Below are 57,671 nucleotides of genomic sequence, written 5' to 3' on the forward strand. Positions count from 1 at the left end.
ACGCTCAGGTTCATCAAGAGCGTGCAGGACACGAACGTGACCAGAATCTCGTCGATCATCCTCCCGAGCGGCGGGCACAACTTCAACACCTGGCGGCGGGAGATCCCGGCCACGCTCCAGTGGCTCAGCTCGCGACTGGTCGCCCACTGAAACCCCCGCGGTGCGTGACCCCGGGCGAAGCTGTCCAGTGACGGCAGTTCCGCTCAACGAGCGGACGCCTGCGGCTGCCGGCCGTCACATGTCTTTTCCTCCGGGCCGTGACCTGTGGATGTACTGGTCGGCCCAGGCGCTGATGATGTGAGCGGCTCGCTGCGCCTGTCCTCGTGCGGTCAGGAGATGGTCCGCTCCTTCGAGCGAGACGAAGCTTCGCGGGTGTCGTGCCTCGCGGAAGATCTCCCCGGCGTTGGCGATGTCGACGGTGTTGTCGGTGGGCGAATGCATGACGAGCAGCGGCAGACGCAACTCGCGTATCCGGTCGCGTAGGCGAGCCTGGTGGACGTCGTCGACGAAGGCACGTTTGAGGACCAGGGTCCTCCCGCCGACGAACCATTCGTGCGACCCTTCACTGAGCACGCGTTCCATGACCGCGTCGTACTGTCTCTCGACGTGGCTGGGGTCGGCAGGCGCCCCGATCGTGGCGACCGCGCGGACGCCGGTTGCCTCGGCCGCTGCGGCAATCGCGGCGGCGCCTCCCCACGAGTGCCCCACCAGCAGGTCCACCGGAGTTCCTCGCTCTGCCATCAGCGTTGCTGCACGGACGGTGTCCTGGACCTTGATGGTGAAGGAACCGTCCCCCCAGTCGCCGTCGGAGTCTCCGATGCCGAGGTTGTCGTAGCGCAGCATCCCGATCCCCTCGCGTGCCAGCTGCTTGCTGACACGCGAGGCGGCCGGCGAGTCCTTGCCGAGTGTGAATCCGTGGACGAAGATTCCCCAGCCGCGGATCTCGCCTTCCGGCAGGTCGATCGACCCGGCCAGTTCCGGGCCGACGACGCTCTTGAATCTCACTTTTTCAGTCATGTTGATCGCCTCGGCACGGACTGGTCGTGGGGGAAGGGCAGGTGGGTGAGTGCGGGCGACACCGGCTGGTGCCACGCTCGTGCTCCGCGCAGGCGAGCCTTGAGCGCGGTGCTTGTCGCTGTCGGCGCGTCAGAGGGCCGGCCCGTGCACGGCGGTCGGCTTGGTGGTGAGCAGCGCCGTGATCTCATCGGCGAGGTGTGGGCCGAGCTCGCCCCAGCCGTCCTTGTAGCCGTAGACGCCGGCCAGGGTGCGGGCCTCGTAGTCACCGTTCATGATCTCGATGTCGTGGGGTGTGATGAGTGCCGGGTGCGCGACGCCGACGGCAGCCGAAACCTTGATCAGCTCCTTGCGCAGGGTGCGAAGGTAGACAGCGGCTCGGGTGGCCTTCGAGGTCGGGTCGAGGCCGCGGGCCAGCCACGGGTTCTGGGTTGCGATGCCGGTGGGGCACTTGTCGGTGTGGCATTTCTGCGCCTGGATGCAGCCGATGGACAGCATCGCCTCACGGGCCACGTTGATCATGTCGGCACCCAGCGCGAAGGCGACCATGGCGTTCTCGGGCAGGCCGAGCTTGCCGGAGCCGATGAAGGTCAGGTCGTCGGTCAGCCCCAGCTCGGCGAACGTGCCGTAGACCCGGGAGAAGCCCATCCGGAAGGGCAGCGACACCGAGTCGGTGAAGATCAGCGGCGCCGCCCCGGTGCCGCCCTCGCCGCCGTCGACGGTCACGAAGTCGACACCACGGTCACCACGCGCCATCAGGGTGGCCAGTTCCTGCCAGAAACCCATCTCTCCCACCGCGCTCTTGACCCCGACCGGCAGACCGGTCTCGGTGGCGAGCAACTCCACGAAGTCGAGCATCGAGTCGACATCGCTGAACGCGGTGTGCCTCGACGGGGAGGCGCAGTCCTTGCCGACCGGTATGCCGCGGATCCCGGCGATCTCCTCGGTCACCTTCGCGCCCGGCAGCATCCCGCCCAGTCCTGGCTTGGCGCCCTGGGAGAGCTTGATCTCTATTGCCTTGACCGGGGCGCCGGCGACCACGTCCTTGAGCTTGTCGAGGTTGAAGCTGCCGTCCTCGTTGCGGCAGCCGAAGTACGCCGTACCGATCTGAAGGACGAGGTCACCACCGTTGCGGTGGTACGGCGAGAGGCCGCCCTCGCCCGTGTTGTGCATCGTGCCCGCCAGCGCCGCCCCCTTGTTGAGCGCCGTGATGGCCGCGCCGGAGAGCGATCCGAAGCTCATCGCCGAGATGTTCACCACGCTCGCCGGCCGGAACGCCTTGGCTCGCCCGCGCGGCCCGCCCAGCACCTTGGCCGAGGGCAGTGGGGCCTGCGGGTCGTGCGCGTCGGGCAGAGTGCCGGCGAACGTCCGCTGCTTCAGGTAGGCGTGCCCCTGCACGTGCTCGACGTCGACGTCGGTTCCGAATCCGAAGTAGTTGTTCTCCTCCTTCGCCGACGCATAGATCCACGTGCGCTGGTCCCGGCTGAACGGGCGCTCCTCCTCGTTGGACGTCACGATGTACTGCCGCAGCTCCGGCCCGATCGTCTCCAACAGGTACCGGGCGTGCCCGATCACCGGGAAGTTCCGGAGCAGTGCGTGCTTCTTCTGGATGAGGTCGCGGGCAGCCAGAAGCGCCACTGCTGTCGCGGCGGCCGCGCCGATCCTCCGGGCGTGCATGAACGTTCCTCCTCGATGCACGACCCCATCGCCGTGCGGTGGTGTCGTTGTGTCGTGTGGGGCGTTGGTCGGCAGGCACCGCCAAGCGGGCATCGGCGTCCGTCGAAGAATGCGACATGATATTAGGAGGCCCCTCGGACAGGCACGCGGCCAGGGGTCCGGTCCGGGTTCGGCCTCGCGCGGGCGGGAGTGGGTCCGCGCACCGATCGCGCGTGAGCCCGTTGCCGCCTCAGCGGAGGGGATGCGGTGCCAGGACTGTCAGCCAGAGGAGGGCAATGGTCCCGGCACCCATCAGCGGCGTCAGCATCTCGGTCTCCAGCTTGTTGCCGCTGCTCTTGATCAGCACGACCTCGTAGCGCCTCTTCAGCGGCCACAGCCACGGGGCTCCCTGCTTGGTGATCGAGTCACCGAGCAGGTGGGCCAGGCAGCCGAGGCCGACCACGTAGGGCAGCCAACCCGGCGCCGCCGGAATGAACTTGGCGATCGCGGCGGTGCCGAGCGCAGCCATCGCCACGATGGTGCCCCACGCGTGGAATCCGTGTCCGGGCGGGCACAGATTGAGGGCGCGTACCGCCATCGTCAGGAGGAAGAAGCACATCCCGAGCGTGAACGGCCTGCCCACATGGGCGATGCCGGCCCATGTGCCGACGGCCATGAGGGCCACGAAGAGCAGGGAGTGGGTGGCATGGCGGTGACCGCCGGATATCCAGGCGACGAACCGGCACAGCAGCCGGGAGACCGGACCGAGGAAGTTCGCGATCGTGCCGTCGTGGTGGTCCAGGTCGGGCAGCAGTGCGGCGCCCGCGCACAGCACCGTGCCCATCAGGATCTCCTGGGGCTGCAGGTGCGTGTGCAAGAGCACGGGCGGCAGGTACGGAGCGGTGCCGGCGAACAGCAGCGCGCCGCTCACGGCATGCGAATGTCCCATCATGGTGCGGTGGTTCTCCCCCGATCAGGCGCCGTCCGGACGGCACGTCGATGTTCAAGTGTCAAGATGCGTACTGCGCCCCTGGAGCACGTATGCCGGCATGGGTACGTGCGCCGGAAGCGAGCATGTGTCACAGATTGGTGAGCTGTTCGCTCCTGCCGTCCTCGATGATGTGGTCCACGCACACGGCGAGGATGACCAACAGCAGCGAGTCGGGCTCGTACATCACGTCCACGGCATAGGCGTCGCGGATGCTGAACCAGCGGCGCGAGATGTGTGCCAGGGTGGTTCCGTCGTCCGCGATGTCGAACTCGCGATCCCAGAGGTTCCCCGATATACGCAGCCGACGGCCGTCCCGCAGGGTGACCTTGAAGCGGTCGCCGAAGATGCGGAACCTCCGCTTACTGATGCGGCCGATGGTCTCGCCGTTCTGCTTGATGAGGATCGTGTGATGAAGGGTCAGGACCTTCTTGACGATGCTCGCGACCTGGTCGCCCTGGGTGTCCACGAAGTGGAACGTGGTACGCAGCCGCAGGAGTTTGCGGTCGACCCTGAACAGCTTCTGCCGGTGCTCCGTCTCGACCCAGGCCTCCTCGTGGAACGCCAGCATGCGATCGCGTACCAGATAGCGCATGGAAAACCCCGTCCAGGTCGAGAGATGGCGCGGACACCTGTCTGATGATAGTTGCGGCATTACGCAAGGCGGCAACTGGCTACCCCACTCGCACCGCCCGCGTGTCCGCCATGCTCGGCTGCGGGCACGGCGGAGAGCCGGTGACGTGGGCAACGGCCATGCTGCATGCGGCCGCGGCCGGGTTGCCGGCGTATGGAGGCGGCGGGTCGGTGTCCGGGCTGCGGTGTACAAAGCCCGGGAACACGAAGTCCTGGTGACACATGCCCCGGGCTCCAATGCGGAAGCTGTCGCCGAGCACGCCCTGGCGGTCATCCTGGCGGCGAACAGGGGACTCGTCGGGCACAAATGCCGCCTCTCACCGGGGACAGTGGCGCGGGTGTCCCGTGCTCCGGAACTCGCCGAACTCACCCTCGGGATCGTGGGACCGGGACGTCGTCTCGCTCCACTGTCCGCTGACCGACGAGACCCGTGGGTTGATCGGTGCGCAGGAACTCAGTGCCATGAAGAAGGGCTCGATGCTGGTCAACATGGCGCGGGGCGGAGTCGTGGACGAGGCCGCTCTCGCCGCTGCCCTCCAGGACCCGTCCGCGCCGCTGTCGGCAGCCGCAGTGGACGTCTTCGCGAAGGAACACGCCGACTTCGACTCCCCGCTGATGGGACTGGACAACGTCATCCTCACACCACACATCGCCGGCATGACCAGAGCGGCGGCGCACCGCGCGGCGGACGGGGTCCCGCTGGGGTGAGTTGGCTGACCCAGCCGCATGCTCCGGCCACGGACGCCGACGAGCCTGTCGGCCTGTCCCGCTTCGGCGAACGATCCGGGACACCGCCAAGGACAACCACGGCCGTCCGGCGGTCCCCGCCGCCCGTCACACGGCGAACCCGCAACCGTCCGGCCGACATCACCAGAACCCGGCGCCGCAATCCCACTCCAGATCAGGCCGGGGCGCGCTTCGCATGCAGTACGCCGATGCGACGCTGGCGTCCTGGTCCTCGTGCGGCCTCCGACCGGGCATGTTGCCCGGAATGCGCTGCCGGCTCAGCTCCGCTGCACGACCGGTACCGATGGCGGATCGCCGATCTGGCCGTTGTCGGTTCGGGCGCGGCAGAACAGGAGCTGCTTCGGCGAGGCGCTCGTGAACGGGGATTGATCGTAGTCCCCGTAGCGTTGCGTGACATCGAGCCCGGCCAGCCGGCAGAGCGCCAAGAGTTCCTCGGGAAAGAAGCAGCGCATGCTGACCTTTTTGGTGCGTACGCACGTACCGCCGCGTAGGTAGTCCAGCGTGAAGCGCAGCACTTGGGCGGCGGCGTCGTAGCCTGTCGTCGCCCGTACGTCGAGTGTCGCCCCGTCCCGGTCCACGACCGACTTGTGGTGGTAGGGCGACTCGGGGAGCCTGCACAGCTTGGCCATGTCGGGGTTGAATACGTCCAGGATCAGGGTCCCGCCTGGTCGCAGCACGTTTCGCGCCGAGGTGAGGAACGCGACCACGGAATCCAGGTCGTGCAGGTGCTGCATCGCGTTGGTTGCCGAGAACACCAGGGCGAAGCGCCTGTCCGAGCGGATGTCTCGGCAGTCCTGTTCCAGCCACTGGACCGGCAGTCGCTCGTCCTCGGCCCGCTGACGGGCGCGCGCAAGCATCGAGGGCATGATGTCGAGCCCTGTGACATCGACACCCGCCCGCGCGATCGGCAGGGTGATGCGCCCGGTTCCGCAGGCCACCTCCAGGACCGGACCGCCCGCCTGGACCGCTTGGCCGAGGAAGAACGGGATGTCGTGGGTGCGCGCCGTGAACTCCTGATCGTAGAAGTCCGCATCGTCGTATACGGCCAGGTCCTTCAGTGGTTTCACCGCGCCACCGCCGACGTCGGGCCGAAGGCGTCAGCAAGGCTGGTCAGGATGGAGCCGGACCAGCTGCTCTCCCCGAACACGCTGACCGGCATGGCGAGCACGCCGCACTCGCGCTGAAGCGTCTCCGCTGGGATTTCGATCGGGAAGAAGTAGTTGCCGGGACACGTCCGGCTCGCCGTGGGAATCGCCCTGAGCACCTCGTCCGGCAACCGTTCGAACAACCGCTCAGCCCGTGCGGACAGTTCGTCGACGACCTGGCGGGGCAGCTCGCTGTGCTCGCTCAGCAGACGATCGGCGAGCCTCAGCTGTGCCGGTGACGGCGGATCCGCCCGGAACGCTTCGGCCCATTCGGCTTGCGCCGGAGGCAGCAGGACCACGCCGAACGTGCGTGGCCACAGCCATCCCTTGGTGACCGAATGCAGCAGGACCGCACGACCGGTATCCACCAATCGCCGTGTGCCGGCAGCGAACGGGGCTCCCAGGTCGTAGACGCTGTCGATCAGCAAGCGGCGGCGTGGTGATTCCCGCAACCACGAGATCACCGCGGCGCACTCGGCATCGGACAGGTATCGGCCGAGCGGCTTGCTGGGGTTGGCCAGCAGCAGGTATTCGGGCCGGTCGTCGGCCGGCGACGTCGGCAGGGCCGGCGCCGGTAGCGTCGGGTAGGACGCGGGCGCCAGGCCCGCAGCGCGGGCCAGCTCGAAGTAGACCGGGTACACGTCGCTGGGCAACCACAACCGCGCCTGCACGGCGCGCAGCCGGTGGAACACCACACCGAGCCCGTGACGGACCCCTCGACAGACCATGGCGCGGCCGGACCAGTCTTCCGGCAGCTCGAAGCGCCGCAGCCAGGCACGGGCGAGATCGCACCGGTGCACCGTACTCATGTCGGCCGGCGATTGCGGTCGCATCGGGGCAAGCGCCCCGTACACGTTGGTCTCGGCGGCGTCCAGAAGCAACGAGGAAGTTCTGAGCTGCCGTTGCCGGAATTCCTGGAACTCGTCGAACCTCATGCCGATACATCTTCCGGCACGATCTCGCTGGCCCGGTCTTCCAGGGAGGCGTAGCAGCGTCCGTCGGCCATGACGTTCCAGCTGCGTGCGATCCCGCTGGTGCGTTCCCAGAGCAGGCTGGGCTCGGTGTAAGCGGCGATCCGCATCGGCCGGCCCTCCCAGCTGCCATGGTAGACCGGCGCGCCCCAGGGCAGGCGGCTCGCCACTTCGAAGCCATGCTGCTCGGCGAACCGGGTGACGACGGACAGCGAAACCTGGTGCTCTCGGCTCCAGACGTTGGCGGCGCGGTCGAAGTAGAGCGACTCGGTACTGGTGGAGACGTAGAGCTCTTTGAAGCAGATTTCCTCGACACCGAGAGCCGCGGCCCACGAAAGGTAGTCGGCGACGCCGGCTGCGTCGGCGACGCCGCCGTGCTGGAGCACGCAGATCAGCCTCATCCGCAGGCGCGGCCAGCGGTCGCGTTCCCCACGCCAGGTGTCGACCACAGAGCTCACCGGCGTGCGCAGCATCATCAGCCGCTCGCTGACGGCGTCGTCCTGATGATGCCGGGAGACCGACAGCACGCTCAGGCCTGCGGCGCTCAGGGCTGCCAGTCGGCCGGCCCGGTCAGCGTGCCGGCCCTTCGCCAGGGTGTGCGCGTTGGTGATCAGGACGACCTTCGGGAAGGCCGCCGAGCAGGCGGACACCAGCCGCAGCTGCTGTTCGAAAGGTATGAGCGTGGGTTCCCCGCCGCCGGTGATCACCGCACGCTCGGCACCCGCCGCACGGGCGCGCTCCAGCCAGTGGGCGACCGCGTCCCACGGCACCCGTGCCGGCGCCTGGTCGCTGGAGATCGAAGCCGAGGAGAAGCAGAAGGAACACCGGGCTTGGCAGGCGGAGGCGACCGGCAGAAGCGAAACCGAGCGCGGTCGCGTGTCGGCGTAGCGACGCTGTGCCGATCCGTGCAGATGCAGGGAGGCCGCCATCGCGTCCTCGACGGTTGTCGGGCGCAGAGTGAACTCGTCGCCTGCTTGGTCGAGTTCGTGGACCGCTGACAACCGGATGCGCGCCTCGTGCCATTCCATGCCGAGGCCGGTCGACGCGTTGGGCACCAGCTTGTCGGGGTCCACCGTGGTTTCCAGCACCAGAAGTCGGTCACCCGGAATGGCCAGACGGTCCAGCAGGCGTCGCGCCTTGCCGATGCCGATACCCAACTCCGCACGGGTCAGCAGGTGGAACCGGTCGGGATAGGTACTCTCGGGAATCCCCGCCTTACCGTAAGCGAACGCGTACTTGTCGAAGCCCTTCGCGAAGTTCGACAGCACGATGACGTGGAAGCGCTGGTCGCTGTGGTTCATCCCGTCATCTTGCCCGAACGGGCCCCAGACGACATGGGCGGACATGAACCGGCAGGAAGCCTGCCGGAAGAGCGTCGGCACCGGAAAGCTGACGGCCGATGGCCGTCGGTGACGGGGAGGTCCTTGAACGGGTCGTGCGGGAGCCGGAAGTCGCCGCGTGGTGGTCGGCCCCGGACGACTTCGAGGGCATGCCGCCGTTGTCTTCGAGGGCGAGGTCATCGGAGCGATCCGGTTCGCGAAAGAAGCGGACCCCGAGTTCCGGCTCGCCGGCATCGACATCTTCCTGACGGCGCGGCATCACGGGAAGGGATCGGCACCGAAGCCGTACGCACCCTGGCCGGGTGGCTGGTGCGCGAACGCGGCCGGCCTTCGCCGTTCCGGTGCCGCCTGCGCCGGCCGGCGCCGTGGACGCGGCTTCGCCTCCGTGCCACCGGCGAACACGGTTGAGACGATGGGCGACCGGCCGCCGGGCGTGCCGTCGTTCCGGCCGGGGGCCACTGACGCTTTCCGCGCAGCCACTGACGGTGATTCCCCGGCCGCCGGCCGATGGGCCATGCGTCGCGTGAGGGGCTGCGGGTTGCGAGTCCGGCGGCGAAACAGTGCACGGTCGTTGGCTTCCCCCGCCCGGCAGTGGAGCGTCGGAGACGGAGGAGGCGAAGGAGGCGAAGGAGGCGAATCGTTTCTCCACAAGCGAATGCATGTTCGCCACGCGCTTGCCTATCGTCTGTCTCCCGTTCCGGTTCTTCGGGGCCTTCCGGCCCCGGTACTTACAGGGAGTGCAGCCATGGAGTCGTTACGGCATCTCGCCGCCCACCTCGGACTCGACCTCGCCGCCGTCGGCGTGCTGACCTTCGCCCTCTACTGTCCGCGCCACGGCCGGCGCGACCTCGTGCCGGCCTATCTCGCCCTGAACACCGGCCTCTTCACGGTCGTCACCGCCCTCGCCGAGGTGCGCGGCGGAGGGGGAGCGGCCCTGGGCTTCGGTCTCTTCGGCGTGCTCTCGATCGTGAGACTCCGCTCCGACGCCGTGCAACACGAGGAAGTCGCCTACTACTTCACCACCCTGGTCCTCGGCCTGCTCTGCGGACTTCCGAGGCTGCCGTTCGCACTCACCGGCGGGCTGTGCGCCACCCTGCTCCTCATCGTCTGGGCAGCCGACAGCCCCCGGCTCCTGGCCGGCACCCGGCGCGCCGTCGTCACTCTCGACACCGTCCACGAGGACCCGGCCGCGCTCCGCGCCGACCTCGTACGGCGCCTGGGTGAGCCCCTCCACTGGACGGTCATGGAGGTCGACTTCGTCCGGGACCTCACCGTCGTCGACGTCCGCTACCGCGAGAGCACGGCGGCCCCGGCCGGCCGGGGCCCCGTGCCCGCCGCCGGACCCGCCCGCCGGACCACGCCCGCCTGGGAAACCGCATGACCACCGCACCGGTCCGCTCCGCCGCTGCGGTCCGCGCCGTCGGCGACGCCGCCCACGGCGCCGGCCCGATCTCGCTCGACGAGCTCAACGAACGCGCCGCTCTCCTCGCGCGTTTCGACCACAGCTACCTGGTGCCCGCGGACACCTTCCTGCGCATCGTCGGCCGGCTCACCGACCCGCACCGGCCCGGCGGCCCCTTCCGCGCCCTCGCCATGGACGGCCGGCGTGCCTTCCGCTACCACTCCGTCTACTACGACACCCCCGAGCTCCGCTCCTTCCATGACCACCGGCAGGGCCGCCGGCTCCGCTTCAAGATCCGGGAACGGGTCTACGCGGACACGGGTGAGCGGCAGTTCGAGATCAAGCTCAAGGGGCCGCGCGGCGACACCGTCAAACACCGCCGTCCGCTGACCGGAGCGGCCACCCCGCTCGACCCGGGCTGCCGGGGGTTCCTCGCCGACACCCTGCGCACCGCGTACGGCATCGGCGCCCCGGCAACCCTCGAACCGTCCCTGTGCACCGACTACATTCGTGCCACCTTCGTGGCCGACGGCGAGCGCATCACCTGCGACGCGGCACTGGTCTGCGACGACATGCGCACCGGGCGCACCGTGCGGTGCACGGACGACCTCGTTCTCGTCGAGACCAAGTCCACCGGGCATCTCACCGAGGCGGACCGCCTGTTGCACGCCCACGGGATACGCCCCGCCGTCTTCACCAAGTACTGCAGCGCCTACGCCGCACTGCGACCCGCACTCCCCGCCGGCCGGTGGCGCCGCGCCGCCCGCCGTGCTTTCGGTGAGGCGGCCCCGGAGCCGGCGTGTTGAACGGCCGGTGAAAGCCCGGTGGCATGACGGGCCCGCCGCCGGGACAGCCCTGTGGCCGGGAGGCGATGTGCGTCCTCCCGGCCGGACATGGAGGCCCCGGCGGGTGAGCGGCGCGGCGGCCTGCGCACGGTCCTGGACGGTGTTTTCGTGGGCTTCACCAACCCCAAGGGCCTCCTCTTCTCCGCGGCGGTGCTGCCGCAGTTCGTGAACCACTCGGCAGGCCGTGTCCCCTTCAACCCCCTCCAGTCCGGCACAGCCACGTGGTCGGTTCCACGCCGGCCACGGCTGTGAGCGGCAGAAACGCCGGGCCCGTGCGCACCTGCTCGCAAACGCCGTTTCCTCGGCCCCCTCCGACCAGTACCCTGTTCGCCACTGTGCGTGAGGATCTGCCGACGCTACGCGGGGGAACAGGGCGGATGAGTGTCCGGGAACTGAAGCCTGAGGGCAGGCAACCGGTGCGGGCCGAGGACGAGGACGAGCAGCGGCGACTGTCGGTGTTCCACCTCGTCGGCCTGGCGGCTGGGGGCATGATCGGCTCCGGCTGGCTGCTGGGCGCGGACGACGCGTTCCGCCGGGCTGGTTCGGACGCCTACCTGGCGTGGGTGTTCGGCGGCCTGCTCATGCTGCTCATCGCTGCGGTCATGGTCGAATTGGGCACCGTAGCCCCCAAGACGGGCGGGCTGATATTCCTGCCGCTGCAGAGCAGCGGCGCGCTGGTGGCGACGGTGGTCGCGGCCGGCCTGTGGATCTTCTACGCGATCAACCTCTCCAGTGAGGCCGTCGCGATGACGAAGGGCCTGTCCTGGAAGGTCCACGGGCTCCTGGACTCCTCCCAGGCGCTCACCCTCAAAGGCTGGGGCTACGCGCTGGTGTTCATGGCGGCGATCTCCGCGGTGAACCTGGCGACCCCGCGGATCTTCTTCAGGATCAACTCCTGGCTGACGGTGGCGAAGGTCATCGTCCCCGTCCTGACCGTCGCGCTGCTGATCACGGCCGGCTTCGACCACCACAGCCCCCACGCGAGCGGCGGCACGGGAAAAGGGGCCGGCGCCGCCTTGGCGGCGGTCGTCGGCAGCGGAGTGATCTTCGCCTACGTCGGCTTCCAAGGTCCGCTGGACTTCGCCGGGAACATCAAGCGGTGGGGACGGGGAATCGGTGAGGCGGCCCGGCTCCGCAGGGCGGTCTTCGGAACGATCATCGGGGCGATGGTCCTGTACATATCGCTTCAGGTCGTCTTCACGAAGTATCAGGCGTCCTACTGGAGTCCGGCCGACATCGAGCCGTCGCCCTATGCCCAGTTCGCCTTCGCCCTCTCCCTGTGGTGGCTCGGGTGGCTGCTCAGGATCGGTGCCGTGATCTCACCCATGGGCGCGGGCCTCGTCTTCGCCCATGCACTCACCCGCGAGGTGGCAGCCCTCAGCCGGGCCCATCTCACGCACCGCGGGCTGCAGACCGCCCGCAAGGCCTCCCTGAAGCGGCGGTACGACGTGTACTGGCTGGTCCTGGTTGTCGACTTCTTCGTCGCGAGCATCGCGTTGCTGGCGGTCGGCGGCAGCTGGAGCTCTCTCGTCGCGATCACCGGAGTCCTGACGCTGGTCGTCTACGCCGTCCCCGGTGTCGTCCTCGTGTCGCTCCGCGACCACCTGACCGGCTGGTCCCGCGTGCGGCGCGGCGGCCGCGAGGTCCTGGCGCGGACCGGTTTCGCCCTGATCGCACTGATCCTCTACGGGGCGGGCTGGGCCCCCCTGTGGCGAGGCATGGCGACCCTCACGGTGGGCTGCGCCCTGCTGCTGTGCCTGCCGATCCTCGCCCGGTGGCTGCCCGCCTTCGGCCGGATGTACGACGCCAAGGTGCACGTGACTCTGTTCCGGCACTGGCGCACCAGTCCCGCCGCCCAGGCTGGGCTCTGGCTGATCGGCCATCTCGCGGTGCTGACGCTGCTGACGCTGCTGGGCGATTCCTCGGTCGGAGTCCTCCCCAAGCTCCTGGGGGGCTTCCTGGCCGTCGCTGCGGCGCTCGCGGCCTTCGAGGGCCTGGTCAGCGCGTCCAGACGCCACATGGCCGAAGTGGCGCCCATGCTGCCGGCTCCGGGCACCGGCCGCCCCGCCACGGCCGCTAACGCAGCGAACGAATGACCTCCGTGGCCTCCGCCTCGAATCCCCTGCCGCGCAGCTCCTCGACCGCCTCCTCCCGGCGGTTGGTGTCGGACCAGCGGCCCACCGTGGCACGGATCAGGAAATACCTGTCCTCTTCCTCCATCGTGCTGGTGCACAGCCGGTCCACGACCAGCGCCACACCCCGAGGGGTGACACGCTGTTCGTTCTCCAGGCACCGTTCGAGCAGGTCCCAGCCGTCGCGGGGCAGCTCTGCGCCGTACAGGCGGGCGGCGATCTCTGCGATGACCGCACCCGAACCTCGGCGCACCCCGACGGAGTGGGACGGGTCCGCCAGTTCCTTGCAGGCCAGATCGACGGCCTCGGCGCGCCCATGGCCCCGCAGCCCTCTGACGTACTCGACGAAGAGCCCGGCGTCGGCGCCCTGTTCGAGGACACGCGCGGCCAGTCTCTGTGCGATCGTCTGCGCCACTCGGTTGCGGTCCCTCGGCCGCTCGATCCTGACCAGCAGATCGGCCAGTTCGGTTCCGGAGCGGCCGTCCGTGTGCGCCGCGGCGGCGATACGCAGCAGCCTCCTGCATTCCGGCTGGGCGTTGAAGTTTCCCAGGACCGTGTCCAGGTAGTCGAGTTCCACCGGCGAGCGCGGCCCGGACGCTCGCGCCGTCCCCCTGGCCACGATGTCGGCGAGCAGCTCCCTGGTCGTCCTGGTGAGAGCCTCTGAACGGTGCCAGGTGATGACGATCTCCGCCAGGTGCTCCACGTTGTCGCGCGATGCGGCGTGCTCACGGATCAGGGCGCACTTCTCGGAGGACCCCTGCCTGACCAACTGGCCGCAGATTTCCGCGATGTCGTGCTGGGACAGCCGTTTGCCGACATGCTCCACGAGAGTGTCGGGGCTGTCGGTCCGGGTGGCGATCAGATGGGCGACGATCCGTCTTGTCTCGGGTACGTGATCCGGAATCCGCAACTGCGCGTCGACCCACTCCTCCAGGATCCGCTCCGAGGGACTGAGCTGGTGGAGTGCGCCGGCGAGATCCTGGAACTCCCTGGGAACGGTGTACGAGGCCTGCAACGGCACGTGCGCGTGCTCGGTGATCGCGAGGAGGGTCTGCCGGAGGAGCTCAGCGGCCTCTTCCCCGCACCTCTCGTCGCGCAGCGCGATGTAGAGGAGGGCCTTGTCGAGATTGGTCCGTCCCGAACTCGGTGTGGTGAACACGCGCAGCGTCTTGTCCACCAGCTCGCTCTTCCCTGCGTCACGGCACTCCCGGACGAAGACGGCGACGTCGAGCACCGTCCGCTGGCAGGCGATGTCATGGATGACGCCGTCTGTCAGCCGCGGGTACCGGCCCTCATGCGTACGCTCGGCATCCCATTGCCGGATGGCGAGTTCCGCGGCATGGATGATGTTCCGGCTCAGCGCCGCCGTGGCCACCATGTTGACGGCGTCCCGGTAGTCGAAACTCACCGCGCATTCGATGAGCCGGTCGATGGTGCTGAGCATGGCGAACGCGTGCAGGGCCCTGATCGCGTTGGCGGGCCGGGGCCTCTCACTGCTCTCGGTGACGGGCTGCTCGCCCTCCCGCATGGCCTGCATGCGCTCCCGGAAAGCGGCGACCGAGCACTTGGTCACCCATTCATAGCCGAAGCGCCACGGCTCCGTCGCACCGTCGTCCTCGGAACGTCCGGCCACGCCGGAGCCCGCGGCCTTCTGGCCCTCCGTCATACGCGCAGTGCTTTCTCCACCTGGTTCCAGTAGCGGGCAAAGGCATGGGGCGAGTTGAAGGCCTGGTTGGCCCTGACGTCGATGTGCCGCGCGAGATGCCGGCTGGCCTCATCCGGCCTGGAGCTGAGCAGAGCGACCACGTCGCCGGTCTTCCGCTCGTCCTTCAGCAGTTCATCGAGGCGGGAGTCCCGGTCCATCATCAACGTCTTGACCCAGTCCGCAGGTTCGACCGGGAGTTGCGGGACCGGGTCGCGCTTCTTGAGCTCCATCTGGTTGGTGAAGAGCGGGGTGCCGTCACGGGCGTCGTTCAGCGACATCCTCGGTACCTGGTGCTGTGCACCTGTGCAGTTCTCCATCTCCTTCTTCACCGCCTCCCGCAGGAGGCCGATGGTGAGCTGGTGATTGTGGTCCTTCGTGCCGTCCTGCAGTATGTGCAGCAGGTGCCCGCTGAACGGTGTGCACTTCGAGAGGTTCCCCGGCAGCGCCGAGCAACCGTCAGCAGGCGCGAAACTGGCGTTCTTGACGGCCGTGAACACACAGGTGCCCTCGTCCAGAGCGCCCAGGACTCCGGGAAGGACGGGCTCCTCCCCCAGCTGAGGCAGCAGGTTCGAGTAACAGCAGTCGGCGATCAGAACCTTCAGCCTCGCCCTGGCCTTGCGCATGACGCGGTAGACGTACCAACTGGAAAGCCAGGTCCATGGCTTGTCCCGGTGGGACGAGCCCACGGAGAAATGGACCTGCGCGCCGGGAACGTCACTCCAGTACTGGCCGTGGCCGACATACACCACCAGGAAGATGTCGTCGGGCCCCGTCTCGTCCGCGGCCTCCTGCAACGCCCTCATCACGCCGTCAGCCGTCTGGACCTCGTCCTCGGTCAGGACCCGGCAGCAGTCGGTACCCCACATCTCGTCGCCGGCGAGAACCTCGCCGTACATACGCGCGCTCGCACCAATCGGCGGATGGCCGTCCATCCCCGAGTCGACGGCGTACCTGGCCGGTCCTATCACCACCGCACGAGGCGCCATCTCAGCCGTCCAGCCCTTCCGCCGTCGGCTCCGCCGCCTCGTCGGGTACGGACTGGGTGCCGACCGAAGTCTCGGGCGGATCCAGCCGTTCACCGCGCCAGCGCTCGACGACCCGCTTCACGGCGTCCACCGCGGCAGACACGGTCATCTCGGTCGCCTTGCCGACCACGGCCACGAGGACGATCTCGACGATGCCGCCGGTCAGCACCTTGCCCTCGTCGACGGCCGAGGAATGCCACGACAGACCGGTCTCCGCCTCCAGCTCGTCAAGCATCCGGTCCGGATCGTCCAGACCGGTCGGCCCTTTGACGGTCACCGAGATCCTCGTAGCCATGCCAATGCCCCCGCCCCGAGCTCAGGTCTACCACCAGGACGCCGAAGCCCGTTCCGCAGTTCCCGGGTCAACGCCCATACCAGCGTACTCACGGAGGCAAGACGCCCCGGTCCGATCAGCCCGCCTCGGCCCCGGCCGACGGCATGCCCGGTCCCCGACCGCGCGCCGCCTGCCGGGGCGGGACCTGTCCTACAGGACGGCGACCGTCTCCTCGTCGCCGTACCGGAAGCCGTCGTTGTCGAAGTAGAAGACGGTGACCTTGACCTTGTCCCCCTTGTCGAAATGCGCGCCCGCGCCCGGGCGCATGGTCACCAGCGCGACATGGTCGTTGTAGTCGCAGACCAGCTGGTCCTTCTTGACGGTGCCCGCGGCGATGGACTGGTCGTGGGGGCTGTGGTCGAGCGTCGTCGCGTTGGCCACGAGTTCGTGGTCCATGCCGATGTCGCAGGAGTAGGTGACCTTCACCTGCAGGCCGGGGGTGTGCAGCGACACCTTGTCGATGGACAGCAGGTTGGCCTTGGCGGCCGCCGAAGGCGCGGTCGCCAGGGCTCCGGCACCGATCAGAAGAACGGTGGCCGCGGTTCCGGCGACGCGTCGACGGAGACGGGATGACGTCATCTTGGTTTCTTCCTTCCCCCTTGCGCGGTCACCCATGGTCGAGGCGTGGAGGATTCTCCAACTAAGCGGGCAACTGCGGCAGTTGGTCATTTCGCCCCGGATGCTACGTGATCTTTGAGTGATTCCGGTACGGGATCGCCGACAGCGCCTCGTGAGGAACGCCGCACCCTGCCGGATGAACCACTCCCGGCTCGACCTCGTCGGCAGCGGGGGCCACCGGCCGACCGGCAGCGACGAGGTTCCGAACGGCCGGCTCATCACCCAGGCGAATTCGCCCAACGGTTCGATCACCGAGCAGCAGTGCCGTACTCTCTGCTAGTCCTATCGCCTGCGTGGCAGAGAGTCACGCCAAGTGGGGGGAATTCAGCCCAAAAGTGAGCAGAACTGCTGGGCACCGCGCGAGTCGACGCGGTGCCCTTCTCGTGGCCGCCGTCGGCGCGATCACCGCGCTGGCCGGAACTCTCGTCGTCTCGGTCGACACGGCAGGCGCCACGAACGCCCCTCCGGCGTACACGTCCGCGATACCGGACACCGCCCCGCGTCCCCCAGCCTCCGCGCCGCACTGGACAGCCTTCGCGGCCAAGCGGTTCTGGACCGCGCAGCGCATGGCAGAAGCGAAGCCGCTTCCGGACGACAGACCGCGGACCGCGGGCAAGGCCGCCCACCCCACGCCCCAGGGCCTCGTCAAGCCGCCGGTGACCGGTGGCCCGAACGCCCAGGACCTGCGCGAGGTCCCGATGGACGCCACGCCGACCGACACCGCCGGCCCGACGGACACACCTACCGACACCTCGACCCCGGATCCCTCCGCCACCGCTACGGACACCCCGACCGCCACGCCGACGGACACCACGTCCGCCTCCCCCAGCGCGTCGGCCTCGGCGAGCCCCACCGCCTCGCCCAGCCCGTCCGCCACGGCCACGGCCACGGGCGGCACAGGTCCCGTCAGCTCCTACTTCGGCGGGCTGCCGATGGTCGGCCGGATGTACATGCAGACCAGCAGCGGCTCCTACTTCTGCACCGCGAGCGTCATCAACAGCCCGCACCACGACATCGTGCTCACCGCCGGACACTGCATGGACGGGCGGGCAGGCGGCGGCTCGCTCGCCTTCGTCCCCCGGTGGACCGCGGCCAATCCCCAGCCGTACGGCATCTTCCCCGTCGCCACCGACTCCGAGGGCCGCAGCCGGGTCTGGGTCGATCCCCGCTACTACGACCGCGGACACGTCCAGGGCGCCCCGTGGGACGTGGCATTCGCCCAGGTCGGCGCGCGCAGCGACGGCAAGCAGGTGCAGGACGTGGTGGGCGGCAACAACCTGGCCACCGGCCGCGGCTACACCTTCCCCAGCATTCGGCTGGTCGGCTACCCGGGCACCGCCACGCAGCCCCTGACCTGCGACAACAACACCACGCAGTACACCCCGACCGACGGCACCCCCGGCTCGTACCTCCGGATCGCCTGCAACGGCTTCGCGTCCGGCACCAGCGGCAGCCCGTTCCTGGAGAACTTCGACCCGGCCACCGGCACCGGCGACGTGGTCGGCAGCATCGGCGGCTGGGACACCGGCGGACCGACCGATGACGTCTCCTACAGCTCCCCCTACGGCTCCGACGTCCAGAACCTGTACAACGCAGCGGTCGCCGGCACCGCCCCCGCGCGTCCCAATGTGCTGCCCGGCGCCTCCACACTCACCCATGCCTCCCTCGTCACCTCCGGCTCCTTCACGCCCTCACCTTCGCCCGATCCGGACAAGAGCGACCTGATCGTGCGCTGGTCGGACGGCGAACTGACGCTGTACCGGGGTGGTGGCAACGGACGCTTCGACAAGGAAATACGGCTCGTCGCGGCCAACACCACCTGGACGAAGGCCGTCTCCATCACGGCCGGCGACTTCACGGGCACCAGCACCTACGACCTGCTGGTGCGCTGGAGCGACGGCAGCCTCACCCTCTTCCCCGACGTCGACGCGCGCGGCCTGCACAGCCAGATCACCCTCGTCAAGCCGGGCACGCTGTGGCAGCACGAGGTCGCCATGACCGCGGGCCGCTACACCACCGACGACCACTGGCCCGACGACCTGATCGTGCGCTGGTCCGACGGCGAGACCACTCTCTACAAGAACCTCAACTCCACCGGCGTCCACAGTGAGGTCCGGCTCAGCGCTCCCAACTCCACCTGGACGCACGCCACATCCCTCACGTCCGCCGACCTCACCGGGACCAACGAGTCGGACCTCGTGGTCCGCTGGTCCGACGGCGAACTGACCCTGTACCCGGACGTCAACCAGTACGGCTTCCACGGAGAGGTGCGCATGCGGGCCCCGAGCACGCTGTGGACCCACGCCACGCTCACCACGGCGGGCAACTTCACCAGCACCGACAACCGGCCCAACGACTACCTCGTGCGCTGGTCCGACGGCCAACTGTCCCTGTACCAGGACAGCGGCACCAGCCTCGGCACGGAAGCCGTACTCGCGACCGCGTCCGGCTCCTCGCTGCCGTACCACCGGCGCTGACCACGAAGTCCCTTGGGCGTCGGCCCAAGGGACTCCTGGCGGTGGCGGTCACCAGGACTTTCCCGCACACACCGACAGCCTGAACCCGGAAGGGGTCCTGAGCGCGGCCGGGCACCGGCGCGTTCGGTGGTCGGCCGACCGGCCGGCCGTCAGCGCCGTCCGCCGAGAAATTCGAGGATGTGACCGAAGACGTCCAGGGCGGCGCCCCGGCCGAGGAACGTGTCCAGGTGGCCGTAACCGGGGATCTCGGTGTACGACACGTCCAACTGCGGCTGGCGGTCGGCGAGTACGTCGTGGCAGAGCCGCTGGGAGTCCAGCCACAGACCGTTCTCGCTGCCGGCGAGCAGCAGCACGGGGGTGTCGATCCGGTCGGCCGCGTCCAGCGCGTTGGGCGGCAGGGCCCGGTAGCGGTGGTCGGTGTCGTGCCAGCGGACCACGCTGCGGGCCAGCTCGATGCGGCGCAGGTGGGGCAGGATCCACAGCGGCGCGGGGCCGAGGAGGTCGGCGAGGCGGTCGTGGGTGGCCTCGGACAGGTTCTCGTGCGCGAAGAGCGAGGCGCCCGTGCCCCAGGCGGAGTTGTGCAGGATCTGGCAGGTCGGGTCCGGGCAGCTCGCCTTTCGTGACGCCAGGGCGAACAGCGGGGTGTACTTCGACCACAGGCCCACCTTGCGGAAGTCGACCGGGATGTGGTCGATCCGCGTCTTCAGCAGCTCCCCCGCCAGCGACATCCGCAGCGACGTCCGGCCGGCGAGCTTCGGCGTCAGGAACACACCCTGGGACACCACGCCGGCGAGGCCGGGCACCAGTCCCGCCGCCATGCTCAGGGACAGCGTGAGCGATCCGATGCAGTGGGCGACCACGAACAGCGGACGGTCGCCCGTGTGCTCGCGGACGTGACGGACGGCCGCGGGGATGTCGTACAGGGCCACGTCGTCGTACGTGTACCTCTGGCCGGTCTCGTTGTACGGCAGCCGGCAGCTGCCCCGCCAGTCCAGCAGCCAGGGCTCGTAGCCGTCGTCGAGGAGGACGTCGACCAGGTTGCGGGTCTCCGGCAGCAGGAACATGTCGGCGGACGCGGTGTGTCCGTGCAGGAGCAGCACGGCGGGGCGGTCCGCGGCGCCGGTGTGTACGCGGGTCAGGCCGAGACGGACGCCGTCGTCCGCCCGGAAGGGGATCTCCTCGACGCGGGCCGGATCGAGCCGGTGGTGGAGCGGCCGCAGGGCAGCGTCGGTCCTGACCCGGCGCAGCGTCGGCCGGGTCGGGCGCGTGGTCGTCCTGAAGATCATCGGTGGTGCTCCGTGAAGGTCGGGGTACGGCGCAGGTCGAGCAGGTCCGCGGCGGCGCGCGCGAAGGGGCCGAGCAGGCCGCGGCCCATCTCCAGGCCGAACCAGGCGAGCCAGGTCAGCTTGGCGGCCCGCTTCTCCTGGCTGGTCAGACGCGGGTCGACCTGGATGCCGTCGATCTGGTCGCGGACGTAGGAGTCCGCGGGCACCACGACCTCGCCCGCCAGGCTCGCCGGTTCGCCCTCGCGGCCGATCCGCACGGTCAGCGCGCGGGTCTGGCGCCACACGTCGCGGCGGGCCCGGGCGTACTTGTGACCTTCCAGCCACCAGTGGCCGCCGCCGGCGTCGCGCAACCGCAGCCGGTAGCGCAGAAGCTGGTGCCTGAGCCCGTGCTGCCGCGGGATCCCCTCCTCGGGGCGGATCCATATGTCGCCGCGTTCGACGGTCAGCGGCTCGGGGTGTACGGCGGTGCAGACGACCTCGCCGGTCACGTCCACCCGGCGCTCCTTCACCAGCTGGTACATGCTCGCGATGGAGAGGGTGAGCGCCATGGAGCAGGGGCTCTCGGGCGGGGCGCCGACCGGTCCCACGCTGCCCTCTGTCCTCTCCGGGAACCACAGGTAGGGCTGGTCGTCCTTGTGCGGCAGCCGGGCGAGGCCGTCCTCGGCGAGCCGCTCGAAGGTCCTCAGCTGGGCCTGCGCGTCGTAGCGGGCCGCGGGCGGCAGCCCGAGCGCCTCGACCAGCGCGGCGGTGCGTGCGCCTTCGGCCGCCGGGCCCTTCAGGGTCGCCTCGCACAGCCTGAGGGCGGTGGGGCTCTGCAACACCCTGGACAGGAAGGCGAGTTCGGGGACCGGTTCGGCCTCCAGGCGGGCCAGGGCATCGGTGCGCCACTCCTCCCAGTCCTGGACGCGCACGTGCATGCCGCCGAGCGCCATGTCACGGACGACGTCGTCGAGGGTGTTGGGCACGCCGGTGAGGTGGTAGTCGTAGCCCCAGGCGTCGGGCTCGCAGATCGCGGCGACGGCGACCCGGCTCACCCAGTCCACCGGCGCCGCGTTCAGGTGGCGGAAGGCGGGTACGGTGCGGAAGCGGCCGAAGGCCGAGATCAGGCCGCTGCTGAGGTCCTGTGGGTTGTAGGCGCCGGTCTTCGTGTGGCCGCCGATGCCGCCGGGGCGCAGCGCGGTGACGACCAGGCCGTGGTCGCGGGCACGGCGCAGGGCCACCTCGGCGGCCCACTTCGACTGGTCGTAGCCCGAGACGAGGCGGTCGACGTGGGCGAGCGGGTCGTCCTCGCCCATGGAGGTGATGCCGACCTCGTTGAAGACGGCGATCGAGGAGATGTGGTGCAGGGGCTTGGGCCGCCCGGTGACCGCGAGTTCGGCGAGGGTGAGCGCGCCGAGGACGTTGCTCGCCCGCAGCGACTGGTAGCCGCGCAGGAAGTCCACGGCCGCGGCCACGCCCACGACGCCGTCCAGCTCGTGGGCGAGCGTGTGCCACAGGTCGTCGGACAGGCCGAGCCGCGGCCGCCGGATGTCGCCGGGCAGCACGGTCACCCGGCGCCGCACCTCCGACGACCAGGGCAGCCGGTAACTCCTCAGCGCCTCGCCGAGCCGGGCGACGGCTGCCTCCTCGTCGGCCGCGCGCACCAGGCAATGGACGTGCGCGTCGCTGTGCCGGAGGAGGTCGAGCAGCATGTGACTGCCGAGAAAGCCGGTGGCGCCGGTCAGCAGGATCCGGCGGGGCGGCAGCGGCTCGGGCACGTCGGCGAACGGCAGGCGGTCGGCGAGGCTCAGATCGGCGAGGATCTGCTCGAGGTCCTCGCGGCGGGCCCTGGCATACCGGTCGTCGTCGCTGCCGGCGCGTGGGCGGAGCGCCGGTGGGGTGGGCCGGGCGGGGGTCTGAACGGCTACAGCACCCGCCCCGGAGACGGGCGGCGTGCCGGGGGGCGCAACGGGCAGAGCGCCCTCGGTGGTGGGCGCCGGGGTGCCCGTGTGCACGGCCGGCGAAGCGGCCTCGCTCGGCGCTTCGGCCCCGGTCGCCTGCAGCCAGCGCCGGGCGAGACTGATCGGACGGGCGTCGGCGAACACCTCGTCCAGGTCGAACTCGATGCCCAGCTCGCCCTCCAGCTCCGCGACGAGTTCCACGGCGTGCACGGACGTGCCGCCCGCGTCGAAGAAGTCGGCGTCGGGCGACAGGTGTCCCGCGGGCAGGTAGCGGCCCGCCGCGGCGGCGATGGCCGTGGCGACGCCGTCCACGTCCCGGGGCGGGGCAGGGGTGGCACCGGAGTCCGCACCGGTGGCGGCCTGCATCACCCTGGCCAGCAGGTCGTCCACGCCCAGCCCGCCGCCGCGCTCGATCGCCTCGGCGGTCGCCAGCTGCCCGGAGTCCTTCGTCACGTCACGCATGAGAGCCCTTCCACGATGTGCGCGTCCTTCCCCTTGCCCTCGAAGTCCTCACCGGCCGGTGCGGGACGTCCTCACCGCTGTTCCCAGGACCGGAACGCCCTCAGGTGGTCCGGTGTGACCACGGCCTCCAGGCGCTCGTCGTCCTGGTCACCGCCGCCGAGCGCGGCCACCAGTCGCCGCGCCGGTACGTTGCGCTCCGTTCGCCCGGCCGTCAGCCGGACCTTCGCGCAGCCCAGTTCCTCGGCGCGGTCGGCCAGCCACTGCAACAGGCGCTCCTCGACTCCTCGGCCGAGCGCCCGGCAGCTCATCAACCAGGCCAGGACCTCGAGTTGGTCACCGTCCGCGCGCAGGGCGAGCAGGGCGATCTGGCCGTAGTCGCCGAAGCGGTCCCGGGCCGCCGCCGTCCACACCTCGCCCTGCTCCCGCCACCGGGCGACGTCGCCGCCGTCGGCCGACCGGGAGTGGAGCGTGAACTGGTTGGTGCGGCGCACGAGTTGCTCGGCCCGCTGCACGTCGGCCTCGGACAGCGCCCGGATGCCGACCTCCAGCTCCAGCTGTGCGAGGAACTCCTCGAACCCGGCGGTTTCGCGGACGGCCTCCCGCTCCCGCTCCTGGGCGTAGAACCGGGCCCGCAGCGCGTCCTCGGCGGTCGCCGCCGCGGGGACCAGCGGCCACAACCGGCCCAGGAACTCCTCCAGTTCGTCCGCGGACGGGCAGGTCACCGACAGCACCTGCGGCAGCGCGGAGCGCACCTTGGCGATCTCGGCGGGGTTGTCGTCCAGGAACAGGAAGCTGTCCAGGCCGAGGCCGAGCGTGCGCGCGGCCTCGGCCAGGCGGCCCGGCTTCGGTCCCCACGCGGCCGACAGCACACTGAAGTGCTCCGCCTTCAGCAGGCTGTCCGGGCGGTCCAGGACGGCGCGCACCGTGGCCTCGTCGTTGTTGCTGACGAGCGCCAGCAGCGCGCCCGCCTCGCGCCACTGCAGCAGCCTGCGCGCGAGCAGGGCGCGCGGACCGGTCAGGTCGACGGCCTCGGGGCCGACCTCGCCGGCGACCCCGCCCCACAGGGTCTCGTCGCCGTCCACCGCGATCACCTTGGGCGCGGGGCGCAGCACCGCGCGTACGACGTCGGCGAGGCGCAGCGCCACGGCCGCCTGGAAGGGCGGGGTGAAGGGCAGGTGGGCCAGCCGCTCGGTCCGCTCGTCGAAGGGTTCTGCGACGGGGTGGTGCCGGGTCCAGTCGTCGGGGCCGAGCACCGCGATGCCGGGCAGGCCGGCGAGGTCTGCGGCGACGTCGCGCTCCCACCGCATCAGGCGGTACTCCTGACGGGCGGCGGGCAGGAAGCCGACGATCAGCGGCTTGCGGGTGCGTTCGGCCAGGGCCTTCAGCGCGGCCGGGTAGGCGGTGCGCAGCTCGGCGAGCAGTGCGTCGTCGACCGGGCCGAAGCGCTCCAGGTCCACCGCGCGCAGCAATACCGCACCCACCGCCGTGGCGGGGTCGGCGAAGACGCCCGAGGGGTCCTGGAGACTCGCGAGCACGTGGTGGTACGGCGCCTCGGTGATCGCCGGTTCGCCGTTCCCGGCCCCGTCCTCGACGGCTGCCTCGCACATCAGCGGGAGGTTGCCGAGGGCGAAGGTGCCGGCGAGGGCCAGGGACCGGCGAGGTACGGGCGCCGTACCCGCGGGTGCCCGCGTGCCGGCGCGCACCGGTGCCGCAGGGTCCTCAGCCGCCTCCCCCAGCAACCGCAGGAACTCCTCCCCCAGCTCGGCGGTGGCCGTGGCGTCCAGGACGTCCAGGTTGTGGTCGAGCCGGACACTCGCCGCGTCCGGGGTCATGGTGATCATCAGGTCGAGGTCGGAGTAGCCGGTGCCGGCCGGCAGCACCTCCAGCCGGGTGAGGCGGCGCGAGGACCGTACGTAGTTGAAGTAGACCTCGACGAGGGGCGCGTTCTCCCGGTGCAGGCCCTGCCGGGCCAGGGTGGCCAGGACGTCGGAGAACATGGCGCCCTTGGCCAGGACCCGCTGCAGGCGCGCGTCGGTGCGGCGCAGCACTTCGGCGACCTGTTCACCCGCGCGGGCCTCGGCCGGGAACGGCACCGGCACGCCGAAGAAGCCCACCGCGTCGTACGCGTCGGCGTGGATGCGGGTGTCCACGGGCACGGCGAGCACGAACCGCTCCCGTTCCCGCTTTCCGGCCAGCAGCACCGTCAGGGTGCCGAGGCAGAAGGCGGCGGGAGTGACGGCCAGCCGGCTCGCGGCCGCCGCGACCCGTTCCATCAGCCCGTCGGGAATCGTCACGGTCACGCTGCCGGCCCGGTACGACCGGGTCGCCGGGCGCGGCCGGGCCAGCTCCAGGTCGAGCCGTTCGCTGCCGTGGAAGTGCTCGCGCCACTCGGCGCCCGCGCCCTCACCGCCCTGCTGGGCCTCGACGAGCAGGGCGATGTCGCGGTTGGTGACGGCGGCGTCGAGGGGGGTGCCGGACAGTTCCGCGTCGACCTCCCCGGCCACGAGCAGCAGCGACTGCAGGTCACTGACCGCGTGGTGGGCGCCGAACACCAGGATCTGGCCGTGTGCACCGCCGTCCACCAGCTCGAACCGCCACAGTGGTGTCGTCGCCAGGTCGAACGGCGGCTCCAGCAGGGCGCGCAGGTGCTGGGCGCCGTCGAGTGGGCCATCGGCGGCCGTGCAGCGCAGCACCGGCTCCGCCGGCTCCCGGTCCACGCGCAACTGCCGGACGCCTTCCTCCCCGGTGACGACGGCGGTGCGCAGGGCCGCGTGTCGCGCGACGAGCCGGTTGAGGATGCCGGTGAGCGTCTCCGGGGTGGTCGGCTCGGTCAGCCGTACGGCGAGGCCGATGCCGTGCGCCGCGTCCGGCATGCCCGGCCGGGCGCTGCGCAGCAGGCGTACGACGTCGCGCGTCGCGGGCCGCAGTTCGGTCTCCGGGACCTCCCCGGCGAGGTCGCCGGAGTCCCGCCGCGCCACGGCGCCCCGCTCCGGAAGGCCCTCGGCCAGGGCCTGGGCGAGGCCGCGGATGTCGGACGCCGCGAACACGTCCGCGGTCGGGAGCTCCACCCCCAGTTCGCGGACGAAGGCGTTGCGCAGCCGCACCAGCATCAGGGAGTCCAGGCCCAGTTCCTTCAGGGCCGTGGTCGCCGACACGTCGACCGCTCCTCCGGAGACCTCGCCGACCCGGGCCCGGACGTACGCCTCCAGCCAGGTGGCGCGGTCCTGGTCGGTCGTCGCCGCGAACACCTTCTTGACGAGGTCGTCCGAGGCGGCCGCGCCCGTCGGGAAGGTGACCAGATCGCCCAGGATCGGGCGGGTGCGCACGGCGTCGGGGACGAGCGTCAGCATCTCCTGGTCCAGGGCGATCGGAGCGAGCTGGCGGCGGGCGGTGGCCAGGACCCGCTCGAACAGCTCGCCTCCCTCCTGCGGCGAGAAGGCGACCAGGCCCGAGCGGCTTGTCTCGGCGGCCCGGGTGCCGGACCCGGCGACCATGCCGGCACCGGCCCAGGCACCCCAGTCCAGGCTCAGCGCACGGCGGTCGGTGCGGGAGAGGTGGTGTGCCCAGGCGTCGAGGAAGGCGTTCGCCGCCGAGTAGGGGCTCTGCCCGGCCGACCCGAGGAGTCCGGCCGCGGAGGCGAACAGGACCAGGCTCCGGGCCTCCGGGATCAGTTCGGTGAGCAGGGCGGTGCCCAGGACCTTCGGGGCGAGGACGCGCAGGACGCGGTCGTCGGTCAGGTTCGCCACCGTGGCGTCGTCGAGGACACCGGCCGCGTGCACGACCGTGGCGATCGGACCGCAGGCGTGCCGTACGGCGTCCAGGGCGGCCGTGAGGCTCTCCCGGTCGGCGACGTCGGCGCGGGCCAGGTGCACGGTGACGCCCCGCTCTTCCAGACCCGTGATCCAGTTGCCGGCCTCCGCGTCGGGGGCGCCCCGGCTCATGAGGGCGAGCCGGCGGGCCCCGCGGCGGACCAGTCGCTCGGCGACGACGCGGCCGAGGCCGCCCAGACCGCCGGTGATCAGGTGCACACCCTCCACGGAGGTCTCGCCGTGACCGCCGTCGTCCGGACGGGTGTGGGCCAGGCGCGGCACCAGGCGGCCGGTTTCGCGCAGCGCGACGAGCCGTTCGTCGTCGGCGTGCCTGAGCTGGGTCCACAGGGCGTCGACGCCGTCGGTGGGCGGCAGGTCGATCAGGGTGGTCGACAGCTCCGGGTACTCCTGCGCCACCGCGAGCCCGAAGCCCCAGGCGAGCGCCTGCTGCGGGTTGGTCACCCAGGTGCTGTCGCCGGCTGCCTGGCTGCCGCGTACGACCACGAACAGGCGCGGAGCCCGGCCCTGCGGGCGGCCGGCGAGGGCGCGCACCAGGTGCAGAGTGCTCAGGCAGCACAGCCGCGCCGCCTGCTCGGCCGATCCGGCGCCGCCGATCGCCGGGGCGTCGAGGGCGGTCAGCTGGACCACCTGCTCGGGCGGCCCGTCCGCGAAGGCCTCCTCCAGCAGCCGGGACAGGTGGTGCGGGTCGGCCGGATCGAGGACGTAACGGCCGGGACCCTCGGCGGCGAAGGCGCCGCCCCTGCGGGCGACGACGTGCGGCACCGAGGCGCCGAGCCGCTCGCCGAGCGCGTCCGCCACACCGGTGTCGTCGGCCAGGATCAGCCAGCTGCCCTGGACCGGGGGTTCCTGCGCCACCGGGCGCGGGTGCCAGCGGGTCTCGAAGAGGGCGCCGTCCAGCGGCGAGAGCGCGGCCAGCCGGAACTCCTCGATCTCCAGCAGGAGTTGCTCGTCCTCGTCCCAGATCCTGAGGTCCAGGGTGGCGGTGTCGCCGGACACGGAGCGCAGTTCGCAGCCGGCCCAGGCGGGCGCGGTGCGCAGGCCGGTGAACCGCAGCCGTTCCGCCCCTGCGGGCACGAACGCCCGGCCCTCGGGCGCGTTCCCGGGCAGGGCGGCCGTGTGGAACGCGGCGTCGAGGACCGCGGGGTGGAGCAGATGGCCCGCGGCGGGCCTGGCGGCCAGTCGGCCCAGGGCCGCCGAGTGGCCGCGGCGGCCCTGCTCCAGGCCCCGGAAGGCGGGGCCGTAGTCGATGCCGAGGGCGCTCAGCGCGGCGTACACCGCCGGCAGGTCCACGTCCTGCGCGCACTGCCCACGCACGGCGTCGAGCCGCACGCTGTCGACCGGCTCGTCGGCCGGGGGCTGCTCGCCGGTCACCGCGACGCGTCCGCTGACGTGCCGCTCCCACCGCGGGCGCCGCTCACCGGCGGCCGCGGAGGAGACGGTGAAGGACCGGAAGCCGTCCCGCGCGGGCCGCAGCACCAGCTGCACCCGTACGGGTCGTTCGGGATCCAGCCGCAACGGCTGCACGAACTCGATCTCGCTCAGCTGGACCTGGCGGCCGTCCTGCACCGCGGTGGCGGCCTCCAGCACCATGCCGAGGAAGGCCGCCCCGGGCAGCCAGACCTCGCCGTCCACCCGGTGGTCGCTCAGATAGGCGAAGCGGCTGTCGCGCAGGTCGATGTCGCTCTGGAAGAGGTGCCGGTCGGGCTCGTCGCTGGACTCGACGTGCGTGCCGAGGACCGGTGAGGAGCCCGTGGCGGTGGCCGGGGCGGGCGTGAGCCAGTGGCGTTCGCGGGCGAAGGGGTACGTCGGCAGATCGACGCGACGGCCTTGCGGGAACAGCGCCGGCCAGTCGGGCGTGTGGCCCGCGACGTACAACTCGCCGACCCTGCGCAGCAGGATGTCGGGGTCGTCCTGCTGACGGCGCAGCGAGCCGACACCGGCCACGTCGATCCCGGCTTCGGCCGCCACCGCCTCGATGGACGACAACAGCGAGGGGTGCGGGCTGAGCTCGACGAAGTAGCGGTAGCCGTCCTGCAGCATCCGTCGCACGGTGTCGGCGAAACGGACGGGCTGCCGGAGGTTGGCGTACCAGTACTCGGCGTCCAGCCGGTCGCCGGAGACGGGTTCGGCCAGCACCGTCGAGTACAGCGGGGTCGGCGCCTGTTCGCCCCGGATGCCGGAGAAGCGGTCGAGCAACTCCTGGCGCAGGGGGTCCATCAGCGGGGTGTGCGAGGCGAACGGCGTCGACAGCCGTCGTACGGTGATCCCATGCTCCTCCAGGTGGCGGCGCAGCCCGTCCAGGGCGTCGGCGGTGCCGGAGACGGCCGTGGAGCCGGCGCTGTTGACCGCGGCGACGAACAACCGGTCGGCGTACGGGGCGAGCAGTTCCTCGGTCTGCGCCCGCGGCAGCTCCACCGCGACCATGCCGCCCTGCCCGACCAGCGGGACGACGGCCTGGGCCCGCCCGGTCACCACGGCCACGGCATCGTCCAGGCCGAGGGCGCCCGCGCTGTAGGCGGCGGTGATCTCGCCCAGGCTGTGTCCGACCACGGCGTCGGGGGCCACGCCGAGCTGCCGCCACGCGGCGGCCAGCGCCGCGTTGACCGCGAACAGCACCGGTTGCAGGCACTCGGTCCGGTGGAGCGGGGAGAACTCCTCCGGCGCCCGCAGCGCGTTGAGCACCGACCAGCCGACGTGCCGCTGCACCGCCTCGTCGATCCGGGTCAGCTCCTCGCGGAACGCCTCCGAGCCGGCCAGCAACTCCACGCCCATGCCCGGCCATTGGCCTCCGTGACCGGAGAAGACGAAGGCCACCTTGCCCGTCTCCTCCTCGCGCGGCGTGGCCGGCTGCGCCCGTCCGCTGCCCACCGCGTCGAGCGTGGCGCGCAGTTCGTCGGCGTCGCCCGCCGTGACCGCCGCCCGCCAGGCGAAGTGGCTGCGGTGCCGGGCCAGGGTGTAGGCGACGTCCGGCAGCGCGGTGTCCCCGGTCAGGTGCCGGGCCAGCCGTGCGGCCTGGCCGCGCAGCGCTGCCTCGCTCCGCCCGGACAGGACGAACACCCGCTTTCCGTGAGGGAGTTCGCCGGTGGGTTCGTGCGACGGCGCGGGCGGTGGGGCCTCCTCGACGATCACATGGGCGTTGGTCCCGCTGATCCCGAAGGCGCTGACCCCGGCCCGCCGGACGCGCTCGCCCGCCGCCGGCCAGGGCACGGCCTGCTGCAGCAGCTTCAGACCGCTGCCGTCCCACTCGACGTGCCGGCTGGGTGTGCGGGCATGCAGGGTGGCCGGCAGCATCTGGTGGCGCAGCGACTGCACCACCTTGATCAGCCCGGCGATGCCCGAGGCGGCCTGCGTGTGCCCGAGGTTGGACTTGAGCGAGCCCAGGTACAGCGGGCGGTGCGGGGCGCGGGAGTCACCGAAGACCTGCGCCAGGGCGTTCGCCTCGATCGGGTCGCCCAGCGTCGTGCCCGTGCCGTGCGCCTCCACGTGGTCGATGTCGGCGGGTTCGAGGCCGGACAGCTCCAGGGCCCGCCGGATCACCTGTTCCTGCGCCGGGCCGTTGGGTGCGGACAGGCCCTGGCTGCGGCCGTCCTGGTTGACGGCCGTGCCGCGCAGCACCGCCAGCACCTCGTCGCCGTCCCGCCGCGCGTCGCTCAGCCGCTTCAGTACGAGCATGCCGGCGCCCTCGGCCCAGACGGCGCCGTCGGCGTCGTCGGAGAAGGAGCGGCAGCGGCCCGTCGGGGACAGGCCCCGCAGCCGGCTGAACTCCACGAAGGTCTGCGGGGTCACCATGAGCGTCACACCGCCGGCCAGCGCCAGGTCGCACTCGCCCGACCGCAGCGCCTGCGCCGCCAGGTGCACCGCGACGAGCGACGACGAGCACGCCGTGTCCACCGTCAGCGCCGGGCCGTGCAGCCCGAGCGCGTACGCCAGCCGGCCCGATGCCACGCTGAGCGCCGACCCGGTGCCGACGTACCCGTCCAACTGGTCGAGCCGGGAGCCCGACAGGTAGTCGCTGCCGAACATGCCGACGTACACGCCGGTGGTGCTGCCCGCCAGTTCGGCGGGCACGATCCCGGCGCGCTCCAGCGCCTCCCACGCGGTCTCCAGCAGCAGCCGCTGCTGCGGGTCCATGGCGGCGGCCTCCTTCGGGGTGATGCCGAAGAACCCCGCGTCGAAGGACTCGATGTCGTCCAGGAAGCCACCCTCCCGGGCGTACGACTTGCCCGGCGTCTCCGGGTCGGGGTCGTACAGCGACTCGACGTCCCAGCGCCCGGCCGGGAACGGACCGACCGCGTCACGGCCCTCGGCGACCAGCCGCCACAGCTCCTCCGGGTCGCCCACGCCGCCCGGCAGGCGGCAGGCCATGGCCACCAGGGCGACCGGCTCGTCGTGCGCCGTGGTGCGGGTGTGCGGCGTGGCGGGCGCGGGACGGTGGGCGGTGGGGCCGCTCGTCGCGGTCACGGTGGCCAGCAGGTGTTCGGTGAGGCGGGCCGGGGTGGGGTGGTCGAACAGCAGGGTGGCCGGGAGCCGGGAGCCGAGGCGGGCACCGAGGCGGTTGCGGAGCTCCACCGCCGTCACCGAGTCCATGCCGAGGTCGCGCAGCGGCTGGTCGGCGCGGACGGACTCCGCCGAGCGCAGACCGAGGGCGCGGGAGGCCTCCTCGCGGACCAGGGCCAGGACGCGGTCGGCGCGCTCGGCCCGAGGCAGCCGGGCCAGCCGGTCCGCGAGGCCGTCCGCGCCGTCCTGCCCGGTGCGGGGCGCGGGCAGCAGCGAGCGCCAGAGCGCGGCCGCACCGCCGCCCGCGCCGGCCGTGGTCTCGCGCAGGCGGGGCAGGTCCAGCGCCCAGGCGACCAGGTGCGGGGCGCCCCGGCGCAGCGCGAGTTCGACGAGGTCGCGGCCCTGTTCCGGAGTCAGGGCGCGGTGGCCGAGGCGGGCCATCCGCTCCAGGTCGGCGTGTTCGGCGGCGAGGCCCTCGCCCGCCCAGGCGCCGAAGGAGAGCGACACCGCGGGCAGTCCCAACGCACGCCGATGGAAGGCGAGCTGGTCGACGAAGGCGTTGGCGGCGGCGTAGTTGGCCTGGCCCGCGTTGCCGACGACACCGGCGGCGGAGGACACCAGCAGGAACAGGTCGAGCTGCGCGTCCGCGGTGAGCCGGTGCAGATGGGCGGCGCCGTCGGCCTTGGGGCGCAGCACCCGCGCGAGGCGTTCGGGGGTCAGCTCGGCGACCACCCCGTCGTCCAGGACGCCGGCGCAGTGCACGACGCCGCGGAGTTCGCCGACGACGGGACCGACAAGGTCGGCCAGGGCCGCGGCATCGGCGACGTCGCAGGCCGCCACCTCGACCTCGGCGCCGAGCGCCGTCAGTTCCGCGGTGACCTCGGCCGTGCGGGGGTCGTCGGCTCCGCGCCGGGACGTCAGCAGCAGGCGGGGCACGCCCTGTTCGGCGAGGAGCCGGGCGATGTGGCGTCCGACGGCGCCGAGGCCTCCGGTGATCAGTACGGTGCCGTCGAGGGGTGTCCGTGCGCGGTCCGTGTCGGCGGCGCGGGCGCGCACGAGCCGGGGCACGAGGTAGGTGCCCGCGCGCCCGGCGAGTTCGGGCTCGTCCCGGTGAGCGACGGCGGCGAGCAGGGCAGCCGCGGGATCGGTGTCCTCGAGGTCGAGCAGCGTCAGCCCGAGGTCCGGATGCTCGGCACGGGCACTGCGGGCCAGGCCCCACAGCGTCGACTGGGCGAGGCCCGGCACGGTGTCCCGGTCGTCGGCCGCGACCGCGCCGCGGGTCACCCAGATGGTCCGGGCGGGTGCCTCCTCCTGTCCGGCGAGTGTCTGCAGTTCGGCCAGCGCGGCTTGTGTCACCTGCCGTGCGGCGGCGGCCGTTTCGGCGTCCTCGGCCGGTTGTGGCCAGAACCGCACGAGCACGTCGCCACCCGTGTCGCGGCACTGGATCCCCGCGGCTTCGAGGCCGCGCAGGGCCGCGGCGACGTCGGGGTCGGACGGATCGCCGACGACGGTCCAGTCACCGGCCGGTGCCTCGACGGGCGGTTCGGGCGCGGCCGTCCAGACCACCTCGTACAGGTGCCGCCCGTTGCCCGAACCGCCGGCGAGGTCCGCCGGGCTCGCGGCCCGCAGCCGTACCCCCTCCAGCCGGCCCACGGGGAAGCCGTCGGCGTCCCACAGCGTCACGTCCAGGGTGAGATCCCTGCCGGCGGCGCCGGTGCTCCGCACGGACACGGTGAGGTCGTCGGTGCCGCAGTGCGACAGCGCGGCGCGGCCCACGGAGACCGGAAGGAGCACCCGGCCGTCGGCGGCGGCGCCCTCTTCGAGGGCCGCGGCCACGTGCAGCGCGGCGTCCACCAGGGCCGGGTGGACCGGGTAGGGGTCGGCCGGGTCGCGGGCCACGGACGGCAGCGACAGCCGGGCCAGCAGCTCGCCCGCGCCGGTCACCACCGCCTCCCGTACGCCCTGGAAGGCCGGACCGTAGCCGAGGCCGAGCCCGGTCAGCCGCTCGTAGGTGTCCGGGCTCCAGGCGGGCTCCGCCCCCTCCGGCCACTCCGGCGGCCGCCCCGGCACCGGGGTCGCCCCGGCCGCCGAGGCGGTGGCGTGCAGGGTCCAGCCGGTGGCCTGGCCGCGCGGGCGGCTGTGCACGGTGATCTCCGGTGCCGGGCCGGCGGTGACCACCTCGACGGACACCTCGACCGTGCCTGAGGCGGGCAGCACGAGGGGCGCGAGCAGCAGCAGGTCGGTCACGTCGGCCGGGTCGTCCGGGCGGGCCACGGCGAGGGCGGCCCGGCACAGCTCCAGCAGGGTCGTGCCGGACACCACGGTCTGCCCGAACACGGTGTGGTCGGACAGCCAGTCGGCGGTGGCCGGGGACCACTCGTTGCGGAAGGTCCAGCGGGTCTCGTCGGCCGACTGCAACTGGACGCCGAGCACCGGGTGCGCGGCGCGGTCGAACAGGCCGGGCCCGCCCGGAGCGGACTCGGGTTCGATCCAGTGACGCCGGGTGTCCCAGGCGTAGGTCGGCAGGTCCGCCCATACGGTGTCGGCGACCAGGCGCCGCCAGTCCACGCCCCGTCCGTGGACGTGCAGTTCGGCGGCGGCACGGTCCAGGCAGGCGGGTCCGTCCTCGTCGCGGCGCAGGGAACCGACGGCGACCAGCTCGTGGCCCGATTCCTCACCGATCGTGTGCAGGGCGGTGAGCAGGGAGGGATGCGGGCCGAGTTCGACGAAGTGGCGGTAGCCGTCGGCCGCCATGCGCTCCACCGCGGGCGCGAAGCGGACGGGTTCGCGCAGGTTGGTGTACCAGTAGTCGGCCTCCAGTTCCCCGGTGACCGGCTCACCGGTGACGGTGGAGTACCAGACGACCGACGTGGGGGACGTGGTCACGCCGTCGAGCTCGTCGAGGATCGTCGCGCGGACCGGCTCGACCCGGGCGCTGTGGGAGGCGTAGTCGACGTCGAGGCGGCGGACGAAGGCCTGTTCCCGGTCGAGTTCGGCGAGCAGGCCCTCCAGCGGCTCCACGTCACCGGCGATCACGGTCGCCCGGCCGCTGTTCACGGCGGCGACCGATACCCGGCCGCCGAGACCGTCGAGTCGGGCGGCGACCTCGGTGTGCGGCAGGCCGACGACGGCCATGGCGCCGGTGCCGGACAGCTCGGTCAGGGCCCGGCTGCGCAGGGCGACCACCGCGGCCGCGTCGTTGAGGCTGAGCGCGCCGGCGACGCAGGCCGCGGCCACTTCGCCCTGGCTGTGCCCGATCACGGCGTCCGGCCGGACACCACGGGCCCGCCACACCGCGGCCAGGGACACCATCACCGCGAAGAGCACCGGCTGGACGACGTCCACGCGGTCCAGGGACGGAGCTCCCGCCTCGCCGCGCAGGACCGCCGTCGTGGACCAGCCGGTGAACGGTCGCAGGGCGGCGTCGCAGCGGTCGAGTTCGTCGGCGAACACGGGATCGCGTTCGAGCAGGTCACATGCCATGCCGGCCCATTGGGCGCCCTGGCCGGGGAAGACGAAGGCCACCTTGCCCGCGGGCAGCGTCCGCCGGGGGCCGGCGGTCGGGCCGGGGTCGGGCCGGCCCTCCGCGAGGGCCCGCAGCGCGGCCAGCAGTTCGTCCCGGCCGGCCGCCTGGACGACGGCACGGTGCTCGAAGTGGGAGCGGTGGTGGGCCAGCGTCGCGGCCACGGCGGGCAGTGGCAACTCCGGCTGCGCGACGAGACGTGCGTGAAGTCGGTCGGCTTGACCGTGGAGCGCGGGGAGCGTGCGGGCGGAGAGCGGGAAGAGCGTCGGGCCGGTCGGCTCCGCCTCCGTCCCGGCCGGTGCGACGACGTCCTGCGGTGCCTCCTCCAGCACGACGTGCGCGTTGGTGCCGCTGATGCCGAACGCGCTCACCCCGGCCCGCCGCACGCGGTCGCCGCCGCGCGGCCACGCCCGGGCGCTGCCGTGCACGGCCAGGCCGCTGCCGGCCCAGTCGACGTGCTCCGTGAGGGTCTCGGCGTGCAGGGACGGCGGCATGAGCTCGTGGCCGAGGGCGAGCACGGTCTTGATCACGCCGCCGATGCCCGCGGCGGCCTGGGTGTGACCGATGTTGGACTTCAGCGAGCCGAGGCCGAGAGGCCGGTCGGCGCGGCCCGGTCCGAAGACGGCAGCCAGCGCGCGGCCCTCGATGGGGTCGCCCAGCCGGGTGCCGGTGCCGTGCGCCTCTACGTGGTCCACGTCGTCCGGTGCGAGTCCGGCGGCGTCGAGCGCGGCGCGGAGCACCCGTTCCTGCGCCGGGCCGCTGGGGGCGCTCAGCCCCTGGCTGCGGCCGTCCTGGTTGACGGCCGAACCCTTGACCACGGCGAGCACCCGGTCGCCGTCGCGGCGAGCGTCGGCGAGCCGCTTGAGCAGCACCACACCGCAGCCCTCGGCCCACACCACGCCGTCCGCGTCGGCCGAGAAGGGGCTGCACCGCCCGGACGGCGACAGCCCGCGCAGCCTGCTGAACTCCACGTGTCCCCGCGGCGTCACCAGCAGGCTCGCGCCGCCCGCGAGCGCGAGATCGCACTCACCTGCCGCCAGCGCGCGGGCCGCCAGGTGCAGGGCGACGAGGGAGGAGGAGCAGGCGGTGTCGACGGTGACCGCCGGGCCCTGCAGTCCGAGGGTGTAGGCGATGCGCCCCGAGGCCACGCTGGTCGCCGAGCCCGTGCCGACGTGCCCGTCGAGCTGGGCCAGCGAGGCGGAGGCGAGGTAACCGCTGTCGTACAGGCCGATGTAGACGCCCGTGGAGCTGCCGTGCAGCGTCCCGGGGACGATCCCGGCCCGCTCGATCGCCTCCCAGCTGGTCTGCAGCAGCAGCCGCTGCTGCGGGTCCATGGCGTCGGCCTCGCGGGGCGAGATCCCGAAGAAGGCGGCGTCGAAGCGGTCGATGCCGTCGAGGAAGCCGCCGCGCAGCGTGTACGCCTTGCCGGTGGCTTCGGGGTCGGGGTCGTAGAGGCCCTGGGTGTCCCAACGGCCCGTCGGTACCTCGGAGATGGCGTCCGCACCGGCAGCGAGCAGCCGCCACAGTCCTTCGGGGTCGTCGGCGCCGCCGGGGAAGCGGCAGGCCATGGAGACGATGGCGATGCCGTCGTCCGCCGGCCGCGGCGGAGCCTCGGCGGAGACCGGGCCGACCGCCGGGGCGGGCGGCTCGCCGAGGACCGCGTCGGCCAGCGCGGCGATCGTGGGGTGGTCGAAGACGAGCGACGGCTCCAGGGTCCGGCCGGTCCGTGCGGAGAGTTCGGCGGCCAACGTCACCAACTGCCGTGATCCCAGCCCGAATTCCGCGATCGGCCGGTCCGGGTCGACGGCCAGCGGGTCGAGCCCGGCGGCCTCGGCGACGGCCGCCCCCAGCCAGGCCCGTACGTCCTCGGCGGTGGTGAGGGGCGTGATGGTGGACTGCTTCAGGGGCTCGTTCGCAGGCATCTGGGCAGGTGTCCTCAGCAAGGGTGACGCGGGCGGATTCCGCACGACCGCGTGGGGCAGCGGTGCACGGCTGACATCGGGTGACGTACGGCTGAAGTCGGCGGACGTGAGGCTGAAGTCGGGGGGCGTACAGCCGCGGAGGGCGGACGTGCGGCCGGCGCGGGCGGGCGCGCCGACGGCGGCGGGGTCATCCCGTGACGGGCACGTCGACCAGGGCGAGGGTGCCGTCGAGGTAGGCCGCCCGGGATGCGCGGCGCTGGATCTTCCCGCTGGACGTCTTCGGGATGGTGCCGGGGCGGACCAGCACCACGTCCCGTACCGACAGGCCATGGGCCTGGCCGATCGCGCTGCGCACCAGGTCGGTGATCTTCTCGCCCTCACCGGCCGCCTCGGGCGCCACCTCGGCCACCACGACGACCTGTTCGCCCTCCACACCGCCGGCGTCCACGGAGAAGGCCGCGGTGCAGCCGGGCCGCAGTGCCGGGTGGGACAACTCCGCGGACAGCTCCAGGTCCTGCGGGTAGTGGTTGCGCCCGTCGATGACGACGAGGTCCTTCAGGCGGCCGGTGACGAACAGTTCGCCGTCACGCAGGAAGCCGAGGTCGCCCGTGCGCAGGAAGCGGTCCTCGCGGCCGGTCAGGGTGGCGCGGAAGGTCTCGCGGGTGGCGAGGGTGTTGCGCCAGTAGCCCTTGGCGACGCTCGCGCCGGCGACCCAGATCTCGCCGACCTCGCCCTCGGGCAGTTCCTCCTGCCGTTCGGGGTCGGCGATCACCACGGTGATCCCGGTCTCGGGCCGGCCACAGCCCACGGCGGCCGCGTCCGCCTCGCCGGCGTGCGGGCCGGCCTCGGCGGCCTCCAGCAGGGTGGGCGGGGCGTCCACCGCGCCGCCGGTGACCATCAAGGTGGCTTCGGCCAGGCCGTAGCAGGGGTAGAACGCCTCACGGCGGAAGCCGGCCGCGCGGAAGGTCTCGGTGAACCGTCGCAGCGTGGCCGCGCGCACCGGTTCGGCGCCGTTGAAGGCGACCTTCCACGCGCTCAGGTCGAGACTGTCGACCAGGTCGGCGGTGGCGTGCTTCAGGCACAGTTCGTAGGCGAAGTTGGGGCCGCCGCTGGTGTGCGGCCGGTAACGGCTGATCGCGGTCAGCCAGCGATCGGGGCTCTGCAGGAAGTGCAGCGGCGAGAAGAGCGTGGCCGTGGCGCCCAGGTACAGCGTGTTCAGCACCGGGCCCATGAGGCCCATGTCGTGGTAGACGGGGAGCCAGCTGAGGATCAGTTCCCGGCCGTGCTCCGCGAGGGCGTCCGGTGTGTGCCCCATCCGCTCGGTGATGATCCGCTCGTTGTCCAGCAGGTTGCCGTGGGTGACCACCACACCGCGCGGGGCGGAGGTGGAGCCCGAGGTGTACTGGAGGAAGGCCACCGAGTCGGCGGTGAGGTCGGGGGCGTGCCAGGAGCCGGCCGCGTCGTCGGGAATGTCCTCGGTGGCGACGAGGGGGAACCTGTCCAGGTCGGGCAGGTGCTCGGTCCATGTGCGCAAGGCGCGGACGACCTCGCGGCCTCCGAGGACCACCTTGGCGTCGGAGTCGGTCATCAGACGCTTCATCCGGATGAGAGCGCGGTGGTTCTGCGACCGCCCCTGCGGGGGCACGCCCGGCACGGCGACCACGCCGGCCGCGAGGCAGCCCAGAAAGGCGGACACGAACTCCAGGCCGGGCGGATAAAGCAGCAGGGCGCGCGAGCCGGCCAGGCCGCGGTCCTGAAGCCAGGCGGCGACGGCCCGGGAGCGGTGGGCCAGTTGTCCGTAGGAGATCTCCTGGGTGTCCCCGTCGCAGTCGCCGGTGAGGAGGTACCGGTAGGCGGTGCTGTCGGGCTGTTGCTGGGCGTGTACGGTCAGTAATTCGACCAGGGAACGAGCCATGTATCGAGTCCCACCTGTCCGGGTCGACGGATGAGGGAACTGGAGTTCGACGGCCGCGTGACACTCACACACAGAAGCCGTCGACCCGGCCCCCTTGCCAGGTCATCCGTCTCGCCACTCGCCCGGCGGCGAGATGGCCACAGGTCTCCCGTGTCCCCCCACTCAGCTTGCTACCAACGAGTAACACCATAGCAAGTCCCACCGGTCGACGGGTCGAACACATGTAAACGCTGTGTGTCCAACAGGAGTTGACTGCCCGCTGGACAACTCGCCGGCGCCGAAGGCGCACTCGCGAATCCCCCGACGAACGGGCGGAGTTCGTGCGTCAGCGGATGCACCCCCGCTGCGGCTGCCGAGCACTTGGTCCGACCAGGTCAGGTGGCGTGCAAGCCCAGAGCTCCCGGCATGCCGGCCGCGTCGCGTGCCCCGCCCGGCGGAGCTTCACGCAGGAGCAGTGGCCTCCCCGCGCTCAACTGCCGCCGACCCGTACCGTCTCCACCCAGGACGGTGGAGGGTGAGCCCCCTCACCGATCAGTGCGGCGATCAACCGGCAGGAGGCGGGCTCCGCCGGCCACGGGGTCAGTCCGTCGGTGAGAACGACCACGATGCCGGGACGGTCGGGCCGTGCCAGTGCCGCGTCGATGCCCACCCGCATGTCGGTGCCGCCCCCGCCGGCCAGCGCGACCTCGTCCACCGAGGTGACCCGGGACACCGCCTGCACGTCGGCATCGCAGGCCAGCACGGTCACGCGGTTGCCGCGCACCCCGACCTCACTCAGCACACCGGTGATCTCTCCGAGGGCGGCGTCGAGTTCCTCCTTCCCCATCGAACCGGAGGTGTCGACGACCACGGCCACCCGGGGAAGCGGCCGACGCAGGCTGGGAAGGACGACGCCGCGCAGTGCCGGGGTACGGCGCGACGGACGACGGTAGGTGTAGTCGACGGCCCCGCCTGCCCAGGCCGCCGCCTCGCGGATGGCCCCGGCCAGAACCTGCCTCCAGTCCACGGTGGGCTCCAGAACCTCGTCGGCCCAGCGCTGCCAGCCATGCGGGAGGGCACCCCGGGCCCGCTGATGGGCCCGCATCGCCTCGGCGGTGATCCGGCGCAACGCCTCCGCCTCGACGGGTCCGAGCCGCGCGGGACCGTCGCTCCCGTCGAGCTCCCACGGTGCCGGAGAGCCATGGGCTCCCGAGCCGCAGTCGAGCACCACGTCGCGGCTGTACGGTATTTGGGAGAGGTATGCCTCGAACATGCCGCCGGTGGGCAGGCCGAAGAGGCGTGGCTCCATCCGGCCGGTGGGCAGCGGAAGGCCGTCCGCGATCAGGTCGTCGTTGATCTCGCAATCCTGTGCGACGTTGAGCCGGCGAGCGTCCCGCTGGTCACCCGCGGGCAGTCGGCCGGCACGGCCGTGATGGTCACGCAACAGATGTGCCACCTCGTGGATCCACACCGCGGCCAGTTCCGCGACCGGCGTGGTCTCGACGAACCCGGGCGAGACGTAACAGCGCCAGTGACGGTCCACTCCCATGGTCGGGACCTGCGAACTCGGCACGATGGTAAGGGTGTACAACGCGGAGGCGAGGTACGGCCGGTCGGTCGCCGCCCGGTAGCGGGCGGCGAGCAGCTTGGTCATGTCGAGTCGGACCGGTGCCCCGTGAGGCTGCGTCATGCGCCTTGTCCTCGCCGTCCGGGTCAGTTGCCGCCGGGCAGCGCGCCGGACAGCTGCAGCAGGCCGAGAAACGCCTCGATGCCGTCCGGCACACGCCAGTCGGTGTCCCGCAGCGCGGCCAGATCGACCGCCGCGCGGGCGGCGACGTCGGGCACCCCTCGGTCGACGGCCTTGGCCAGGACGGCCCAGCAGGCCTCCCAGCGCTCGCGGGTGAGGTGGCTCTGGACCGCGGCGACCACCGCGATGAGGAAGGCGAGCTGACGGTCCCCCCGCTCCGGCAGGGCGAAGGCGTCAGGGTTGGCCAGGACCCGGTCAGGATCCGGCAGATCGAGGTTCTCGAGATAGGACAGAAACTCCATTCCGGCCCCGTCACCGACCGCTCCGGTGAGCGCGGCGGCCACCGCCTCGTGGCCGGCTCCCGTCGCGTACCCGGTTGCGAGCAGCTTCAGCGCCATCTCCCAGGTGCGCGGCGAGGGCCAGGCGCGGCCGCGGGACTCCGCGTCGCCCGGCAGGTGGTGGACCAGACCGGGCCGTGCGGTGAGGAAACCGGAGACGGCCCCACGCGCACGGGCGACGGCGCCCGGCACCTTGGCGTGGTCGACGACCGGCACCGTGAACTGTGGCCAGGTGCCCGTCATCCCGCGAGCGACGGTGCGGGGGTCGTGCGTCCAGTGGAGGTGTACGAAGCGGTTGGCGAGCGGCGGGCTGAGGTGCCAGCCGTCGGCCGCGCTGGACGGCGGATTGGCCGCGGCGACGATCCTGACCGGCTCGGGCAGGACGAGGCTGCCGACGCGGCGTTCGAGGACCACGCGCAGCAGGGCGGCCTGCACGGCAGGCGGGGCGGAGGACAGCTCGTCGAAGAAGAGCAGGCCACGTCCGGCGCGGCGGAGTCGTACCGCCCAGTCCGGCGGGGCCATCGGCACACCGGTGGTGGCCGGGTCGTCGCCCACGATCGGCAGCCCGGCGAAGTCGGACGGCTCGTGGACGCTGGCGATGACGGTCTCCAGCGGGCAGCCGAGCCCGGCGGCGAGCTGCTCGATGCCGGCCGACTTCCCGATACCGGGCTCGCCCCACAGCAGCACCGGCTGATTGGCCGTCACCGCCAGGGACAGCGCCTCCAGCTGAGGGTTGGCCGAGGGTTCGCCACGGCGGGCGCGGAGGCGGGCGTTGAGGTCGTCCGCCGCGTCCAGGGGGCTGGTCGTCACTGGTTCTCGTCCTCGTCCGTGTACTCGTCGCGATACTCGTCCCACCACTCGTTGCCGATGCCCGGGTGCTCGGCGCGGACCCGCTGGGCGAGGAAGTCCAGGTCGGTCCGCTTGTACCGCCGGATCGTCTGGGCGAGCGACAGATCCGTCCCGCTGTAGGCGTCGGTCGGGGCGACGACGTCGATCCGGGCGCCGGCCGTGAGCAGTGCTTCCACCAGCGCCCGCGAACCGCCGTCCTGGACGACCGAGTACAGGGGCGTGCGGCCCTGTCTGTCCTTCGCCTCCAGGTCGAGGCCGGCCTCCAGGAGCCGAGGCAGCAACACCTCGTGTTCCAGCAGGTGCAGCACATGCAGCAGCGTGCGCCCTCTCGCATCGCGGACGTGCGGATCCATGCCCGCGTCCAGCAGGGTCAGGACTCTCGGGGTGTCGCCGTGCTCCACGCACAGGAACAGTTCCTGCCGCTGGACCCGCAGCGCCTTGGGCAGCCGGCCCTCGCCCGACCGCCACGCCTGCTGAACCGCGAAACAGCCGGTGACCGCGCCGCCGAAGGCCCGCATCGCCTGCTCCCGACGCTGCTCCTCCTCGGTGTGCGGCATGTCCAGCCGCCCTTCACGCAGGGTCAGTCGATGCCAGGCCGCGCCCCGGCAGCGTACGCGGACGGACTGTGGGGCGCCGGGCCCGGGCGGACCGATGGGGCCTTCGCCGACGGGGAGTCGGGGGAACAGGGACGAGGCGACCAAGGGGTGCAGGTGACGGGGCTCCACTCCCCCGACGCGCAGCAGGTCGAGATCGGGCAGCCGCCGCCAGACGCCCTGGGCCAGGGCGCGCGTTCGCTCGGCTTCCGCGCGGCCCACCACCCGGACTGCCAAGTCACCTCCCGGGCACATGCGTTCAAGGAGTACGGCGCTGAGCCAGTCGCCGGCCACGAGCCACCGTTCCTCACCGGTGCGCGCCGTGATGCGCCGGAGTTCACGGTCGATGCCGGCCAGGTCGAGTGCCAGCCGCTCCACGATGGGGAGCGGTTCCCTCTCGTGCCACGTGTTGATCTTGACGGGGGCCAGGTCCAGCCCGATGCCTGCGGCGGCGAACCCGGCCTCGACGCCGTCCCGTTCACGGAGCAGCGTGATCCATTCGGTACGGGCGGCGGTGTCGTCGGGACCAGGGTCCTCGACCGGCAGCTCGGCCGGATCGCGCAGGGTGCCGTCGGGGCGGAAGAAGGGTGCGCGGTCCGGGCCGCCGCCGCAGCGCTCCCGGAGCTCGTGTGCGTACCGGGCGTCCCACAAGTGGCGGGCCACGGTCCAGTCCTCGGTTCCGGGGGCCGAACGGTATGCCCCGGTCCGGAGGCCAGGCTTCCCGAATCGGAGCGACACCCGCTGAGGCCCCTTGGTCATCGAGGGCGTGGTCAGGTGCAACTGCGCGTCGTCGGCGCCGTAACCGGCCAGGACGACGGTCCGCGCCGTGGCCAGCGTGGTCCGCCCGCCCAGCGCCCGGGGCAGATGCCAGCGGACCAGGTCGGGCACCAGGTGCCGCAGGTCCTCCTCGAGCCGGACGGCGACCTGGCGGCCGTGCGTACGGGAGATGTCGTCCAGGGTGAAGGTGACGTCCACCAGGCAGACGGCACAAGCTCCGGCCCAGTCACCGGCACGGCGGTGCTGCTCCGACTGCTCGATCATCCACCGGGGTACGGCATGGCGCCGGATGCGCCGCCAGGACGACTGCTCGTCCCGGGGGAAGGCCGCGGGGACCGCGCGCGGGGTCACCGGTAGACGCTCCCTATCATGCGCAGATCGGGGTGCACGGCGGACGCAGGCCTCAGGCAGCGGGCGAAGGACCGCTTCACCTTGCGCGGCAGACCCGGCCCCAGCCCCACGTATTCCAGGCAGGACCGCTCCTCCACCATGGACAGCAGGGCCTTGGCGCCTCGTCCGGTCAGGCCGGTGTGCCGCAGTTCCAGGCGACGCAGCGGGCTGCCGGGCAGGGCCGCGGCCAGGGCGTGGACACCCGGGTCGCCGATCGTGTTGGCGGGTGCGCCGAGGCTCCGCTCGGACGGCGGACGGCCCAGGTCGAGCACCTCGATGCCGCCGAGGGCCTCCGCGAGTGCCTGTGTGCCGGCGGGCCCGATGCCGTTACCGCCCAGGCCGAGGCGGACCGGACGCCCGGGGTCGCCGGCGACCGCGGCAAGGACGGCGGCGCCCTCGTCGCCGAGGTGGTTGGCGGGCAGGTACAGCTCGCGGACCCCGGCGTCGCGGACGAGCGCGGCGAGCAGCGGCGCGGTCTCGGCGGTGAGCCCGTTGCCCCCGAGGAACAACCGCTCCACGGGACGGGAGCGTCCTGTCAGGGCCTCCAGGAGGGCGCGCAGTCCGTCGGGGCCGACCCCCGTGTTGACCAGGTCGAGGGTGCGTAGCGTGGAGTTGGTGCGGAGCATCGCGCCCAAGGCGCGGACACCGTCGTCACCGACCGGGTTGCGCTTGAGCCACAGGGCGTGGACCGTTTCGTCCGAGGCCAGCGCCTCGGCGAGGGCCATGACGCCGTCCGGACCGATCCGGTTGCAGCCGAGGTAAAGCGTGCGCAACCCGTGCCCGGGCTCGAGGGCACCGGCGACGGTACGGGCGCCGCGGTCCCCGATGGCGTTCGTTCCCAGAAGCAGGTGAACCGCGTGCGGCGAAGCGGCGGCCACGGGCAGCAACCTGGTGACACCGGCCGCCCCAAGTCCCTGCTTGCACAGATCGACCCGCCCGTCCGCCCGTACGGTGCCGAGCGGAAACGTCTCGTCCGCGGCGACGGGGAGCGGCGACTCCAGCCGGACGAGGAGCTGATCGAGTCGCACCGGTTCGGCGAGCGGAATGTCCCGGTACTCAACAGCAGGGCAGCGTACGGGCGTCGGCTGCGTCATCACCACTCCACCGGTCCGTCCTGGCCGACGCCCCGGCACGGGGCGGACGGCGGTATCGCAAGGGTGGCAAGGCCGGTCGGATTCGAACCGACGTCCTCCAGCTCGCAGCTAGGGCGCGACGACCTCTGCGCTACGGCCTTGCCGCTCGTGAGCATAACGGCTGTCGCAGACATGTTCGATCACGGGGTCGCACCCGCGCCCGCACCCGACCTGCGGCCCCAAGGGTAGCCAGCCAGGGCCGGGGAGCGCCGGATCGGCGATGGACCTCGACGCCTGCCCGGTCAGCACCACCAGCCGGCGGCGGAGTCGGCGTCGACCTACCGGCCGCCGAGCTGCAGCTCACGCAGGTAAGCGCGGAGCTTGGCGAGGTCGAAGTCGCGGTCACGAGGCCGCGGCCGACCGCGCTTGGCCTCCAGAGCGTCGGCCACGCCTCACTGCTCCGGGCCGCCGCTCAGGTCGCCGGGCTCAGGAGTATGAACCCGGCGCCCGCCGCCGAGGTTCCATGCGACGACGTCCAGAACGCGCAGCACGCTCACGTCGTCCGGGGCGCAACCCGTCAGCGTCTTCCACGTATCGGGCTGCTCGTCCAGGTCGCGCGCCACGGCGTCGCCGAGCAGTCGGAGGAACTCCGCCCAGGTGCGCCGGGGCGACTTCTTGATCGGATAGTGAGCACCGGGCCCGCAGTAACAGGCGTAGACCTGGGTGTCGTAGAGCGGCAGGAACAGGGGACGCTTGCGGTGCATGATCTTCATCAAAATCGTTCCGCCCACTCCGCGGAGCGGGGCCGGACCGTCGAGCAGCCCGCCGATGCGGCGCAATGGCTCCGCGTGCACGCCGGAGGCGACCGCATCCTGCAGCGTGAGCCTCGGCGGGATCGCCGCGAGCACTGCCTCAAGTTCCGGGCGCACAGCTTGGAGGTTCAGGACGGCATGTAGCTTCGGCGCAACGTTCAGCAGCACCGGTGCCAGCAGGTCCCCGTCGTTGAGTTCGTTCGGCCCGCTGCCGGTGTCCATCCGGTCGTAGACCGGGAACGCATACGGTCTGCCCTTCGCGGCGGCCGCGGCCGACCGGTTCGCCTCTGCGTCGAAGTACTGCCCTATCCACTGCCTGGCCTGGTCCAGGGCCACGCTTCGGCCGCCGACACGCACGGTCTCCCCGCTCATGTCCCCCTCCCCGTGCCGCACATGCGGCAGGGGGCAAGTTAATCAGGCAGCGCCTCGCGCAAGGGAATCACGGCATCATTGATCCGCGTCCCAGTGCGCCTTCGCCAGCTAGGTGCGCAAGGGCGGCGACAGTGGTGCGCGTAGCGGTCGGTGAGTAGGCGTCAGGCGCGCAACGGCACCTCCGGCGACCACTACGAGGACTGAAGCAGGCGACTGACGGCAGGCGACTGACGCCAGAGCGTCGGCGTACAAGCCGGGCCGGGAGCCGCCGTTGATCACGGAGGCGACGTGGTGCGTCAAGAGCCGGCCAAGTCGAACCCGAGGGCGACGAGCGAGGCCAGTGCGCCGGGTGCGCCCGCGCCGAAGGCGACCACCATGGCCTGGCCGATCGCCACGTCGTAGGGATCGAGGCCGGGGGACCAGATCAGCCGGGCGTCGATGCCGGGGATGGTGCGGAAGAGGCCGTACGAGCTCAGGGCGCCGTGCGCTTCGGCGATGGGTGTGCCGTTGCGCAGGAGGCGGGCCCGGCACAGGCCGGTGGGCCGCAACTCGTAGGTGCGCTCCCCCACCACGGCCGTGCGGGTGCGCGTTCTGCGGCGCAGGGCCCAGCGGCTGTCGCTTCCCCGGCGTGTGGGCACCACCTGTCCGTCGACCTTGATCCAGCCGTGCTCACGGTCGGGCCGAACCGTGACGGTCGGCATGCCGGGTCCCTGGACGAGCGCGATGACGGAGGGCCGGCGGTCGTAGCTGATCCGTATCGGCCCGAACGGGCTGTCGGCCGTACGGTGCTGGGACAGCCGGACGGTAATGCGCTTGCTGAAGATGGACATGGTCGTATCGACTCCTGAGACGGGGAGTTGGGACGGGAAGTGCGGGCGCGGCGACGTCGATCACCGTCAGCTGCGAGGTGGCCCGGGATGATGTGGCATCGCCGTGGGGACCGGGTGGTGGGTGGGCAGCAGTGCCTCGAATCCGTCACGCAGTTACCGGGACCGGTCGGGCCGGGCGGTGTAGGCGACGACGGCCCCGTCGAGGAACTGGAGTGTCACCACGGCGCCGCCGCTCGGATCCTCCCGCCCGAGCCACACTCCGCCGAGGGCGGTGGCAGGCACCCACCCCCGCTCGGACTCCGGGCCGGCACCGCGCCACCGGTGCAGCAGCTTCCGCCGACAATGCTGAACGAGGTCGGTGCGCCGCACGTCGTCGCCGTGGGTTGCCTCTGGGTCTTCATCGTCTCGGCCTGTTACGCAGCGCTCCTCGCGCTGCTGCGGTGGGCGGCCGGGGTGGTGGGGAGCGTGATGCTCTTTCTCTTCGTCGTCGTGACGCTCGCGGATCCAGGGAAGGGAACCCGCAGCGGCCGGCCACACCAGCGAGGCCCCGTACCGTGCGCACGCCCCGACCGCCGCGCCGACGGCCACCACTGCCGCGATCGGTCCCTGCGCCCGCCAGGACTGCTGCCGCCGCTGGGCGGGCACGCGGAGATCGACGCCGGGATCCGTGGGCTCGTCCGCCACCTTGGGGTTCGGGGCAGTCATGAACGTACGTCTCCTACTCGCCGGGGCCCGCACGTGTGCGGGCACGCACCATCGCAAGTAGGGACTGTTGGCGGCACCGATGCCGCGGTTCGGGTACGGCGAGCCCCACCGCCGCGCTGCGATCACCGATCACAGCCGAGCACCAGAGTAGCGCCACCCACGATCGGCAGGCGCCCGGCGTCCGGGTCCTGGACGATCAGCCTGCTGTCACCGCCGTGGAGCCGCCTCCGGCTGATGATCGGCTTGCCCTTCAGCTCGGGGAGCGTCGTCCAGCGTGCGGGTCTGCCGTTGCTGCGTGAGCTGCTGGTGACCCACCAGGATCGCCAGCACAGCGAGCAGGGCGCCGGAGGTGAGGGTGGTCCCCACCCCGAGGCCGCCCTGTGCCACAGGCTTTTCCACGGCGTTCTCGGCGACCGCTCCGAGCGGGCGGGTCAGGACGTAGGCCGCCCAGAACAGCACGGTGCCGGAGATCGGTGACACGTAGTGTGCGGCGAGGATCAGCAGCATCGCCCCGCCCAGCACCAGGGCGCTGTCGCGGAATCCGATGCCGAGACCGTCGGAGAGGAAGTCCCCGCTGGAGGTGCCCAGCGTGTTGGACACGAGCGTCGCACTCCAATACAGGATCTCGCCCTTGGTGGTGGCGATGCGTTCCACGTCCATGGTCTGGCCGGTCGCCCGCCACCCGATCAGTACGAGGACGAGCAGGCTCGTCAGGACGGTCGCGCCACCCGCATACCCCAGGCCCGCGGTGCGGTTCATGAAGTCCGACATCGCGGTACCCACGATGCTGGTCGTCAGGATCACGGACCAGAACACCACAGGACGGAACCGGTCGGTCCTCAACTGCATGGTCAGCGTGAGGGCGAAGGCCGCCAGGAAGACGAGTGCGCTGGTGGCGTACCCGAGGTTCAGGGGCGTCATCGACACGAAGTTCGACACCGACTCACCCAGCGTGGTCGCCACGATCTTGATCGTCCAGAAGAGCACGCCGACCATCGGCAATTTACTCAAGGGGATCTTGCTCACCGAAGCTCCTGTCCGCAGCCGGCCTGGCGCCTGGCCGGGCGCACGAGACTTGAGGACAGGCTCGCTCGGGACACTCACCACGGCCATGCACTGGGGGCCGAACGGAGCAGCCTTTCACTCCTTCGGCCGATCTTCCGTGAGCGCTGTCCGCACCCATCCCAATCGCCCTATGGATGACAGGACTTCAGCTATCGACTGCCCCCGGGTCCCGCCTCTCGCGAAACCCATGTCGCGCTAGCTTTCGGACGTGGCACACGACGAGACACGGCAGGTGGACGTGGTCCACCGTCCCGGGAATCCGCAGGCCTCGCCGCTGCACGTACGAGTGGGCGACGAGGTCTTCATCACCTTGTACGGTTCAGCCGCCTACGGGTGGACACCGGTCGAGGTGATCACCGGGCCCTTGGCGGTGATCGCGGCGGAGACGACCGAGGGGACCGTACGGGCCACGGTCAAGGCGATGGATGTCGGTGAGGCGAAGCTTTCGTCGACGTCGTCGTTCCGCGGGGACCGGTTCGGGCCGCGGACGCGCTTGTGGCGGCTGCTGGTGCACGTCGATCCGCCGTAGGGATACGGGCATGTCACGGGACCACGGTGAGCGTCAGCCGCCAGGCTCTCGAGGGCGGGCCGTGCGGGTCCGGGGTGTAGGTGTCGGCGGAGTCGAGCGTGGCGCTGCCGGGGGCCGTGGCCCGTGCGGTGGCCGAGCGGGCGCCGTCGGATGTGAGGTGGTCGTCGAGTACCACTACGACCGTCGGGCTTGCACTGGTGACCGGGGCCCACCGATAGCCGGGGGACGGTGTCAGAGCGATGCCGATCTCGGTGCCGACATGGACGCAGATGCTGCGCAGGGGGTTGTCGGCAGGCGGGTAGCGGACGCTGATCCTGCCACTGAGGCATGGAGGGGTGGAACTGCCGGTGGCGGAGCCGGACGCAGGAGACCCTGTCGGTTCCGGGCTCCGGTAAGCCGACTGGGGCGAGGCGGACACCGAGGCCGACGACCCCTTGGTGGCCGGCATCGACGCCCCGCCGCCGGACGCACAGGCGGCGGCCGACACCATGAGCGTGACGGCGACGAGCGAGCCGGCGCCGGTGTGACGGTGCCTCACTGTGCCCCCCTGGCGAGAGTGACGACGGGCCGGGGATGGGACGCGGCCGGCATGCGATGCGTTCCCGTCGGTTGCCGGTCGGGCCGGCGTTCGGATCCCTGTGGCGCGCGATACAGGGCAAACCCTGTGCCGATACAGGGGAAGCCCCATGTTTTTACTGTGAGTTGATCATGTCGCGTAAATTCTCCGTTGCCTGGCGCGATATCGCCGCCACCTCTCTTGTTGCGTGACATGTCCGGTGCAAGCATCCCGGATTGCGAACACGCGCTCCATCGGCGTGAACGTCCTTCTCTCCCCACATGCCGGGCGCGAACCCCGGCTGTCCGAAAGGATGTTCCGTGACCCGGTCCAGACGCAGGCGCGGCCGGACAGCCGCGCTCACCGCAGTCCTCGCCGCCGTTCCCGGCCTCTGGCTCGCCGCCCCGGCGGCCCAGGCCGCCCCCGCACCCCACACGCCGACGGCCCACCGCTCGGCCGACACCGGCCCCGCCGTCCGCCACGACACCTCCCCCACCCTGCGCTCCATGGCCGCCCACGCCCACCACGGCCACCACGGCAAGAAGGCGCAGGACGACGACCCCGGCGAGCAGCGGCTCCCGCACCCGCCCGCCTCCCACATTCCCGACCCGGTCGTGCAGTCCAGTCCGGGCGGCCCGTCCGCTCCCTCCACGGGCACGAACTTCGAGGGCATCGGCGCCGGCAACTACTCCATCACCGGCGTCCCGCCGGACCCGAACGCCGCCGTCGGCTCCAGCCAGATCGTCGAGACCGTGAACACCGCCTACGCGGTGTACTCCAAGTCCGGTGCCACCGTCCTCGCCCCGACCGACACCAGCACGCTCTGGTCCGGGTTCGGCGGCTCCTGCCAGTCCACCAACGACGGCGACGCGGTCGTCCGCTGGGACACCCTCGCCGGCCGCTGGGTGGTGACGCAGTTCGCCAACGTCTCCTCGTCCTCAGGCCCGTACTACGAGTGCGTCGCCGTATCCACGAGCGCGGACGCGACCGGCAGCTACAACCGCTACTCGTTCCAGTACGCGAACTTCCCCGACTACCCGAAGCTGTCGGTGTGGCCGGACGCGTCCTGGACTCGCTGTCCGACCGGCTCATGTTCCGGCTCGCGTACCGCAACTTCGGCGATCACGAGTCCTTGGTGGTCAACGACGCTGTCACCGCAGGCAGTTCGGTCGGCGTGCGATGGTACGAGCTCCGGATGTCCGGCGGCAACCCGACCGTCTACCAGCAGGGCACCTACGCGCCCGACTCCACCTACCGGTGGATGGGCTCGATCGCCGAGGACAAGGTCGGCAACATCGCGCTCGGCTACTCCCAGTCCTCCTCCTCGGCGCACCCGTCGATCCGCTACACCGGTCGTCTGGCGGGGGACACACTCGGCACGATGACACAGGGCGAGGTCACCGCGATCACCGGCGGCGGCTCACAGACCAGCTACAGCCGCTGGGGCGACTACACCTCGATGGCCGTCGACCCGGCGGACGACTGCACCTTCTGGTACACGAACGAGTACATCCCCGCCAACGGCAACTTCAACTGGCACACCAGGCTGGCCGCGTTCACCCTGCCCAACTGCGGCTCCACCGCGAGCAACGACTTCTCGATCGGCGTCAGCCCGGCCTCTTCCAGTGTCGCCGCCGGCTCGTCGGCGAGCACCACGGTGTCCACGGCCGTGACCTCCGGTTCGGCACAGTCGGTGAGTCTCTCGGCGTCCGGGCTGCCCAGCGGGGCGACAGCAAGTTTCAACCCGTCGTCGGTCACCGCGGGCAGCTCATCGACTCTGACGGTGGCCACGTCCGCATCGACCCCGGCGGGAACGTACGACATCACCGTCACGGGCACGGGCGCCTCCGCCACCCACACGGCGACCTACACCCTGACCGTCACCTCGGGCAGCGGCGGCGGGATCACCAACGGCGGCTTCGAGACAGGCAGCCTGTCCGGCTGGACCTCGGCCGGGACCACGTCCGTGGTCAGCTCCGGGGCGCACAGCGGGACGTACGCGGCCCGCGTCGGCAGCACCTCGCCGACCAACGGTGACTCCTCGATCACCCAGACGTTCACGGCGCCGTCCGGGACCAGCACGCTCGGCTTCCACTACAACGTGACCTGCCCGGACACGCTCACCTACGACTGGGCCACGGCCACCCTCAAGGACAACACCACCGGCACCACCACCACCGTGCTGGCCAAGACCTGTGTGTCGTCCTCCGGCTGGATCCAGAAGACCGCGTCGGTCACGGCCGGGCACAGCTACACGCTCACCCTGATCAGCCACGACGACAACTGGACGGGTGACGCCACGTACACCCGCTACGACGACGTGACGCTCTCCTGATCCACCGACGTCGTCCTCGAGGTGGGCCACCCGCAGACATCGGTGGCCCACCTCTCCCGACCCCCACATCCACACGACAAGGGATCTGCTCATGTCGCGTACCGCTCTCCGCAGGTCCGTCGCGACCGCCACCACCGCCCTGCTCTCGTTAGGCGGACTGCTCCTCGCGTCGCACCCTGCGCTGGCCGACGTCTCCAACGGCGGCTTCGAATCCGGCAGCCTGACCGGCTGGACGACCACCGGTACGACTGCCGTGGTCAACTCCGGTGCCCACGGCGGCTCCTACGCCGCCCGAGTCGGCGGCACCTCACCCACCAACGGCGACTCCTCCATCGCCCAGACCTTCACCGCGCCGAGCGGCGCCACCCAGCTGTCCTTCTGGTACAGCGTCACCTGCCCGGACACGCTCACCTACGACTGGGCAACGGCCACCCTCGCCGACACCACGGCCGGCACGACGACCACCGTTCTGGCCAAGACCTGTACCAACGGCCAGGGCTGGAAGCAGATCACCTCGGCCGTGACCGCGGGGCACAGCTACACCCTGAAACTCGTCAGTCACGACGACAACTACGCGGGTGACGCCACCTACACCCTCTACGACGACGTGGCCTTCACCACCGCGGCCCCGCCACCCGGACTGACCCAGGTCAGCACCGACCCCTTCACCAACTCCTCCAGCCAGCACGCCACCGAACTCGAACCGGACACCTTCGCGTACGGCAACACGATCGTCGCCTCCTCCCAGGTCGGCCGGTTCACCGACGGCGGCTCCTCCGACATCGGCTGGAACACCTCCACCGACGGCGGCACCACCTGGCAGCACGGCATGCTGCCCGGCATCACCACCTACCAGGGCGGCACCTGGGCCCGCGTCTCCGACCCGGCCGTGGCCTACGACGCCAAGCACGGCACCTGGATGGTCGCCGGACTGGTCATCGACAGCAACGTCAACGGCGCCGGCGTCAGCGTCAGCCGCTCCACGAACGGCACGACCTGGCAGAACCCGGTCATGGCGGTCGGCAACGACGGCCAGGGCTACGACAAGGAATGGATCGTCTGCGACAACTCCACCGCCAGCCCCTACTACGGCACCTGCTACGTCGAGGTCGACGTCACGTCCTCCGGCAACGCGGTGGTGATGAGCCGCTCCACCGACGGCGGCGCCACCTGGTCGGCTCCGGCGGCACCGTCCGGAGGCCCCAGCGGCCTGGGCGGCCAGCCCCTGGTCCAGCCCAACGGCACCGTCGTGGTCCCCTACTCCGCCAACGGATCTTCGGTGCGGGCCTTCAACTCGGCCAACGGCGGCTCCAGCTGGAGCACCAGCACCCTGATCGCCAACGCCAGCAGCCACGGTGTGGCCGGCAACCTGCGCGACGGTGAGGGCCTGCCCTCCGCCGAGATCGACGGATCCGGCAAGATCTACGTCGCCTGGCAGGACTGCCGCTTCCGCTCCGGCTGCCCCGCCAACGACATCGTCTACGCCACCTCCACCAACGGCACCACCTGGTCGGCCGTGACCCGCGTCCCCATCGACGCCACCACCAGCGGCGTCGACCACTTCATCCCCGGCATCGGCATCGACCCGGCAACCTCCGGCGCGACGGCGAAGATCGGCCTCTACTACTACTTCTACCCGAACGCCAACTGCACCACATCCACCTGCCAGTTGGAGGTCGGCTACATCTCCTCGGCCAACGGCGGCAGCACCTGGAGCAGCCCGGCCACCGTCGCGGGCCCCATGTCCCTGTCCCAGATCGCCGACTCCACCCAGGGCAGCATGGTCGGCGACTACATCTCCACCTCCGTCATCAGCGGCAAGGCCGTCTCCGCCTTCGCCGTCGGCAAGGCCCCGGCGGGCGGGCAGGCCTTCGACGAGGCTCTCTACACCGCCGGCCCGCTCAGCGTCACCGGTGGCAGCACCGCCTCCACGACCCACGGCGCGGCGACCGTTCCCTCACCGCACACCACCAGGCCGTTGCCGATCCGGCACTGACCCGAGAGCACACGGTGCGCCCCGGCGACGACGCCGGGGCGCACCCTTGTACGGGAACTGTTGGCGCAGGAACCGGGCGCCGGACCAGGACGTCACAGTGGCGTGCGGCGACGTGAGGAGGCAGTTGTGGCGCTGGAGCGGCAAAGACGCAGGCCGGGGCTCGAGGGGCCGCGGTTCGGGGCCGCTGTCGTTGCGGTCGCCTGCCTTCTGACCGCCTGCGGAAGCAACGGCAGCAGCGCACACTCAGGCTCCACGCCCCCACGCCCTTCCGCCGACCCACATGTCACAACGCCGTCGGCGAGCAGTACGGGGGCGGCAGGCCATCCAGCCTTGCCCTCCACGCCGCCCTCGGCGACAGCACGTCCCGGGACACCGTCGTCGCCCCCGAGGGGCACCGCCACGCCCCCTGCTACAGCCTCCGCGTCGCCTGGCTGCCTGGCGGGCTCCGCCACGATCACCCACAGCGCCGGGGACGCTTCCGTCCAGAGCCTGCGCTGGTGACCTCCTCCGCCACCGACGGCAAGGGCGGCACCCGGGTCACGGTGCATGCCGCGCGCATCGGATCGGCGTCCGTGACCTGGGGCCCCGAGAGCGCACCGCTCTTCACGCTCCGGCTGAGCGTCGCGGCCTATCCGGTGCAGTAACCCGAACGCCGGACGGCCGGTGCGCCCCGTGATCGGGGCCGCACCGGCCGTCGTCGTATGACGCAGCGTACGGTTGGTGATCAGTCCTTACGGCCCTTGAGGCGCCGTACGTCGAAGGACCAGATGCCACGGCCGTGCGTCGCGGCGTACAGCTTGCCGTCCGGGCCGAGGCGCAGCTGCATCACGGCCGTGGTGGGCAGGTCGTGCCCCAGGACCAGCCACTTCGTGGCTCCGGCGGGCCGGTAGAAGGTGGCCAGGTCGGTGCCGAGGGCGAGGCCGCCGTTGGGCAGGAGCTTGACCGTGTCGGCGGGGACGTCGGGCAGGTTGGCCGAGATGTCCGTCCAGCTCGCGCCGCCGTCCTTGGACTCGAAGACGTGGCCGACGCCCGCGCCCGGCCCCTCGGTGAACCGACGGGAGAAGCCGTTGATCGCCACGTACACGTGCTGGGCATTGGCCGGGTCGATCTCGAAGCCGGAGACGTAGCGGTTCGGGACCGTACCGTCGACCGGGAGGTTCAGCTGGTGCCAGCCGGTGCCGTCCACGTTGCCGACCGCGATGCCCCGGGTGAAGCCCTGGTTGTTGCAGGGGCCGCACCAGCCGACGTACACCGTGCCTCCGGACGAGGCGACGGCCGTGGCCACGTGGCCCTCGCCGAGGTCGTAGGCGTTCGTCCACTCCTTGCCGGAGCGGATCGCGAATCCCTTGGTGTTCACCCACACGTGCCGGCCGCCCGCGATCCAGGTGCTGGTGTCCTTGGCGTCGGCGGTGATCGGTGCGATGAAGCGGGCGCCCGCACCACCCTGGTCCTTGTCCGGCGGGGCGACCTCGTACTCGGTGGCCTTCGACGGGTCCGTGGACCAGGCGCCGTTGTTCACGCCGCAGTCCTGGGTGACCCACATGTCGAGGTAGACGTACTCGGCGGCGATGTTGCAGCCGTTGGCGGGGTCGGTGATCGTGTCGCCGCCGTCGCCGCCGAAGTTGGAGCCCATGACCTTGTCGTGGCCGCGCAGGATCGACTGGCCGTTGTCCTGCAGACCGCCGGTGACCGAGACGCCCCCGTAGGTGAGGTCCTTGCCGACGCCCACCGAGTAGTACTGAAGGGTGTCGAGGGTGCCGTCGCTCAGGGACTGCCAGTCCTTGGCGTGGCCGCCGGAGTCGACGGCGCCGTTGAGCGGGCGGCGGTAGATGCCGCCGTCGTTGCCGACGTACGCCCAGGTCTTGCCCTGGTAGCTGCCGATCGCGATCGCGTGCTGGTCGGAGTGGGTCGTGGGCGAGCAGTCGCCGGTCTGCTTCGAAGGGTCGATGCTCCAGCAGGGGAAGGGGAAGTTCCAGTACGGGCCCGGAACGGTCCAGCTCTGGCCGCCGTTCTTGGTCTCGAAGACCTCTTCCAGGCCGAGGTAGACGTGGTCGGCGTTGGCCGGGTCGACCTGGAGGAACTGGTTGTACCAAGCCTGGATGCCGGGCATGTAGCCCGCGCTCTGGAGAGCGGAGCCGGACGCCTTCAGCTTGGTGTAGTCGGCTATTTGCGTCCACGGGCCGAACGGCGAGCCGTTCTTCGACACGTACACGCCCTTGAGCCCGCTGTCCGGGTTGGCGGCCATCTGGGCCGGGGACTGGTCGATGGCGTACAGCCGCGAGCCGTCGGCCGCCGCGGCGAACGTCATGTTGCCGACGTCGGCACTGCTGGTGGGCAGGTCACCGAGCCCGCTGACCGGCTTCCAGCTGCCGTCGTCCGCCTTCGCGTACAGCCCGTTGTAGGTGTCGCCGCCGCGCCAGCCGACCGCGAGAAGGACCTTGTCCGGGTCCTTGGGGTCGACGGCGATGTCGTTGGCGATGTTCTTGTACGGCGCGCTCGGGTCGTCCGCCTTCGAACCACCCGGCAGATAGTCCGGGTTCGGGGCGAACTCGTGCTTCCACGGCCCGGACAGGGTGGTCGTGGAGTGCGACCACACGCCGGTGCTGGTGGCCGCCCACACCTTGGTGCCGGCGAAGCGCAGCGCATGGATGACGGTGGACTCCAGCTCGGCACCGCCCACGCGGTCGCCGGGCTGGAACTGGCCGTGGCGGGGGTCCTTCAGGACGTACACGCCCGTACCGACGAAGGACGTCGCGCCGGTGTTGGACTCGCCCGTGGCGTACCAGAGCCGCTTCTGACCGTCCAAGGAAAGAGTGCCCGTCGACAGGGACGGCAGCTTGTCGGAGATCGGCTTCCAGTGCCCGCCGCCGGTCGTGGAGCGGAAGACACCGCCGTTCGCGCCGCCCGCATACACATAGCCGTGGTCGTCGGCGGCTATTCCGGTGATCCGGCCGGTCACGTCACCCGCGCCGCCGCTCGAGTTGGAGTTCACATCGCGGTAGCGGGGGTCGTCGGAGTTGTACGCCCTCTTGGTGACGTGGTCCCAGCTGCCCGCCGTGTGCTTCATCGACTGGAGCTGCTGCCAGGCGGCGCCGTAGGCGCCGGGCGCGACCACGCCGGGCGCGGTGCGGGCCTCGGTGAACTGGGCGGTGGCCTCGGCGGAGTTCTCCGCCTCGTCGGCGCCGTCGTCGTCACCCTCTGCGGCAAGCGCGGACATGCCCTGTCCCGCGTGCACCGCCTTGATGTGCTGCCGGCCCACGGCGGCCTGGTGGCGCGCCTGCCAGGTCCGGGGTCTTGTCTGGTTCGACGCCGCGAACGACTGGGTGCTTACCAGTCCGAACGCGGCCGCCACGACGGTGCAGGTGATGAACCGTCGTCGGTGCTTCGGGGGCAACATGCCCGCTCCTCCCTGCGACGGGCATATGGGGGTGTCCCGGCGCAGAGGGGATCTTGGCGTGACCACAACAGTCACACAAAGGCCCACAGGAAAAAATGGCACGGTGTTTACCTTCTGGCCCACATGGAACCGAACTTCCCCCTGCTCGACGCGGTTTGAGGCGAATTCACCGAGCTGGTGAAGTCGAGGCTCGGTGGTGTCGTAGCGGGGCGCTCATCGACCGGCGCTGGTGCGGCTGCCGGTCGGGGCGGTGAACCGGCCTGGGATCAGGTCGAGTTCGACTTCCGTGCCGATGCCCACTTCGAGGGTGGGGTGGGCGGCGTCCCGCCGGGGGCGCGGGCGCCGAGCGTGGTGTAGCCGACCCCGTGGTCCTGGAGCAGGACGGCGGTCCTACGCGGCGGCACGGTGTCCTCGCCCATCCACCTCTGCCGACACCGGGTCGGCCACCCGACTCCTGTACTCCACCGGGGGACACGGCTCATTCCGCCTACAGCTGCCACCAAGACGCGACCGGTGTGACGGACGCCGTCGCACGGCCGACCCTGCCCCACACCCCCGGTGCCCACACGGGCGCCCTGCCCGACACAACCGAAGGCCGCGGATGCGCGTCGGACGCGGCGGAGTCGGCCCGCGACCGCGCAGGGCTGGCAAGGCTGTCCCCACTCCCGTGCGTGGCCCACGGGATACTCCCGCCGGATGCCCTGCGGCACCATGTGCTCGTACTGCAACGCCGGGTCAGCAAGCCCACGTTCAACACCCGCCCGGGCCGGAGGCCGTAGGCGGGTGCCCATGTCCCCTGCCCGGATACCGGGCTCCGTGGGGCAACCCTGTGTCCGAGGGCCAGTTGATGGCGCAGTTGGTGGCGAGCGGTGTCGTCACTCACCGGACACCAGCCGCTCCAGAGCCGCCCACACCCGCGCA

The 57,671-nt window shown here is 71.5% G+C and carries 37 protein-coding genes, 1 tRNA gene and 3 pseudogenes; 13 read left to right on the forward strand and 28 right to left on the reverse strand.

Translation table 11 applies throughout. The features are described from left to right. Positions 1–150, forward strand: a pseudogene (locus ACFYZB_RS12150) (esterase); the annotation flags it as partial. A gap of 84 nt (positions 151–234) precedes the next feature. Here ACFYZB_RS12150 and ACFYZB_RS12155 read toward each other — a convergent pair. From ACFYZB_RS12155 to ACFYZB_RS12170, 4 genes are all read right to left on the reverse strand, one after another. Continuing rightward, complete coding sequence (locus ACFYZB_RS12155) at positions 235–1,092, reverse strand: alpha/beta hydrolase family protein (protein WP_388757473.1); 858 nt, start codon at positions 1,090–1,092, stop codon at positions 235–237. Between the two features lie 54 nt (positions 1,093–1,146). Further along, the gene (locus ACFYZB_RS12160) at positions 1,147–2,691 is read right to left on the reverse strand and encodes an FMN-binding glutamate synthase family protein (protein WP_388757476.1); all 1,545 of its coding nucleotides are present in this window, start codon (positions 2,689–2,691) and stop codon (positions 1,147–1,149) included. A gap of 229 nt (positions 2,692–2,920) precedes the next feature. Next, positions 2,921–3,622 (reverse strand): metal-dependent hydrolase, encoded by a 702-nt coding sequence (locus ACFYZB_RS12165; protein ID WP_388757479.1) that lies wholly within the window; start codon positions 3,620–3,622, stop codon positions 2,921–2,923. 127 nt (positions 3,623–3,749) lie between these two features. After that, positions 3,750–4,253, reverse strand: coding sequence for an LURP-one-related/scramblase family protein (locus ACFYZB_RS12170; RefSeq protein ID WP_388757482.1), 504 nt, complete (start codon positions 4,251–4,253; stop codon positions 3,750–3,752). 275 nt (positions 4,254–4,528) lie between these two features. On the opposite strand from ACFYZB_RS12170, the gene ACFYZB_RS12175 reads away from it, so the two are divergent. Beyond that, complete coding sequence (locus ACFYZB_RS12175; RefSeq protein WP_388758105.1) at positions 4,529–4,999, forward strand: NAD(P)-dependent oxidoreductase; 471 nt, start codon at positions 4,529–4,531, stop codon at positions 4,997–4,999. 296 nt (positions 5,000–5,295) lie between these two features. Here the strand turns inward: ACFYZB_RS12175 and ACFYZB_RS12180 are convergent, their stop codons facing one another. Genes ACFYZB_RS12180 through ACFYZB_RS12190 form a run of 3 tightly spaced genes read right to left on the reverse strand, consistent with a single transcriptional unit; the run spans position 5,296 to position 8,455 of the window. Beyond that, positions 5,296–6,105 (reverse strand): class I SAM-dependent methyltransferase, encoded by an 810-nt coding sequence (locus ACFYZB_RS12180; RefSeq protein WP_388757485.1) that lies wholly within the window; start codon positions 6,103–6,105, stop codon positions 5,296–5,298. Further along, on the reverse strand, positions 6,102–7,118 hold the full coding sequence (locus tag ACFYZB_RS12185; RefSeq protein ID WP_388757488.1) for an aminotransferase class I/II-fold pyridoxal phosphate-dependent enzyme: 1,017 nt from the start codon (positions 7,116–7,118) through the stop codon (positions 6,102–6,104). Before ACFYZB_RS12185 ends, ACFYZB_RS12180 begins: the two co-directional genes overlap by 4 nt. After that, the gene (locus ACFYZB_RS12190; protein WP_388757491.1) at positions 7,115–8,455 is read right to left on the reverse strand and encodes a radical SAM protein; all 1,341 of its coding nucleotides are present in this window, start codon (positions 8,453–8,455) and stop codon (positions 7,115–7,117) included. Before ACFYZB_RS12190 ends, ACFYZB_RS12185 begins: the two co-directional genes overlap by 4 nt. A gap of 98 nt (positions 8,456–8,553) precedes the next feature. On the opposite strand from ACFYZB_RS12190, the pseudogene ACFYZB_RS12195 reads away from it, so the two are divergent. The 5 genes and pseudogenes from ACFYZB_RS12195 to ACFYZB_RS12215 all read left to right on the forward strand — a co-directional run. Further along, positions 8,554–8,818, forward strand: a pseudogene (locus ACFYZB_RS12195) (GNAT family N-acetyltransferase); the annotation flags it as partial. A 421-nt stretch (positions 8,819–9,239) separates the two neighbouring features. Continuing rightward, the gene (locus tag ACFYZB_RS12200; protein ID WP_388757495.1) at positions 9,240–9,875 is read left to right on the forward strand and encodes a DUF4956 domain-containing protein; all 636 of its coding nucleotides are present in this window, start codon (positions 9,240–9,242) and stop codon (positions 9,873–9,875) included. Further along, positions 9,872–10,702, forward strand: coding sequence for a polyphosphate polymerase domain-containing protein (locus ACFYZB_RS12205; protein WP_388757498.1), 831 nt, complete (start codon positions 9,872–9,874; stop codon positions 10,700–10,702). The genes ACFYZB_RS12200 and ACFYZB_RS12205 overlap by 4 nt, the downstream gene beginning before the upstream one ends. 99 nt (positions 10,703–10,801) lie before the next feature. Next, positions 10,802–10,954: pseudogene (locus ACFYZB_RS12210) on the forward strand (LysE family translocator); the annotation flags it as partial. Between the two features lie 164 nt (positions 10,955–11,118). Beyond that, positions 11,119–12,837, forward strand: coding sequence for an APC family permease (locus ACFYZB_RS12215; RefSeq protein ID WP_388757501.1), 1,719 nt, complete (start codon positions 11,119–11,121; stop codon positions 12,835–12,837). Here ACFYZB_RS12215 and ACFYZB_RS12220 read toward each other — a convergent pair. The 4 genes from ACFYZB_RS12220 to ACFYZB_RS12235 form a co-directional block, all read right to left on the reverse strand. Continuing rightward, positions 12,818–14,539 (reverse strand): hypothetical protein, encoded by a 1,722-nt coding sequence (locus tag ACFYZB_RS12220; RefSeq protein ID WP_388757504.1) that lies wholly within the window; start codon positions 14,537–14,539, stop codon positions 12,818–12,820. The two genes, ACFYZB_RS12215 and ACFYZB_RS12220, sit on opposite strands and share 20 nt — an antisense overlap. Further along, positions 14,536–15,564: a hypothetical protein gene (locus tag ACFYZB_RS12225; RefSeq protein WP_388757507.1), complete on the reverse strand. Its 1,029-nt coding sequence runs from the start codon at positions 15,562–15,564 to the stop codon at positions 14,536–14,538. The genes ACFYZB_RS12220 and ACFYZB_RS12225 overlap by 4 nt, the downstream gene beginning before the upstream one ends. A 1-nt stretch (position 15,565) precedes the next feature. Next, positions 15,566–15,898, reverse strand: coding sequence for a hypothetical protein (locus ACFYZB_RS12230; protein ID WP_388757510.1), 333 nt, complete (start codon positions 15,896–15,898; stop codon positions 15,566–15,568). 189 nt (positions 15,899–16,087) lie between these two features. Then, positions 16,088–16,516: a hypothetical protein gene (locus tag ACFYZB_RS12235; protein WP_388757512.1), complete on the reverse strand. Its 429-nt coding sequence runs from the start codon at positions 16,514–16,516 to the stop codon at positions 16,088–16,090. Positions 16,517–16,691: 175 nt separating this feature from the next. On the opposite strand from ACFYZB_RS12235, the gene ACFYZB_RS12240 reads away from it, so the two are divergent. Together ACFYZB_RS12240 and ACFYZB_RS12245 are read left to right on the forward strand one after the other, a co-directional pair. Beyond that, on the forward strand, positions 16,692–16,835 hold the full coding sequence (locus ACFYZB_RS12240) for a hypothetical protein (RefSeq protein WP_388757515.1): 144 nt from the start codon (positions 16,692–16,694) through the stop codon (positions 16,833–16,835). Positions 16,836–16,938: 103 nt separating this feature from the next. Continuing rightward, on the forward strand, positions 16,939–19,032 hold the full coding sequence (locus tag ACFYZB_RS12245; RefSeq protein WP_388757518.1) for a hypothetical protein: 2,094 nt from the start codon (positions 16,939–16,941) through the stop codon (positions 19,030–19,032). Between the two features lie 149 nt (positions 19,033–19,181). Here ACFYZB_RS12245 and ACFYZB_RS12250 read toward each other — a convergent pair whose 3' ends face one another. The 13 genes from ACFYZB_RS12250 to ACFYZB_RS12310 form a co-directional block, all read right to left on the reverse strand. Continuing rightward, positions 19,182–20,318, reverse strand: a complete 1,137-nt coding sequence (locus tag ACFYZB_RS12250) for an alpha/beta hydrolase (protein WP_388757521.1) — start codon at positions 20,316–20,318, stop codon at positions 19,182–19,184. Continuing rightward, the gene (locus ACFYZB_RS12255) at positions 20,315–22,720 is read right to left on the reverse strand and encodes a thioester reductase domain-containing protein (RefSeq protein ID WP_388757524.1); all 2,406 of its coding nucleotides are present in this window, start codon (positions 22,718–22,720) and stop codon (positions 20,315–20,317) included. The genes ACFYZB_RS12250 and ACFYZB_RS12255 overlap by 4 nt, the downstream gene beginning before the upstream one ends. 71 nt (positions 22,721–22,791) lie before the next feature. Continuing rightward, a complete protein-coding gene (locus ACFYZB_RS12260; protein ID WP_388757527.1) occupies positions 22,792–36,492 on the reverse strand; it encodes an SDR family NAD(P)-dependent oxidoreductase in 13,701 nt (4,566 codons plus the stop codon). A 187-nt stretch (positions 36,493–36,679) separates the two neighbouring features. Next, positions 36,680–38,407, reverse strand: coding sequence for a fatty acyl-AMP ligase (locus ACFYZB_RS12265; RefSeq protein WP_388757530.1), 1,728 nt, complete (start codon positions 38,405–38,407; stop codon positions 36,680–36,682). A 469-nt stretch (positions 38,408–38,876) separates the two neighbouring features. Then, positions 38,877–40,076: a VWA-like domain-containing protein gene (locus ACFYZB_RS12270; protein WP_388757532.1), complete on the reverse strand. Its 1,200-nt coding sequence runs from the start codon at positions 40,074–40,076 to the stop codon at positions 38,877–38,879. Between the two features lie 23 nt (positions 40,077–40,099). Next, entirely contained in the window at positions 40,100–41,281 is a 1,182-nt protein-coding gene (locus ACFYZB_RS12275; RefSeq protein WP_388757534.1) for an AAA family ATPase, read from the reverse strand. Further along, the gene (locus tag ACFYZB_RS12280) at positions 41,278–43,041 is read right to left on the reverse strand and encodes an ankyrin repeat domain-containing protein (protein ID WP_388757537.1); all 1,764 of its coding nucleotides are present in this window, start codon (positions 43,039–43,041) and stop codon (positions 41,278–41,280) included. The genes ACFYZB_RS12275 and ACFYZB_RS12280 overlap by 4 nt, the downstream gene beginning before the upstream one ends. After that, on the reverse strand, positions 43,038–44,174 hold the full coding sequence (locus ACFYZB_RS12285; protein ID WP_388757539.1) for a gala protein: 1,137 nt from the start codon (positions 44,172–44,174) through the stop codon (positions 43,038–43,040). The genes ACFYZB_RS12280 and ACFYZB_RS12285 overlap by 4 nt, the downstream gene beginning before the upstream one ends. A 64-nt stretch (positions 44,175–44,238) precedes the next feature. Then, a tRNA-Arg gene (locus ACFYZB_RS12290) sits at positions 44,239–44,314 on the reverse strand. Between the two features lie 291 nt (positions 44,315–44,605). After that, complete coding sequence (locus ACFYZB_RS12295) at positions 44,606–45,337, reverse strand: DUF6308 family protein (protein ID WP_388757542.1); 732 nt, start codon at positions 45,335–45,337, stop codon at positions 44,606–44,608. A gap of 296 nt (positions 45,338–45,633) precedes the next feature. After that, positions 45,634–46,167, reverse strand: a complete 534-nt coding sequence (locus ACFYZB_RS12300; RefSeq protein WP_388757545.1) for a hypothetical protein — start codon at positions 46,165–46,167, stop codon at positions 45,634–45,636. A gap of 153 nt (positions 46,168–46,320) precedes the next feature. Next, positions 46,321–46,872, reverse strand: a complete 552-nt coding sequence (locus tag ACFYZB_RS12305; RefSeq protein WP_388757548.1) for a hypothetical protein — start codon at positions 46,870–46,872, stop codon at positions 46,321–46,323. A 207-nt stretch (positions 46,873–47,079) separates the two neighbouring features. Next, a complete protein-coding gene (locus tag ACFYZB_RS12310; protein ID WP_388757551.1) occupies positions 47,080–47,898 on the reverse strand; it encodes a hypothetical protein in 819 nt (272 codons plus the stop codon). 247 nt (positions 47,899–48,145) lie between these two features. On the opposite strand from ACFYZB_RS12310, the gene ACFYZB_RS12315 reads away from it, so the two are divergent. Beyond that, entirely contained in the window at positions 48,146–48,466 is a 321-nt protein-coding gene (locus ACFYZB_RS12315; RefSeq protein ID WP_388757554.1) for a hypothetical protein, read from the forward strand. A 13-nt stretch (positions 48,467–48,479) separates the two neighbouring features. On the opposite strand, the gene ACFYZB_RS12320 is transcribed toward ACFYZB_RS12315, so the two are convergent. After that, a complete protein-coding gene (locus tag ACFYZB_RS12320) occupies positions 48,480–49,004 on the reverse strand; it encodes a hypothetical protein (protein WP_388757557.1) in 525 nt (174 codons plus the stop codon). Between the two features lie 781 nt (positions 49,005–49,785). Next, positions 49,786–49,947 carry a hypothetical protein gene (locus ACFYZB_RS12325; RefSeq protein WP_351204685.1) on the reverse strand — a complete coding sequence of 54 codons (162 nt, stop codon included), beginning with the start codon at positions 49,945–49,947 and terminating at the stop codon, positions 49,786–49,788. A 126-nt stretch (positions 49,948–50,073) separates the two neighbouring features. Between ACFYZB_RS12325 and ACFYZB_RS12330 the strand changes: the two genes are divergently transcribed. The 3 genes from ACFYZB_RS12330 to ACFYZB_RS12340 all read left to right on the forward strand — a co-directional run bounded on the left by ACFYZB_RS12330 (position 50,074) and on the right by ACFYZB_RS12340 (position 53,997). Beyond that, positions 50,074–51,357 carry a hypothetical protein gene (locus tag ACFYZB_RS12330; protein WP_388757561.1) on the forward strand — a complete coding sequence of 428 codons (1,284 nt, stop codon included), beginning with the start codon at positions 50,074–50,076 and terminating at the stop codon, positions 51,355–51,357. Positions 51,358–51,448: 91 nt separating this feature from the next. Further along, positions 51,449–53,353 (forward strand): exo-alpha-sialidase, encoded by a 1,905-nt coding sequence (locus ACFYZB_RS12335; RefSeq protein WP_388757564.1) that lies wholly within the window; start codon positions 51,449–51,451, stop codon positions 53,351–53,353. A gap of 497 nt (positions 53,354–53,850) precedes the next feature. Beyond that, positions 53,851–53,997: a hypothetical protein gene (locus ACFYZB_RS12340; protein ID WP_388757567.1), complete on the forward strand. Its 147-nt coding sequence runs from the start codon at positions 53,851–53,853 to the stop codon at positions 53,995–53,997. An 80-nt stretch (positions 53,998–54,077) separates the two neighbouring features. Here ACFYZB_RS12340 and ACFYZB_RS12345 read toward each other — a convergent pair whose 3' ends face one another. Beyond that, a complete protein-coding gene (locus tag ACFYZB_RS12345; protein WP_388757570.1) occupies positions 54,078–56,750 on the reverse strand; it encodes a WD40/YVTN/BNR-like repeat-containing protein in 2,673 nt (890 codons plus the stop codon). A gap of 266 nt (positions 56,751–57,016) precedes the next feature. Then, the gene (locus tag ACFYZB_RS12350; RefSeq protein WP_388757573.1) at positions 57,017–57,169 is read right to left on the reverse strand and encodes a hypothetical protein; all 153 of its coding nucleotides are present in this window, start codon (positions 57,167–57,169) and stop codon (positions 57,017–57,019) included. Positions 57,170–57,671: the final 502 nt, after the last annotated feature.

It is taken from the genome of Streptomyces sp. NPDC001852 (assembly GCF_042891825.1).
Classification (GTDB): domain Bacteria; phylum Actinomycetota; class Actinomycetes; order Streptomycetales; family Streptomycetaceae; genus Streptomyces.

Bases quoted from the DNA above. Each gene is read 5' to 3' on its own strand.
- ACFYZB_RS12160 (WP_388757476.1), bottom strand. From the start codon at position 2,691: ATGCACGCCCGGAGGATCGGCGCGGCCGCCGCGACAGCAGTGGCGCTT.
- ACFYZB_RS12165 (WP_388757479.1), bottom strand. From the start codon at position 3,622: ATGATGGGACATTCGCATGCCGTGAGCGGCGCGCTGCTGTTCGCCGGC.
- ACFYZB_RS12170 (WP_388757482.1), bottom strand. From the start codon at position 4,253: ATGCGCTATCTGGTACGCGATCGCATGCTGGCGTTCCACGAGGAGGCC.
- ACFYZB_RS12175 (WP_388758105.1), top strand. From the start codon at position 4,529: ATGCGGAAGCTGTCGCCGAGCACGCCCTGGCGGTCATCCTGGCGGCGA.
- ACFYZB_RS12185 (WP_388757488.1), bottom strand. From the start codon at position 7,118: ATGAGGTTCGACGAGTTCCAGGAATTCCGGCAACGGCAGCTCAGAACT.
- ACFYZB_RS12190 (WP_388757491.1), bottom strand. From the start codon at position 8,455: ATGAACCACAGCGACCAGCGCTTCCACGTCATCGTGCTGTCGAACTTC.
- ACFYZB_RS12200 (WP_388757495.1), top strand. From the start codon at position 9,240: ATGGAGTCGTTACGGCATCTCGCCGCCCACCTCGGACTCGACCTCGCC.
- ACFYZB_RS12205 (WP_388757498.1), top strand. From the start codon at position 9,872: ATGACCACCGCACCGGTCCGCTCCGCCGCTGCGGTCCGCGCCGTCGGC.
- ACFYZB_RS12215 (WP_388757501.1), top strand. From the start codon at position 11,119: ATGAGTGTCCGGGAACTGAAGCCTGAGGGCAGGCAACCGGTGCGGGCC.
- ACFYZB_RS12220 (WP_388757504.1), bottom strand. From the start codon at position 14,539: ATGACGGAGGGCCAGAAGGCCGCGGGCTCCGGCGTGGCCGGACGTTCC.
- ACFYZB_RS12225 (WP_388757507.1), bottom strand. From the start codon at position 15,564: ATGGCGCCTCGTGCGGTGGTGATAGGACCGGCCAGGTACGCCGTCGAC.
- ACFYZB_RS12230 (WP_388757510.1), bottom strand. From the start codon at position 15,898: ATGGCTACGAGGATCTCGGTGACCGTCAAAGGGCCGACCGGTCTGGAC.
- ACFYZB_RS12235 (WP_388757512.1), bottom strand. From the start codon at position 16,516: ATGACGTCATCCCGTCTCCGTCGACGCGTCGCCGGAACCGCGGCCACC.
- ACFYZB_RS12240 (WP_388757515.1), top strand. From the start codon at position 16,692: ATGAACCACTCCCGGCTCGACCTCGTCGGCAGCGGGGGCCACCGGCCG.
- ACFYZB_RS12250 (WP_388757521.1), bottom strand. From the start codon at position 20,318: ATGATCTTCAGGACGACCACGCGCCCGACCCGGCCGACGCTGCGCCGG.
- ACFYZB_RS12255 (WP_388757524.1), bottom strand. From the start codon at position 22,720: ATGCGTGACGTGACGAAGGACTCCGGGCAGCTGGCGACCGCCGAGGCG.
- ACFYZB_RS12260 (WP_388757527.1), bottom strand. From the start codon at position 36,492: ATGCCTGCGAACGAGCCCCTGAAGCAGTCCACCATCACGCCCCTCACC.
- ACFYZB_RS12265 (WP_388757530.1), bottom strand. From the start codon at position 38,407: ATGGCTCGTTCCCTGGTCGAATTACTGACCGTACACGCCCAGCAACAG.
- ACFYZB_RS12270 (WP_388757532.1), bottom strand. From the start codon at position 40,076: ATGACGCAGCCTCACGGGGCACCGGTCCGACTCGACATGACCAAGCTG.
- ACFYZB_RS12285 (WP_388757539.1), bottom strand. From the start codon at position 44,174: ATGACGCAGCCGACGCCCGTACGCTGCCCTGCTGTTGAGTACCGGGAC.
- ACFYZB_RS12295 (WP_388757542.1), bottom strand. From the start codon at position 45,337: ATGAGCGGGGAGACCGTGCGTGTCGGCGGCCGAAGCGTGGCCCTGGAC.
- ACFYZB_RS12300 (WP_388757545.1), bottom strand. From the start codon at position 46,167: ATGTCCATCTTCAGCAAGCGCATTACCGTCCGGCTGTCCCAGCACCGT.
- ACFYZB_RS12305 (WP_388757548.1), bottom strand. From the start codon at position 46,872: ATGACTGCCCCGAACCCCAAGGTGGCGGACGAGCCCACGGATCCCGGC.
- ACFYZB_RS12335 (WP_388757564.1), top strand. From the start codon at position 51,449: ATGTCGCGTACCGCTCTCCGCAGGTCCGTCGCGACCGCCACCACCGCC.
- ACFYZB_RS12345 (WP_388757570.1), bottom strand. From the start codon at position 56,750: ATGTTGCCCCCGAAGCACCGACGACGGTTCATCACCTGCACCGTCGTG.
- ACFYZB_RS12350 (WP_388757573.1), bottom strand. From the start codon at position 57,169: ATGGGCGAGGACACCGTGCCGCCGCGTAGGACCGCCGTCCTGCTCCAG.